At 61.2% G+C, this 55020-nt stretch carries 50 protein-coding genes (1 of these 50 running past the window's edge); 26 read left to right on the top strand and 24 right to left on the bottom strand.

Annotated features, from left to right (window positions below):
- Window positions 1–78 precede the first annotated feature (78 nt).
- Genes BSG19_RS19350 through BSG19_RS26145 form a run of 7 tightly spaced genes read left to right on the top strand, consistent with a single transcriptional unit; the run spans window position 79 to window position 3805 of the window.
- Window positions 79–489: an IS66-like element accessory protein TnpA gene (locus BSG19_RS19350; protein ID WP_092989649.1), complete on the top strand. Its 411-nt coding sequence runs from the start codon at window positions 79–81 to the stop codon at window positions 487–489.
- A complete protein-coding gene (gene tnpB / locus BSG19_RS19345; RefSeq protein WP_037103542.1) occupies window positions 486–833 on the top strand; it encodes an IS66 family insertion sequence element accessory protein TnpB in 348 nt (115 codons plus the stop codon). The genes BSG19_RS19350 and tnpB overlap by 4 nt, the downstream gene beginning before the upstream one ends.
- A gap of 45 nt (window positions 834–878) precedes the next feature.
- A complete protein-coding gene (locus BSG19_RS19340; RefSeq protein WP_092989648.1) occupies window positions 879–2537 on the top strand; it encodes an IS66 family transposase in 1659 nt (552 codons plus the stop codon).
- Window positions 2492–3148 carry a plasmid pRiA4b ORF-3 family protein gene (locus BSG19_RS19335; protein ID WP_244529324.1) on the top strand — a complete coding sequence of 219 codons (657 nt, stop codon included), beginning with the start codon at window positions 2492–2494 and terminating at the stop codon, window positions 3146–3148. The genes BSG19_RS19340 and BSG19_RS19335 overlap by 46 nt, the downstream gene beginning before the upstream one ends.
- A 4-nt stretch (window positions 3149–3152) precedes the next feature.
- A complete protein-coding gene (locus BSG19_RS19330; RefSeq protein ID WP_092989647.1) occupies window positions 3153–3467 on the top strand; it encodes a hypothetical protein in 315 nt (104 codons plus the stop codon).
- Window positions 3464–3637 carry a hypothetical protein gene (locus tag BSG19_RS26150; RefSeq protein ID WP_170866038.1) on the top strand — a complete coding sequence of 58 codons (174 nt, stop codon included), beginning with the start codon at window positions 3464–3466 and terminating at the stop codon, window positions 3635–3637. Before BSG19_RS19330 ends, BSG19_RS26150 begins: the two co-directional genes overlap by 4 nt.
- 3 nt (window positions 3638–3640) lie before the next feature.
- Entirely contained in the window at window positions 3641–3805 is a 165-nt protein-coding gene (locus tag BSG19_RS26145; RefSeq protein ID WP_170866037.1) for a hypothetical protein, read from the top strand.
- 81 nt (window positions 3806–3886) lie between these two features.
- On the opposite strand, the gene BSG19_RS19325 is transcribed toward BSG19_RS26145, so the two are convergent.
- From BSG19_RS19325 to BSG19_RS19315, 3 genes are all read right to left on the bottom strand, one after another.
- The gene (locus BSG19_RS19325; RefSeq protein ID WP_092989646.1) at window positions 3887–4378 is read right to left on the bottom strand and encodes a hypothetical protein; all 492 of its coding nucleotides are present in this window, start codon (window positions 4376–4378) and stop codon (window positions 3887–3889) included.
- 97 nt (window positions 4379–4475) lie between these two features.
- Window positions 4476–5402: a Tle-like phospholipase domain-containing protein gene (locus BSG19_RS19320; protein WP_139274796.1), complete on the bottom strand. Its 927-nt coding sequence runs from the start codon at window positions 5400–5402 to the stop codon at window positions 4476–4478.
- Between the two features lie 336 nt (window positions 5403–5738).
- Window positions 5739–6554 carry a hypothetical protein gene (locus BSG19_RS19315; protein WP_092989644.1) on the bottom strand — a complete coding sequence of 272 codons (816 nt, stop codon included), beginning with the start codon at window positions 6552–6554 and terminating at the stop codon, window positions 5739–5741.
- A 267-nt stretch (window positions 6555–6821) separates the two neighbouring features.
- Here BSG19_RS19315 and BSG19_RS19310 point away from each other — a divergent pair, with 267 nt between their 5' ends.
- Entirely contained in the window at window positions 6822–7202 is a 381-nt protein-coding gene (locus BSG19_RS19310) for a hypothetical protein (RefSeq protein ID WP_092989643.1), read from the top strand.
- A 265-nt stretch (window positions 7203–7467) separates the two neighbouring features.
- Here BSG19_RS19310 and BSG19_RS19305 read toward each other — a convergent pair whose 3' ends face one another.
- From BSG19_RS19305 to BSG19_RS19280, 5 genes are all read right to left on the bottom strand, one after another.
- On the bottom strand, window positions 7468–7956 hold the full coding sequence (locus tag BSG19_RS19305) for a helix-turn-helix domain-containing protein (protein ID WP_092989642.1): 489 nt from the start codon (window positions 7954–7956) through the stop codon (window positions 7468–7470).
- Entirely contained in the window at window positions 7953–8291 is a 339-nt protein-coding gene (locus BSG19_RS19300; protein WP_170866036.1) for a DUF4258 domain-containing protein, read from the bottom strand. The genes BSG19_RS19305 and BSG19_RS19300 overlap by 4 nt, the downstream gene beginning before the upstream one ends.
- Before the next feature lie 434 nt (window positions 8292–8725).
- On the bottom strand, window positions 8726–9277 hold the full coding sequence (locus BSG19_RS19295) for a hypothetical protein (RefSeq protein WP_139274795.1): 552 nt from the start codon (window positions 9275–9277) through the stop codon (window positions 8726–8728).
- Between the two features lie 78 nt (window positions 9278–9355).
- On the bottom strand, window positions 9356–9619 hold the full coding sequence (locus BSG19_RS19290; protein ID WP_092989639.1) for a hypothetical protein: 264 nt from the start codon (window positions 9617–9619) through the stop codon (window positions 9356–9358).
- Between the two features lie 426 nt (window positions 9620–10045).
- A complete protein-coding gene (locus tag BSG19_RS19280; RefSeq protein WP_170866035.1) occupies window positions 10046–11368 on the bottom strand; it encodes a radical SAM protein in 1323 nt (440 codons plus the stop codon).
- A gap of 297 nt (window positions 11369–11665) precedes the next feature.
- On the opposite strand from BSG19_RS19280, the gene BSG19_RS19275 reads away from it, so the two are divergent.
- Window positions 11666–12076 (top strand): excalibur calcium-binding domain-containing protein, encoded by a 411-nt coding sequence (locus tag BSG19_RS19275; RefSeq protein WP_210185400.1) that lies wholly within the window; start codon window positions 11666–11668, stop codon window positions 12074–12076.
- Between the two features lie 38 nt (window positions 12077–12114).
- Here the strand turns inward: BSG19_RS19275 and BSG19_RS19270 are convergent, their stop codons facing one another.
- Entirely contained in the window at window positions 12115–12351 is a 237-nt protein-coding gene (locus tag BSG19_RS19270) for a helix-turn-helix domain-containing protein (protein ID WP_092989636.1), read from the bottom strand.
- A gap of 105 nt (window positions 12352–12456) precedes the next feature.
- Here BSG19_RS19270 and BSG19_RS19265 point away from each other — a divergent pair, with 105 nt between their 5' ends.
- Window positions 12457–12831 (top strand): hypothetical protein, encoded by a 375-nt coding sequence (locus BSG19_RS19265; RefSeq protein WP_092989635.1) that lies wholly within the window; start codon window positions 12457–12459, stop codon window positions 12829–12831.
- Between the two features lie 89 nt (window positions 12832–12920).
- Here BSG19_RS19265 and BSG19_RS19260 read toward each other — a convergent pair whose 3' ends face one another.
- From BSG19_RS19260 to BSG19_RS19235, 6 genes are all read right to left on the bottom strand, one after another.
- A complete protein-coding gene (locus BSG19_RS19260; protein WP_092989634.1) occupies window positions 12921–14081 on the bottom strand; it encodes a Fic family protein in 1161 nt (386 codons plus the stop codon).
- A 140-nt stretch (window positions 14082–14221) separates the two neighbouring features.
- The gene (locus BSG19_RS19255; protein ID WP_092989633.1) at window positions 14222–14605 is read right to left on the bottom strand and encodes a hypothetical protein; all 384 of its coding nucleotides are present in this window, start codon (window positions 14603–14605) and stop codon (window positions 14222–14224) included.
- Window positions 14606–14616: 11 nt separating this feature from the next.
- A complete protein-coding gene (locus BSG19_RS19250; RefSeq protein WP_092989676.1) occupies window positions 14617–15843 on the bottom strand; it encodes a tyrosine-type recombinase/integrase in 1227 nt (408 codons plus the stop codon).
- Window positions 15844–16163: 320 nt separating this feature from the next.
- Window positions 16164–17417, bottom strand: a complete 1254-nt coding sequence (ispG, locus tag BSG19_RS19245) for a flavodoxin-dependent (E)-4-hydroxy-3-methylbut-2-enyl-diphosphate synthase (RefSeq protein ID WP_092989632.1) — start codon at window positions 17415–17417, stop codon at window positions 16164–16166.
- Window positions 17418–17594: 177 nt separating this feature from the next.
- Window positions 17595–18773 (bottom strand): MFS transporter, encoded by a 1179-nt coding sequence (locus BSG19_RS19240; protein WP_244529328.1) that lies wholly within the window; start codon window positions 18771–18773, stop codon window positions 17595–17597.
- Window positions 18774–18883: 110 nt separating this feature from the next.
- A complete protein-coding gene (locus BSG19_RS19235) occupies window positions 18884–19663 on the bottom strand; it encodes a DeoR/GlpR family DNA-binding transcription regulator (RefSeq protein WP_092989631.1) in 780 nt (259 codons plus the stop codon).
- 233 nt (window positions 19664–19896) lie between these two features.
- Between BSG19_RS19235 and BSG19_RS19230 the strand changes: the two genes are divergently transcribed.
- Complete coding sequence (locus tag BSG19_RS19230) at window positions 19897–20274, top strand: CidA/LrgA family protein (RefSeq protein WP_092989630.1); 378 nt, start codon at window positions 19897–19899, stop codon at window positions 20272–20274.
- A complete protein-coding gene (locus tag BSG19_RS19225; protein WP_092989629.1) occupies window positions 20271–21041 on the top strand; it encodes an LrgB family protein in 771 nt (256 codons plus the stop codon). Before BSG19_RS19230 ends, BSG19_RS19225 begins: the two co-directional genes overlap by 4 nt.
- A gap of 132 nt (window positions 21042–21173) precedes the next feature.
- On the opposite strand, the gene pyc is transcribed toward BSG19_RS19225, so the two are convergent.
- Complete coding sequence (gene pyc / locus BSG19_RS19220) at window positions 21174–24629, bottom strand: pyruvate carboxylase (protein ID WP_092989628.1); 3456 nt, start codon at window positions 24627–24629, stop codon at window positions 21174–21176.
- A gap of 414 nt (window positions 24630–25043) precedes the next feature.
- On the opposite strand from pyc, the gene BSG19_RS19210 reads away from it, so the two are divergent.
- Window positions 25044–26798: a glucan ABC transporter ATP-binding protein/ permease gene (locus BSG19_RS19210; protein WP_092989626.1), complete on the top strand. Its 1755-nt coding sequence runs from the start codon at window positions 25044–25046 to the stop codon at window positions 26796–26798.
- A gap of 95 nt (window positions 26799–26893) precedes the next feature.
- Here the strand turns inward: BSG19_RS19210 and BSG19_RS19205 are convergent, their stop codons facing one another.
- Entirely contained in the window at window positions 26894–27298 is a 405-nt protein-coding gene (locus tag BSG19_RS19205; RefSeq protein WP_092989625.1) for a RidA family protein, read from the bottom strand.
- Window positions 27295–27900, bottom strand: coding sequence for a 3-isopropylmalate dehydratase small subunit (gene leuD / locus BSG19_RS19200; RefSeq protein WP_092989624.1), 606 nt, complete (start codon window positions 27898–27900; stop codon window positions 27295–27297). The genes BSG19_RS19205 and leuD overlap by 4 nt, the downstream gene beginning before the upstream one ends.
- A gap of 242 nt (window positions 27901–28142) precedes the next feature.
- On the opposite strand from leuD, the gene BSG19_RS19195 reads away from it, so the two are divergent.
- The gene (locus BSG19_RS19195; protein ID WP_092989623.1) at window positions 28143–28643 is read left to right on the top strand and encodes a DUF3597 domain-containing protein; all 501 of its coding nucleotides are present in this window, start codon (window positions 28143–28145) and stop codon (window positions 28641–28643) included.
- Between the two features lie 73 nt (window positions 28644–28716).
- Here the strand turns inward: BSG19_RS19195 and BSG19_RS19190 are convergent, their stop codons facing one another.
- Both BSG19_RS19190 and BSG19_RS19185 read right to left on the bottom strand, forming a co-directional pair.
- The gene (locus tag BSG19_RS19190; RefSeq protein WP_092989674.1) at window positions 28717–29040 is read right to left on the bottom strand and encodes a hypothetical protein; all 324 of its coding nucleotides are present in this window, start codon (window positions 29038–29040) and stop codon (window positions 28717–28719) included.
- Window positions 29041–29205: 165 nt separating this feature from the next.
- A complete protein-coding gene (locus BSG19_RS19185) occupies window positions 29206–31767 on the bottom strand; it encodes a DNA translocase FtsK (protein ID WP_244529327.1) in 2562 nt (853 codons plus the stop codon).
- Window positions 31768–32207: 440 nt separating this feature from the next.
- Here BSG19_RS19185 and BSG19_RS19180 point away from each other — a divergent pair, with 440 nt between their 5' ends.
- The 4 genes from BSG19_RS19180 to pbpC all read left to right on the top strand — a co-directional run bounded on the left by BSG19_RS19180 (window position 32208) and on the right by pbpC (window position 42021).
- Window positions 32208–32603: a BRA0787 family protein gene (locus BSG19_RS19180; protein WP_092989621.1), complete on the top strand. Its 396-nt coding sequence runs from the start codon at window positions 32208–32210 to the stop codon at window positions 32601–32603.
- Window positions 32604–32866: 263 nt separating this feature from the next.
- On the top strand, window positions 32867–34264 hold the full coding sequence (locus BSG19_RS19175; protein ID WP_092989620.1) for an FAD/NAD(P)-binding protein: 1398 nt from the start codon (window positions 32867–32869) through the stop codon (window positions 34262–34264).
- A gap of 186 nt (window positions 34265–34450) precedes the next feature.
- A complete protein-coding gene (locus BSG19_RS19170) occupies window positions 34451–39892 on the top strand; it encodes an alpha-2-macroglobulin family protein (protein ID WP_092989619.1) in 5442 nt (1813 codons plus the stop codon).
- A complete protein-coding gene (gene pbpC / locus BSG19_RS19165; RefSeq protein WP_092989618.1) occupies window positions 39892–42021 on the top strand; it encodes a penicillin-binding protein 1C in 2130 nt (709 codons plus the stop codon). Before BSG19_RS19170 ends, pbpC begins: the two co-directional genes overlap by 1 nt.
- Before the next feature lie 53 nt (window positions 42022–42074).
- Here pbpC and BSG19_RS19160 read toward each other — a convergent pair whose 3' ends face one another.
- Window positions 42075–42284: a hypothetical protein gene (locus tag BSG19_RS19160; protein WP_139274794.1), complete on the bottom strand. Its 210-nt coding sequence runs from the start codon at window positions 42282–42284 to the stop codon at window positions 42075–42077.
- A 388-nt stretch (window positions 42285–42672) separates the two neighbouring features.
- Between BSG19_RS19160 and BSG19_RS19155 the strand changes: the two genes are divergently transcribed.
- Entirely contained in the window at window positions 42673–42885 is a 213-nt protein-coding gene (locus BSG19_RS19155; RefSeq protein WP_092989616.1) for a hypothetical protein, read from the top strand.
- A gap of 18 nt (window positions 42886–42903) precedes the next feature.
- Here the strand turns inward: BSG19_RS19155 and BSG19_RS19150 are convergent, their stop codons facing one another.
- A complete protein-coding gene (locus tag BSG19_RS19150; protein WP_092989615.1) occupies window positions 42904–45897 on the bottom strand; it encodes a PAS domain S-box protein in 2994 nt (997 codons plus the stop codon).
- 254 nt (window positions 45898–46151) lie between these two features.
- Here BSG19_RS19150 and BSG19_RS19145 point away from each other — a divergent pair, with 254 nt between their 5' ends.
- Together BSG19_RS19145 and BSG19_RS19140 are read left to right on the top strand one after the other, a co-directional pair.
- Window positions 46152–46685, top strand: coding sequence for a DUF4142 domain-containing protein (locus BSG19_RS19145; protein ID WP_092989614.1), 534 nt, complete (start codon window positions 46152–46154; stop codon window positions 46683–46685).
- A gap of 299 nt (window positions 46686–46984) precedes the next feature.
- Window positions 46985–48841, top strand: a complete 1857-nt coding sequence (locus BSG19_RS19140; protein WP_244529326.1) for an AI-2E family transporter — start codon at window positions 46985–46987, stop codon at window positions 48839–48841.
- Between the two features lie 57 nt (window positions 48842–48898).
- Here the strand turns inward: BSG19_RS19140 and BSG19_RS19135 are convergent, their stop codons facing one another.
- On the bottom strand, window positions 48899–49597 hold the full coding sequence (locus BSG19_RS19135; RefSeq protein ID WP_092989612.1) for a FadR/GntR family transcriptional regulator: 699 nt from the start codon (window positions 49595–49597) through the stop codon (window positions 48899–48901).
- A gap of 248 nt (window positions 49598–49845) precedes the next feature.
- On the opposite strand from BSG19_RS19135, the gene BSG19_RS19130 reads away from it, so the two are divergent.
- From BSG19_RS19130 to hydA, 5 genes are all read left to right on the top strand, one after another.
- Complete coding sequence (locus BSG19_RS19130; protein WP_092989611.1) at window positions 49846–50640, top strand: ABC transporter substrate-binding protein; 795 nt, start codon at window positions 49846–49848, stop codon at window positions 50638–50640.
- 62 nt (window positions 50641–50702) lie between these two features.
- Window positions 50703–51374 carry an amino acid ABC transporter permease gene (locus tag BSG19_RS19125; protein ID WP_092989610.1) on the top strand — a complete coding sequence of 224 codons (672 nt, stop codon included), beginning with the start codon at window positions 50703–50705 and terminating at the stop codon, window positions 51372–51374.
- Complete coding sequence (locus tag BSG19_RS19120) at window positions 51374–52135, top strand: amino acid ABC transporter ATP-binding protein (protein ID WP_092989609.1); 762 nt, start codon at window positions 51374–51376, stop codon at window positions 52133–52135. The genes BSG19_RS19125 and BSG19_RS19120 overlap by 1 nt, the downstream gene beginning before the upstream one ends.
- A gap of 28 nt (window positions 52136–52163) precedes the next feature.
- Window positions 52164–53429 carry a cysteine desulfurase-like protein gene (locus BSG19_RS19115; protein WP_092989608.1) on the top strand — a complete coding sequence of 422 codons (1266 nt, stop codon included), beginning with the start codon at window positions 52164–52166 and terminating at the stop codon, window positions 53427–53429.
- Between the two features lie 50 nt (window positions 53430–53479).
- Complete coding sequence (gene hydA / locus BSG19_RS19110) at window positions 53480–54886, top strand: dihydropyrimidinase (RefSeq protein WP_092989607.1); 1407 nt, start codon at window positions 53480–53482, stop codon at window positions 54884–54886.
- Window positions 54887–54977: 91 nt separating this feature from the next.
- Here hydA and BSG19_RS19105 read toward each other — a convergent pair whose 3' ends face one another.
- Window positions 54978–55020 carry the end of a polyprenyl synthetase family protein gene (locus BSG19_RS19105; protein ID WP_092989606.1) on the bottom strand. Its footprint extends 872 nt past the window's final position, so the window shows 43 of its 915 coding nt (coding positions 873–915); the start codon falls outside the window, past its right edge; the stop codon is at window positions 54978–54980.

Raw genomic sequence — 55020 nt, 5'->3', positions numbered from 1 at the left:
GTAAGCCCACGGTGAGGGCCGTCTTGCGAGGTTGATGCGAACATCGGAAGTCCTAGTGCAAACACTAGGAGTAGTCCTATGACCAAGCATCCGATTGAAGTGATCACGTCTGTCGAGCGCCGCCGGCGCTGGTCTCGCGAGGACAAAGAGCGGCTGGTTGCAGCCTGCCTTGCGCCTGGCGCGGTTCTTTCCGAGATTGCGCGATCGGCCGGCATCCACGTGAGCCAGCTCTTCCGGTGGCGCAAGGAACTCTGCCGGATCGAGGAGCCGTCGACGCCGGTATCGAGCACCTTGGTGCCCGTGATCGTTTCAGAGGCCGCGCCCGCAGCCCAGCCTGCTGCCTCGGAAGCGCCGGCCTCATCGCATCCCCGCCGGAAGCGCAGTGATGTGACGATTGATCTGGGCCGCGGTCGTCGTGTCCGCGTGGACAGCGACATCGACACGGAGGCGCTTGGCCGTATTCTCGATTGTGTGCTGGGTCGGCGATGATCCCGGTTCCTGCTGGTGTGAAGGTCTGGCTGGCGACGGGCCATACGGACATGCGCAAGGGCTTTCCCGGTCTGTCACTGATGGTGCAGGAGACGTTGAAGCGTGATCCGATGTGCGGACACCTGTTCGTCTTCCGCGGACGTGGCGGTGGCCTGATCAAGGTGATCTGGCATGATGGCCAGGGAGCCTGCCTGTTCACGAAGAAGCTGGAACGAGGACGCTTCATATGGCCGTCGGCGGCCGACGGGACGGTGGTGATTACCCCTGGGCAACTCGGCTATTTGCTGGAAGGTATCGACTGGCGGATGCCACAAAAAACCTGGCGACCGACCTCGGCCGGATAAGCAAAAATGCTGGAATGGCGGGAGAAAATATGATTCCATCTCGCCATGAACACCCCCGTCGAACAGCTTGCGGACGACCTTGCCAGTGCACTCGCACTGCTTGCCGAAGAGCGCGCGCGGCGTGTTGCTGCCGAGGCAGAAGCGGCGACGGCCAAAGCAGAGGCCGCCAGCGCGAAAGCGCTCGTATCGCATTCCGAGGCGCTGATCGCTCGGTTGAAGCTGGAGATCGAGAAGGTTCGCCGCGAGCTTTACGGCAGTCGCTCGGAGCGCAAGGCTCGGCTTCTCGAACAGATGGAACTGCAACTCGAAGAACTTGAAGCTGATGCCGGCGAAGATGAACTGGCAGCGGAGATCGCAGCCAGCGCCTCGGCTGTCAGGGCCTTCGAGCGCAAGCGTCCGTCACGCAAGCCCTTTCCTGAACATCTGCCGCGCGAACGTGTCGCTATCGCCGCCCCAGCCAGTTGCCCCTGCTGTGGATCGGCCAAAATGTCGAAGCTCGGCGAGGACATCACCGAGACCCTGGAGGTCATCCCGCGTCAGTGGAAGGTCATTCAGACAGTGCGGGAGAAGTTCTCCTGCCGCGAATGCGAGAAGATTACACAGCCGCCAGCACCCTTCCATGTGACACCTCGCGGCTTTGCCGGCCCGAACCTTCTGGCGATGATCCTGTTCGAGAAGTTCGCCCAGCATCAGCCGCTCAATCGCCAGAGTGAGCGCTACGCCCGAGAGGGGGTCGACCTCAGCCTGTCGACGCTTGCTGATCAAGTCGGCGCGTGTGCCACGGCCTTGAAGCCAATCCATTCGTTGATCGAGGCCCATGTCCTGGCGGCCGAGCGGCTGCATGGCGACGACACGACCGTGCCCATCCTGGCGAAGGGAAAGACCGATACGGGCCGCATCTGGACCTATGTCCGGGATGACCGGCCGTTTGGCGGGCTGTCACCGCCTGCGGCACTGTTCTACTCATCGCGAGACCGGCGACAGGAGCATCCCGTACGCCACCTGAAGACCTTCTCCGGCATTCTGCAGGCGGATGCCTATGGCGGCTACAATCCGCTGTTCAAGGTAGATCGCGAACCCCTGCCTCTGCGCCAGGCACTCTGCTGGGCGCATTCACGCCGCAAGTTCTTCGTGCTGGCCGACATCGCCGCGAACGCTAAGCGTGGCAGCAAAGCTGCGCCGATCTCGCCAATGGCATTGGAGTCCGTCAAACGGATCGATGCCCTGTTCGATATCGAACGGGAGATCAACGGTCTAAGCGCTGACCAGCGCATGGAGCGTCGCCGCAAGGACAGCCAGCCGCTTGTCGAAGAACTGCACGATTGGCTGCAAATCGAGCGGGCAAAACTATCGCGCAGTTCTCCCGTCGCCGAGGCAATCGACTACATGCTCAAGCGCTGGGATGGCTTCACGTCATTCCTCGACGATGGCCGGATTTGCATGACGAACAACGCCGCCGAACGAGCGCTCAGAGGCTTTGCACTCGGCAGGAAGTCATGGCTGTTTGCCGGATCGGATCGTGGTGCTGAACGTGCGGCGTTCATGGCGACATTGATCACTAGCGCCAAGCTCAACGACATCGACCCGCAGGCCTGGCTCGCCGACATTCTCGCCCGTATCGCCGACACGCCGATCACCAGGTTGGAGCAATTGCTGCCGTGGAACTGGACACCGGCACAGGCACCCATGGCATTGGCATCATGACCTCCAGCGAACGCATCGCCCGGCTTCACATCAAGCTCGATAATATCGAGCCGACAATATGGCGCAGGGTCGAGGTCCCGATCACTACCAGCCTGAAGGGGCTGCACGACGTCATCCAGGCCGTCATGCTGTTTAAGGATTACCACCTCTTCGAGTTCAATGCCGGCGGCAAGCGTTATGCCGTTCCTGATCCCGAATGGGACATGGGTCGCGAGACCTATGCAGCTCGCAACGTCAGGATCGGCGCTCTGGTGGATCGCGGCATAACCACCTTCAACTATACCTATGACTTCGGCGACGACTGGCGGCATTCGATCACTGTCGAGGCCGTCATGGACGCCGATCCAGCAGTCGAATATCCGCGCTTCGTCGACGGCGACCGGCGCGCGCCGCCGGAAGATGTTGGCGGCTTGCCCGGTTTCGAGGACTTCCTCAACGCAATGGCAAAACCTCGAAATGCGCAACACCGCGAAGTCGTGGAATGGTATGGGGCGCGCTTCGAGCCGAATGATATTGGCGTCGATATGATCAATGATCGAATAGCCAAACTCGCGCGCCGCCGAACCCTCGGAAAAGCTGGATTCGCAAAAAGCCAGAACAAACGCCACTGACCGGATGATGAAGACCCATCCGCGGCCTACGCCGGATGCTTACCTCACAGACGCCGGCGCTCTGAATGGCACGGCGCGTCACATCCGGCTTCCGCCGAACGGGAAGATAGGCTGGGGCCCCACGGGAACGAACGTTTTCGACATCCAGTACGCGAGTAGCGGCCTCGCGGAATTCAACATGAACGGTGTCAGCAAACTTCGCATTGCCGATGACGCCACCAACGCCGTCTACATGTGGGTTGGCGGCGCGATGCGCAGCGTAACCATCAAAGACCAGAGCGCTCTGGTCGCCGGAGATAAGGTCATGGTGGCAGTATGAACCCGAATGCGATCAATGAAGAGGCAAACCGCTTCCTTGCTATCCGGATTGGCGAACTCGTCATGGCGGAAGCTGCCGGAGCCGCCCATACCAAGGCCATGTTGGCCGAGATCGAGCGGCTTCAGAAGTTGACGGAAAAGCCGTCTGAACCTTCCGAAGGAGCGGAGTGACATATGCTCAATCCCTACAAGCCCGAAGCGGCGCAATCCCGTCCCCGTATTCAAGCACGATCGCCAGAAGAAGAGGCCGCGTTCGTGCTGCTCTTGAAAGCGGAGGCTGAAAAGTCTCTGAAAGCCGAGGCGGACAGCTTGGAAGTTTCTACCGAGAAGCGGGGCTAGGTGCTTCACAAAGCGCGGTCACGTTCTGTTAGATCGCAATAAGCTCCATTTCGGCCGTCTCGATGGTGCTGCCTGGTGCATCTAACTCGTCTTGAAAACCTCTCCCAGGAAGGCCGCAATCGTGGCCTCTACGTCCGCACGATTTTGGTTTTCTATGCCGGCCGCGTCGGTTTCACTGCTAAACGCATCCTGTTTCGATCGGTGTTCGCGAGTCTTCAATAGGCGGCCGTCGCTCTCCAGCGAGTATTTAAGGTGGGGAAGCATTACATGTGGACTTACCACTTGGCCTTGCTTTCGCACCTTGAACTCTATGAACAGGTCTCTTGCCACAACCCCCGGGCCGTAATCGATGTTTTCATCCGAAAGGATCTGAGCTTCATGCCCGGCAGCTTCTAAAGACACTTTGGCGTCTTCCATAACGGGGCGGATAACGCTTTCCTTAAATTCGTTGAACCGTGATCTCGCCAACTGGCGCCGTTCAGCCTCTGCAGCATTGCGCGCCTTGATGGCTTCCTCTTGGGAGGCGTAGTTTTGCAAGATCTCGTTGACGGACTTCCTGAAATCATCGGCCATATTTTTCCTCCTTGCGAAGACAATAGGTAGGGTTAGAGCGAGAAGCTGCCGAGCGTGCTGTTGGCTCAGCTACGTTCCAACGTTGCGACCGGTATAATTAGGTGCAATTTGTGGCTTTGGGAACATCGGCCTTCTTGGCAGGCGAAGAACTCGTCTTTTGCTCTAATGACCATCTCAACATAGCACTTACCAGAGGCGCCAGTTTATGTTGTGCGACGCTACGTCCTTCGAGCACATTGAAACGCACAGAGATTATTTGCGGGTTGCAGGCGCTTAACGGGAAGATTTGCCTAACAAGGAAGCGCACGTAAGCCAAAGACTCGCCATCTTCATAGACTTGTTCAATTCGTAAACCCTCACTATTCATCTCGCGGTCATGACGGTTGATATCGTAGTAGCCAGTGACCGGGCTGGGATCAAAGACCACGACCTTGTGAAAGCGTCCCTTAGGCGACGCTGCACCGTTCGTCATTCCGCCCTGATATGCAGCCTGTTGCGCGAGGCCGCCACCGAGTGAGTGGCCCACTGCTGTGATTTTAGTTACGCCATCTTGCCAGCAACTGTCTCGTTGCAGGGCCTCCACGAAGCCCTGTGTTTTTTCCTGAACCTGCTTGTAGGCGTCGTAAGTTGGCCACAGCCACGTAATCCATCTGAGATTTGTGTGCCACTCCCCTAAGTCGTCACCTTGCGTACCGCGAAAAGCGATTACAGCTTCCTTGCAGACCTTTCCTTTGTGAACCCAGATTTGCACGCCTGCTGTGGCCCACTGCTGGCTACAAGACCACCGGCTGCGACGGCACTGGGCTGCCTTGCCGGGCTCTGACGCATAAATAAGGCGCCAGTTTTCAAGCCGTCTATTTGCGAGCCGAGAAAGTGCCGCGTCATCGCAAGCTGATGTTGGATTCGAGACGTCCGAGCAGAACGCTGAGTTGAACGGTTCATAGTTATAATTGCCTAGACGGTCCGGAAACGCTTTATATAGCGTCTCTGAATAGGCTTGCTGAGAAAGCAGAGCGTAGTCCAAATACTCGTCGGCATAAGCTCGGGCTAGGGGAAGCTGCTCGCGAGTCTCAGTTTTCTCCAATGCTACCTGCGTACCTGTTCGAACTAAAACTCGATCAGCGGGTTGGTTTCGATGCACCCCACATGCCGCAAGCAAAAGACAGAAGGTTATGACTGCCCACAATCGTATGTCAGGCGGAAATCTTGAGCGCATTATTCACCCCCACCTTAGGCAGCCGAACCATGTAAGCTTGCAAAAAAGCAAAGTGAGCACGACTTGCAACCTAAGTCGAGAGGTGACTAGATCGATTCAAGCTTGGAATTGAATAAGCCCAAAATTTTAACTTCGGTCGAGGCGTCATTTCCACTTCGCTGCCCACTCGCGGATTTCGGCCTTTGCCTTCTCAGGCCAGGCCGTCACTGCGGGGTTGACCTTGATTTTCTGTCCAGAGGGTCTCCAGGCCAGATAGACCTTCTTGTTCGGAACGTTGGCTACAAGCAGCCCTTCCTGATCGCCGCACATATGATGCGAGCATGTCGTTCCGACAAAGTAGTCGCCTTTGAACTCCCCTGAGCCGACGCCCATTAGAATGTCGTTGACGAGTTCCCGATCGGAGCCCGCCATACGGGCGATCTCGCTTCCGATTTCCGCATAGTCAAGAAGCTCGCTCGGGTGCGAGACGGTGCGCTCGCGGAGTTGCGTCCAGCCCTTCTCCGTGTCTGCGACGAACGCGTCGCCTTGCACGGCCTTTAGACCTTCTGCTGGGGTCCAGGTCCACTTCTCGCTTGGCTGGTTTGGCGCGGCCGCCGTCGAGAACGTCAGCATGTCGGCCGACTTTTCGACCCGAACGACGAAGCAGGTCTCCAGCGGACCATCGATCCGAGGGTTCGCATTTGGCGGAAAGGAGATAATGAACGGCGCGCCTTCACAGGCGTTGCCGCCTGCAGATGTCGTGCCGATCGCAACAGGCGTTCCGCCCACTACCTCGAGCTGGTCAATTGAAACGTACTGGTCGTTCAGAATCTCGCGACCGTCGATATCGAGTTTTTGTTTGTCATCGGCTTGCAAGACAGCCACATGGTGCCCGAACATGTCGATCTCGAATATGCTGGCTTGCGCAGCCGAGATCGTCAGGGCGGCGATACAGACAGTTATGAACGCACGTTGATACATCTGCCTAGCGCCCACCAAGTCGCACACTTATCAGTCGCCCAAGTCGGCTTTTCAAGCGCACCGCGCCGGCCGAATACGATCAGCCGCAGCTAAAGAGCCCGTCACCAAGCTAGGCCGCCGGCAAAGCGACCTGAGACGGAGATGCGCTCCGGCTTCAAGCAGATGGAAAGCGATGCCTCTTCCCTCGCGAACGAGACGCGCAACTCGATCTCCGCCCTCTCCTCGAACATCGCTGAACGCAACAAGCCACAATGGTAGGCAATCGCTGTGGCCTTGTCGTTCTGCACGATCGTCGGGGGCTTGGTCTACTGGCCGATCAAGGATGACACCAGCAGCGTGAAATCCTCGATCCGTCTAATCACGGAAAGGGTGGTGACGCAGAAGGAGCTGGAGTGGCGGACGAACCGCGGCATCGAGGACCGGTCGAGGATGGAGGGCGCCATCAAGGATATCCGTGATGGGCTGGTGCCGCGAGCCGAGCACGAGCGCGTATGGCGGAACACCGATCAGCAGTTGGCATCGGCGCAGAAACAGATCGACGCGCTGAAGGCCGGGCAAGCATCCACCTACAGCGACCGCGACGTGATCCTTGACCTTCGGGAGCGTCTGGACCGTGTTGAGCGAGCGCGAATTCCAGACGGTAATTGATATCTATAGGGGAGGCGACACTTTCAAGGCAGCATTGCTTGCGAAGGTGAACAAAGCCGCAAATAAAAACCAACCCCAACCGTCTCGTTGTTTGAAGCATAGAGTCGCCGCTGCGATCGATAGGACAGCGCTGACAAGATTGACCGCGATAATATTGAAGAACATTTTCCGTCCGTAAGCGCGACTGCCCGTCGACTCTGTTGAATTTACTTCTGAGTTGGCGAATAAGGCCTCGGCACAAGGCGCCCGCAGGCGCCTTACGCAATTAACAAGCATGCCGCCATTCGCCGTTCACGTCTTCAAAAACGATTTGATCGCCCGAAACGTCGTCCATAGAGTCAATCGACTCTAACAATTCCCGTACAGACCCCGTTTCCCTGATGTGCTCTTCAAAAAGGAGCCGCAGCAACCGGTCTGCTGGGCCGGTGAGCTTATTCGAATCCTTCTCGTAACGCGCAACTTGTTGTACGTTGCATCCAAAAAAACGTGCCAGTTCAGATTGTGTCAAATCCATCTGATGTCTTAGAAAACGTATCTCTTTACCAGATAGCGCTTTCCTATACTTCGTCAGATGAAGACCAATTTGCTTGTGGAGATTTTCTAGGTTTTTAACGGATATGCCAGATCCATAAGGGGTTACAACCTTTTCGTAGCCGCTAGCCAGATATATGTCATCTAATCCGCAACCGCTGTACTTTATGATGTCTTGGCTCTTCTCTCCACTGTGTTTCCATATAGGGGTGTTGTTGTTCATCTCAGGTCTTCCCACTCGACTGTCTTCACAAACAGTCTTCCATTATTGAGGATAATCGTTAGGACGCCAGCTTGGCGGCGCCCTCGTATTTCCTTAGAGACCTTGCATTTCCACTCATCATGTTCAGTCCTTTCCGGGTTAGATGCGACGTAACCAGTTCGAAGGATGTCGAGTACTTGAACATCCGGAATGCCGCGCTCTTCCATCCGGTCAAGAGCGTGATCACCGAAGATCACATTCCCTGACTGTTTGGCTGCCGCGTGAATCCGCTCCTCAGCTAACCGAGAGGTCAGGCGGAATTGAGCTATTGAACTGTTCGGGTCGCTTGTCTTCATAACGACTATCATATCGATAGGTTCCCGACTGTCAATATGATAGGTTCGGGTTAAAAGTCCATTAAAGAATTATTAATTATTTGTTAATTTGAGTTTCGCCCGAATTCCCTCACTCCAGATTAGAAAATTGGATAGCTTGGGGAAAACAACCTGCAGCACCTACCCATAGAGCCCTGGCTAGGCGAATTGGTTCACGGGTAGCCTCAATCCAGCCCGTCGTGCATAATGACGCTTCGGAGACTGGCTGCACCGTTTCCCGGTTACAGTCTCCTCAGATCCTCCCAAGATCACAGAGCCCGCGGCGTCAAGCTGCGGGCAACTGCTTTTCAGGTCTGCTTAGATTTCCCCGCAGTACTGCTGGCCGTTGAACCGGTCGGCCACCATCCTGCCAGCATTTACTCTTGGGTGCACGCGGCGGGTTGGGAGCGGCTAACTTACATAGCGATGTCACGGTCTTGCCCAGTCGGGTCGTCCCAGTCAGCCTCATACTCACAGTCCGAAAGCTTCTCTAGCATCAAGCGGTGGGCGATCTGCTCGATCTCGTGCAGGATCAATCCGATCTTCGTGGTGTGCTTTTTTATGTCAGCGACAGTAACTGTGCTGGTCCTTCCGTCTTTCCTCATTCGTACCGTGGTCTGCCGCACGAAGTCAGCCGAGATGACGAAGTGCGTCGCCATCGGCGAATGCACGATGTCGTTCCTCTCCCCAATCATATCTTTGCAGCGTCGAGTGATATCTAGCAGTGCGCTCCGCTCTTCGAGACTGAGAGCCGATGCCCCAATCGTATCGTTAAAGGCCGCAAGGCGCTGAAGACCTGCACCTTGCAGATTGAAAATGATCTTGTGTGCTGCCTCAGCATTCTCCAAAACGCAGGTTAGGATCTGGAAAAGCAATAGATCTAGGGCTGCCCAACGAACAGTCACTTTCCCGATTTCAGCCAATAGATCCATGTCTTGCTCAGCATGCCAACTATCCGTCGATGTCACTGCATCACTTCCTGTCTCCGAAAATCCTCCCGGGATCAAAATAGCCCGCGGCTCGGTGCCGCGGGCTATTGTTTCGTATCAGCCTTCGGAGCTCGGATAATTCCCTGCTAATTTTTGATTGGCAAGCCGGTGGGAAACCCTGTCTTCGGTCACGGCAATCGAAATGATATCACCGGCACGAGAAACGGTGTTCATCACCTCACCGATCGTTGTTTCTGCTGGATAGTTCCAGGTCTCATACGTGGTGTGGGACCTATAGACGGTCGAGCCGTCCAAATGGCTGGTGCCGTCTTCAACCCGATGGAGGACTTTAGCGGTCACGATAAATGATCCTTCAGACATTTTATTCTCCCTGATCTGACCTAACCTACCTATTTCAAATCAGGGATTTCACCAGCCTGAAACAGGATGGTTGGCGGCCCGTACTCACCGAGGTCAGGGTCGGCGTCCCGGTTCCAAGCGACCACGCCTGCGTGGCTGTCTGCAATCAGTCCGGCCTCACTCCTCTCCACTTCTCTGTGTCAACCCATCGTAGGACCTCTGTGCGGAACAGGCTGAGGGCTAATTCAAAAGCGTGCCGGGGGCATGACAACGAAAAACTGCGCTGTAGCTAGGCACAGCATCACCGCATATTCCACCAAGCGGAGCCGCGCCGACCCGTCAACACGGGCTACGGCATGCCGATCGACGGAATAGAACCCGCGCGCAAACTGCTGCAGTGGGATGCGACGGCTTGCATCTAATGTACGGCTGTTTGGTGAAAGGGAGCTAAGCGCTCTCAAGCACCGCCACGCGCAGATCCTTGCGGACGTCGAGCATCGAGCCGACTTTTAACCAATTGAGTTCTCCGCCCATGCTGGCCGCATGGTCTCGAGACAGAACGCGGACCTCAATGCTGTCCGGCAGCCGGCCGGCCGGCGACGGGATGTTGAATTGAAACCCGCAGTGGGGGCCAACCGCCGCCGGGCGCGCTGCGGCAACATCTTGTCGCGGCAGGTTTGGCAAACTCTGCGCTCGCAGATGTCCGTCAATCCAAAGCTGGATCTTGTCTGCGTAGGTATCGCCAGGGCCGAGCGCCCAGCCCTCCACCAAGAGGAATTGGCCCGAAGACACGCCAATTCGATCGATGTAACCGTGCGCGCCCGTTTGCACGCCGGAGAGACTGCCTTCGGCAACGAAGGCGCTCATTGCCGCAGCGGGTGTGATCGTGGCAATCGGAGAAATCAGCGGGAACGATGAGGCCTTTTGTCCCATGAACCTCTCTGATTTCCATTTCGAGTTTGTCAGGATGAACAGGAGTTTGTCGACGCCTGCCTGGTCCGCCATTCTCTGCGCGTGCAGGATCTCTTCGTCACTGTCATTGAAATCGAAGAGGATATATTTCCATTCGATCCGTAGATCTCGATGGCCATACGTCTTTGCGTCGGCGGCAAACTTCATTGCCACATCGAAATTGCCGCCTTTGCGATACCGTTCGTATGATTCTGGCGTGGTGCCATCACACGACAAGACGATGTGGTCGAACCGACCGTCGCCGACGGATGTTCGGAAATCTACGTTGCCCGTTGTGGTGGCCATCTGGATCGTGGTGGGGAAGCTTTCGTAAGCTATGTCGACGAGTTCACGGAAGCGGGGATGAAGCAGTGGCTCGCCCCAGCCGATATAGTGGACCTGGTTCATGCGGTACTTCTCGAGCGCTGCCGACTTGATAAACCGACGGAAGACCTCGACGTCTAGACCGTCTTCCGTGCGGCCCTTTCCGATAATGCTCTTGCGGATGCAGCACGCGCAAGACAGTTCGCACGCCAACGTCGGTTCGACTAAGAGGTCAAAGCTATGCGAAAGGATGTCGTTCGGAGCGGCGCCAAGGGCAAGCAAATCGCAGCCCTGACACACGGTAGGCCAAGGCGGCCGGCCCTGCTGAAACGACGAGCGCACATGCGAGTAGATCGGGCCATCCAGGATATCACGCAGTTTCCACTTGCCGCCGGCCCGAACGAGGCCGAGGTCGATGCCGTAGCCAGCGCTATCGTCGCAAGCCAAATGACCATCAGCTTTCAGCGTAATTTGGCGCAATATTCGACAGTCCATGATCAGGCTCCGATTCGACTTCGTAAGCATGGCATAGATTCGAGGTTGCGCAACTGTAACGCAACGTCAACGCAGACGGGAGGTTGACTTGTTTTGATGTTCTGTCAGTTTTGGCTGACGGAGGACAAAATGATCGCAAACTGCTGCCGGCTTTCCATCGTACTTCTCGTGGCTGTAGCCGTGACGGCATGTGCTTCGCCCCCACCGGTGGTCACCCCTATAGCGAGTGGCGTAGATTCCCGATCCTCTGAGCAACTGTGGTCCGAATTGACCGTGGCTGCGTCTCCACGCGAAATCATGCTGATCGAAGCTGAGCTTGCCTCCCGCGGGCAAACTTCTTCAGGCAACGAGTATCTCGGAAGGCGCACGAGCGTCGGTGTCGGAGTTGCGAGTTACCAGCGCAGGAAGTCCTCGGTTGCTGACAAGGATTGCTCTGACTTCGCCTCGAGCGCCCAAGCTCAGAAGTTCTTCCTTTCGCAAGGCGGGCCGTCCGCGGATCCACACGGATTGGACAGAGACGGCGACGGCTACGTTTGCGAATTCGGAACGGCGCTCGTGCGCAATGCTGCGGCCAAGACGTTCAGGCCGGCTGTCGTGTCCAAGCCGCCCGCTGCTCGGGTGATGGCGTCCGAGCAATGCTTTACCGGTCCAAGAGGCGGCACCTATACGCTTACAGCGAGCGGTCGGAAGAACTACGACGGCTGCTGATTGAGGCGATTGGCGCGGCCCGCCGGTGCTGAAGTAGCTTACGCCCTTGGCTTGGCCAGCCTCACGCCGGCTCCCTCTCCATTCTCCGGTATGAATATCACGCCCGCAGAAGCCAACGCTCCCTCGATCGCTTGAAGGTTATTATTGACCGGCACAGAGCGGCCGGCTTCGAAGTTTCGCACGGTGGAGTTACCGACACCCGCCGCTGCGGCGAGTTCGTTCTGTGACATATCGATGAGCGCGCGACCGGCGCGGCATTGTTCTGGCGTGAGCATTCTGTCCTCCAACGATTTTCGTTACCATAACGATTATCGTTTGACAGGTCCATGTATAACGATTATCGTTTCTATTAACGTTAATCGTTACTACAGGAGCGCCTCATGTCGAACAACATCAACGCCGCTGGCGAAGCCGCCGAAAGCGTCATCTTGAATATCACCCGCCAGATCGGCGAAGCGGCCGGCTGCCGCGACGATCGTGACGACCAAATTGCTGCACTCCGCACCGAGCTCTCTCAGCATAAGGCAACAACGCTCGAGGAAGCGGCGGTCCAGATCTGCGACCTGACCAACCGCCTCGGCTTCGTCCTTGAGCAACTCCCCCAGGAGGCCGATGTGACGCAGCAGGACCGCAGCGCGATCATGCGTCTTGCCTTCTCCGTGCTCGACGTGCTGGCCCAGGCTACGCGCCAGAAACCGGAGGCGATCATTCACGACGGTTTCAGCGACCAGCATCTGAGTCCGTGGTTTTCTTAATGGTTTTTGGCCCGTTTGTTGGGTCGATCGTTGCATCTGAAGGATGATAAGCGCTCTCTTCATCCAACATACCGCGGCCGCGTTTGAAGTCACGTCAGCGGCTGCGGTCGCGAAACCTGCATAATAGTTGGGGAGTAATAGGCCTTCGGGTACAGGCCAGGGAGTTCGACGACGATTCCGATTTCTATCAGTTTATCGATCGTAGAACGAGCGGCGGCGTATGTCACACCAAGCTTATCAGCTGCTTCGGTGACAGTAATTACGGGGCGTTCGAATAGGTAGTCGATGATTGTGAGCGGGTTTGACGACCGAGATGCAGTGGTCGCGCGAAGCCGAAAATTTTCCTGCAAGCTTATTATTCTGTCGATTGCGGTAATCGTACTAGTACACGTTTCACAAATTCGTTCTGTGAAAAATTTTACCCATCCAGTCCAGTCACCCTTAGTTGAGACGTTGTACATTTTATCTATATACTCGTCTTTATGATGCTCCATAGCGGGACTTATGTAAAGTATTGGCATATCTAGAAGGCCATTATGCACAGCCATCAAGGATATGAGCATCCTTCCTACTCTGCCATTTCCATCAGCAAACGGATGGATTGCTTCGATCTGATAATGGACTAGCGCCAAATCGATCAGCTTATTGAACGCGGAATAATCCGTTTCACGGTTTAGATACCGTTCAAGGTCGTCCATGCACTTTTGAGTCTCTGCTGGCGGCGGCGGAATATACCGAGCCGCATCTATGGTTCGACCGCCAATCCAGTTCTGATCCCTTTTATACTCACCCGGCCTTTTCTGAGCTCCTCTTTGAGAGCTGAGACCACTTAATAAGATTTCATGGGCCTTCTTTATTACGCGATGCGAGATCGGTAATTCTCGGAGAAGGTCTAGCGATGTGTTGAGGGCGCTAAGATAATTGACAACTTCTTTGGTAGAGTCATCGCTTTCTAATTCGAGCCCTGCTTCGGCGAGCAGCAGATGACTGTCGGTTGTGAATGTTCCCTCCATAGCGGAAGAAGTAAGAGCTTCATTACGTTGAAGAGGGCGGACTAAAATATATGGGTTCGTCAGCCTTCGGCAGGCGCCTTTCAACTCTCCGAGTTTCTGCAGAGCCTCACCCACTGTTGTCGCGATATCGGCGAGCGCAAGCGGCGGAGGAAGGGGCGCCGGGACAAACGCCTGCTGGTTGCCGATTGTAGGAACTAGCGAACCGGCTTCGGTAGACAGGAACTCAGAATTCCGCATGATAGCTCCCTATAAGACTCGCGGCAGCCTTATACCAAATGGCGCATTAACTATAAACCTCGGCGCTAGCTTTATAGGCACCTTTCCAACATTTTGTGCCTGGTGGTGATCCGGCCCTAAATCTGGGAATTCCGTAGATTTCAGTTTTGCAGGTTGTTGCACGCGCCGGAACGCTGCGTCCCGACAATGCGCCAGCTGTCCGCCGTGCCACCGGCGCCGGTCGGCTGCGCCTGCACCAGCAGTTGGCATTGCGCCGGTCGGGTGATCGCTGGCGTGACCTGCGTAGCCGGCAGCGTCATGTAGACCGGCGCGGTGCGGAAGACGAAGACGCGGCCGCCGGAGACGGGATAGGCGTCGGCCGGCAGCATGCCGGTCTGCGCTGTGAACTCGGCGATCGTCGAGCCGCTGTAGCCGTTCAGCTTCGCATCGAGAACAGCATTCGCGTGAGCCTGGTCGTCTTCGCTCGTCTGGCACCCGGCAAGGACCAGCAAGGATAGAACGGCGGCGGTCGTGGCATAACGCATTGTCGTTTCCCTCAAGAGAAGATGTTTGGTTCTTCTGTGGCGCCAGCCGCCGCTACCGCTGCTATGCGCTGCGGTGGCTCGCAATAGTCTGCCCAGGCAACCATGAGCTTACGGCGCTTCTCCAGCGCATCACCTCGTCGATATGCGCGCTCCGTCTGATCGCCGACCACGTGAGCTAGGGCGGCCTCTGCCACTTCCCTTGGGAACTCTGTCGTTTCACCACACCAATCGCGGAACGACGAACGGAAGCCGTGGACCGTCACATCGACCTTCATCCGCCGTAACGTCATCTCCATTGCGAGGCCAGAGAGCGGCCGACCCTTTTTCTGGCCCGGGAATACGAAGGCGTCCGGATCGGTGCCGAGCACCGTTAGATCCCTCAGGATCTGCACGGCCTGAGGTGCCAGCGGAACCCGGTGCTCGCGCTGCGCCTTCATCCGCTCCTTGGGTACGGTCCATACCGCGGCCTTCAGGTCGAATTCCTTCCACGTGGCGAAATAGGTCTCTCCAGATCTTGCGGCGGTGAGGATCGTGAACTCAAGGGTGCGTGCCGACAGCGCTGGCCGATCGCGCAGTTGCTGGATAAAGGCGGGCACGTCGGCGTAGGGCATGGCGGCGTGATGGCCGCGCGTAAGTTTCTGGCGCTTCGGCAGGAGCTTGTCGAGGTGACCGCGCCACAAGGCTGGGTTCTCTCCCGAACGGTGCCCCTTAGCCTTCGCTGCGTCAAGGACACGCTCTATACGGCCGCGAAGGCGAGATGCCGTCTCCGGCTTCTCCGACCACAGCGGCTTCAGTAGATCGACGATATCGGCTGTCATCACCTCGTCTACCGCCTTTTCGCGGATCGGCTTCGCATACTTCGTGAGCGTCATCTTCCACTGCGCGAGGTGCTTTGCGTTCCGGAACTCTGGCGCCATGTCGTTCACAAAGTCGTCGGCGACATTTCCGAACGTCGGCTTATCCGTCACAACGACTGCTTTCGCGGCAATCGGGTCTACGCCATCTTGCAGTTGCGCGCGCGCAGCCTTGGCAAGCTCTCGAGCGCGAGCGAGCGTGACGGAATTCACGCCACCTAAACCCATCTCCCGTTGTCGGTCTTTTGCGCGGTACAGGAAGACCCAACGTTTCGCGCCACTCGCCTCGACTACAAGGTAGAGGTTCCCACCGTCGCTATAACGACCTGGTTTGCGTAACGCGGTGACGCCCCGCGCGGTCAGTTTGTTCAATGATTGAGCCATGATCACCCCAGCTTTTACCCCAGCGGGCAACGGCTATTCTAAGGGTTTGATCAAAACAGGAAAATATGGGTATGGCGATAAGTAATTGACTTATATAGACGTTCTCGGACGTCATTATCTCTATTGTGCAACAGTTTGGCGGACACCCTCTCCGCCATCATCTCATGCTAGGTGATGCACTCTAGTGCTCATCGAATGGTATGCAGAACTCAGCCTTATCCGATACGTACATTCCAGACACGAGCGTCCGCTGGAGTGATCGTCGTTCGAATCAGGCGCGAGCGTGATTTTCGCGCTTTTCCACCATTAGCGGCATCGTCCTATTCAGCAGCAGCCTGGCCTTGGCCGAAGCGTTTCTCGATGTACTCGCCGACCAGGGTTTCGAAATCGCCGGCAATGTTGGTGCCGCGGATCGTGAGGGCTTTTTTGCCGTCGATGTAGACGGGGGCGGCCGGGAGCTCGCCGGTTCCGGGCAGGGAGATGCCGATGTCGGCGTGCTTGCTTTCGCCGGGGCCGTTGACGATGCAGCCCATGACCGCGACCTTCAGGCCTTCGACGCCCGGATATTTTTCGCGCCAGATCGGCATGTTGCGGCGGATGTCGTCCTGGATCTTCTGTGCCAGCTCCTGAAACACGGTGGACGTGGTGCGTCCGCAGCCCGGACAGGCGGCGACGACAGGAATGAACTGACGGAAGCCCATGACCTGCAGCAGCTCCTGCGCCACCTGCACCTCGCGCGTGCGGTCGCCGCCGGGCTCGGGCGTGAGCGAAATACGGATCGTGTCGCCGATGCCCTGCTGCATGAGAATGCCGAGCGAAGCGGAGGAGGCGACGATGCCCTTGGAGCCCATGCCGGCTTCGGTGAGGCCGAGATGGAGCGCGTGGTTGGTGCGAACCGAGAGCATCGCATAGGTCGGGATCAGATCCTGGACGTTGGAAACCTTGGCCGACAGGATGATCCGGTTGCGCGGCAGGCCGATCTCCTCGGCAAGCTCGGCCGAGATCAGCGCGGACTGGACGATGGTTTCGCGCATCACCTGCTGCGCGGTCAGCGGAAAGCCTTTCTCCTGATTGTCGTTCATCAGGCGTGTCAGCAGTTCCTGGTCGAGCGATCCCCAGTTCACGCCAATGCGCACCGGTTTGTCGTACTGGATGGCCCGCTCGATGATCGCGCCGAACTGCCGGTCCTTCTTCTCCTTGAAGCCGACATTGCCGGGATTGATCCGGTACTTGGCCAGCGCTTCCGCACAGGCCGGGTGATCGGCCAGCAGCTTGTGGCCGATATAATGGAAGTCGCCGATCAGGGGCACGTCGAGGCCAAGGCGCTCCAGCCGCTCGCGGATGCGCGGCACGGCGGCCGCGCTTTCATCGCGATCGACCGTGATGCGGACAAGCTCGGAGCCGGCGCGGTGGAGAGCCGCGACCTGCGCCACGGTTGCATCGATATCGGCCGTGTCGGTATTGGTCATCGACTGCACGACGACGGGGGCGCCACCGCCGACGAGCACGCCTCCGACATCCACGGCGACCGTTTCACGGCGCGGCTGGGGTTCGAAGGCAAAGGACATGGACATGATGGGCCTCGTGCATTCCCGGTCGATCGGCGCCCCTGAGGTGCAGGAGGAACGCCGTGCTGTCAACTGACGCCGCGTCTTCTCCTTGGAAAAGGGCACCCGGCAACGCCTGTGCAGCAGCAGATCTTGGCGGCGAATTCATGACGGAGATCCGCCGCCCGGCATCAGTGCATCATTCTATGCGTCTTTTGCCGCATCTGCATGAACCGCATGGCCGGAGAGCAGGAGAACGACGATGAACAGCGCGGGCATGCAGGTGAAGATGATCGAGAAGCCGACATGCTCGGCAATGAAGCCGATGAGAGACGGGGCGAACAGGATACCGGAATAGCCCATGAAGGTGACGACGGAGAGCCCGATGCCCGGCGCGAGACCCGGCAGGTTGCCTGCGGCCGAAAAGGCGATCGGAACCATATTGGAAATGCCGATGCCGGCGAGCGCGAAACCGAGAATGGCGACGCTCGTGCCAGGTGCAAGACCCGCCGTGACCAGTCCGAAAAGGGCGAGCAGGGTGCAGACCCGCAGCGTCTTTACCGCGCCGAAGCGATCGCGGACGTGATCGCCGGCAAAGCGCATGATCGCCATGGTGGCGGAGAAGGCAGCGAAGCCGTAGCCCGACAAGGCCACCGATGCGCCCAGTTCGTTGCGCATATAGAGCGCGCTCCAGTCGATGACCGACCCTTCCGGGATCATCGAGAACAAGGCGACAATGCCGATCAGCCAGGGCAGGGGCGAGCGTGGCAAGGCCAGCTTCTCCTTTTCAGCCTCGGGATGCGGGTGATCCGCCATTACCATGGGCCATGCGATCGCGAGGATAGCGAGACCTGTGATCGTGACCAGCACGGCATGGGTAACCTCGCCGAAATGGGCGAGTGCCGGCCCGCCGAGCGCTGCGCCGACCAACGCGCCGAGGCTCCAATAGGCATGGCAGGACGACATGATCGCCCGCCGCATGCGCTTTTCCACGGCCACGGCATTCGCATTCATCGCCACGTCCATGGCGCCGATGAAGCCGCCGAGCAGGAAGAGGACGACGAAGGCGAGAGGCAGGCCCGGCACGAGGCTGAGGAGGAGCAGGATGGGCACCAGGCAGGCCGCCATGAGCCTTGAGATCAGCCGGGAGCCGAGCCGCGAAATCAGCCCGCCTGCAACCGGCATCATCAGCAGCGAGCCGATGCCGAAGGTGAGGATGAGCAGTCCGAGCGTGCCCTCGCTGATGCCGAGCCGATCCTTCAGCACGGGAATCTTCGGCGCCCAGCTGCCCATCATGAAGCCGTTCATGAGAAACAGCAGAGATACGGCGAGCCGGATCCGCGGCATGTAGCCCCGCGGTACCATATCCCCCGTTGAAGGCATCGACCCGTCTGCGGCTCCTGTTGTCGTGTTGTGGTCCATCCTCTGTCTCCTCCCGGCCTGCGGCCGGCTCCATGTCGTCTTGTGCTTCTGTGTAAAGGGTTGAGAGCGGATCAGCTTCCAGCCCGCTCGGCCCGCAGGATGTTTGCGCCGGACTGCCGCAGCCTTGTTGCGATGGCGTCTGGCGCGTCTGCCTCGAGCGTCAGCGTCATCCGGTCGCTAAGGCTGGCGATGGCAAAAGGGTGCACGGCTTCCAGCTTGTCGCTGGTGCAGGCAACCAGGACCGAGCCAGCGCGTGCGGCAGCGGCCTTCTTGAAGGCGACGTCGTCATAGACGAGTCCCGTAAGGCCGGCGCCGGGATCGAGGCCGCAGGCGCCGAGAATGCAGAGATCGGGGCGCAGCATCTCGAGATCGCGCTCTGCCTGCGCGCCGATCGCCGCGCCGACATGACGGTCGATTCGTCCGCCGATGGTGATGACCTCGATGCTGGCATGTTCCAAAGCGGCCGTAGCGATGGCCGGCATATTGGTGGCAAGCGTGAGGGAGAGGCCGGACGGGATCGCCTGAACGATGGCGAGATTGGTCGATCCGGCGTCGACGAACACCGTCATCCCGTCCTTGAGGCAGGAGATAGCGGCCTTGGCCAGTGCCTGTTTGCGTCCTCGCGATATGCCTGTTCGCACCGAGAAGGGCTGCTCTGCGGGCAGGGCCAGCGCGCCGCCATAGACACGCTCGCAAAGACCGGCCGCCGCCATGTCGCGCAGGTCACGCCGGATCGTGTCCTCCGAAACCTTGAAGGCGCGCGCGAGGTCGCCGGCCAGGACCCGGCCGGTCCGGCGCAATTCGGCCCGGATGGCATCCTGTCTTTCGCGCGACAACAACTCGCTGGTCATCTTCGTTCACAATCATGCATGAATCGGTAAGAACGTGCATAAACAAATTTGGCGCGTCTGCAAAGCAATTTCTAACCGGTCAAAGCCTTTGGAGGATCGTTCAGGGGCGTGCCTACAACGGCGCGGAATTGGCAAAAGACAATCGATCGAGTAAGGCGGCTTGACCCTTCGGCAAAAGACGGGTTCACAACGTCTTCCGGCACGTGACACGACATCGACAGGAGGCACGCAGCATGATCCAGGGCATCGCATGGCTGCTCGGCTTCCAGCTTCTCGGAGAGAGCCTTTCCTATGCGAGCGGTGGTCAGGTCCCCGGTCCGGTTGTCGCTCTCGCGTTGCTGGCGCTCTTTCTGCTCGCCACCCGCCGCTTACCCGCTGCTGCTGCCATGGAGCAGTCTACCGGCAAGGTCGCCGACGGATTGCTGGCCAATCTCGGTATTCTGTTCGTGCCGGCCGGTGTCGGCATCATCCAGCATCTCGATCTCGTGATATCGATGGGTCTGCCGATCCTCGCGGCTATCCTCGTGTCCACAGTGATCACCCTCGTCGTCACCGTCTGGGCGTTCACGCTGGCCAAACGTCTGGAGCAGCGGTGGAGGCCTAAGTCATGAGCGAGAATGTCATCACCGGGCTGATTGCGCCGGATGTGGCTGCCGGTCAGGCGCACGTCGTCCCCGCCTTGCCGTCGAGCCTCTGGGTCTATCTTTCCGCAACGCCGCTCTTCTGGCTGACGGCGACGCTCATCGTCTGGCTGGTTGCCAATGCCGCAGCCCGCAAGGCGAACGGACACCCTCTCGTCAATCCCGTGTTGATTTCGGTCGTCGTTATCGGGACCGGCCTGACGCTCGGTGGCGTTGCCTATCCCGCCTATTTCGAGGGTGCGCAGTTCATCCATTTCCTGCTCGGTCCGGCAACGGTGGCGCTGGCGGTGCCGCTCGTGCGGCAGATCAAGCTGGTTGCCGCCAACCTCCTGCCCATGCTGGCAGCGCTCGCCGCCGGCAGCGTCACGGCGGTGCTGAGCGTTCTCGCGCTGGGTGCTCTCTTCGGCTTCCCCGAAGCGCTGACCGTGTCGATGGCGCCGAAGTCCTCGACGGCGGGCGTTGCCATGGCGATATCGAAGGGGCTCGGGGGCGATCCCGGCCTTACCGCCGTCTTCGTCATCCTCACCGGCATCACCGGCGCGGTCATCGTCACCGGGCTGATGAACCGCCTGCGGATCACCGACTATGCAGCACGGGGTTTTGCGGCCGGTCTGGCGTCTCACGGTATCGGCACCGCCCGCGCCTTCCAGGTCGATCCCGTCGCCGGCCTCTTCGCGGGCATCGCCATGGCGCTGAACGCCCTGGTCACCGCGCTGATCGTGCCCTTGTTTCTGTGAAAATGTTTCTCTGAACGTCCAGAGGCCGTGCCCTGTCTGACGCCCTTCACCTGTGGCCGAAGAGTGGACTGCGGAAACGCAAGACACCGGCCGTTGCCGGCCGGTGTTTTCAACGGCATCGCATTGCCATCGTCAACCGAAGACGACGAGCAGGTCCTTGGTGTCGATCTGGTCGCCTGTCTTCACCAGCACCTCGGCGATCGTTCCGTCCTTTTCGGCATGAAGCGCCGTTTCCATCTTCATGGCTTCGATCGACAGCAGAACGTCGCCCGCCTTGACGGTTTGGCCAGCGGAAATGGCGACCGTCGAGACGACGCCCGGCATGGGTGCGCCGAGATGGGCGACGTTGCCGGCTTCGGCCTTGCGGCGAACGGCAGCGGTTGCCGCGCGGTTCCGGTCTGGCACCTTGATCATGCGGGCCTGGCCGTTCAGCTCGAAGAAGACCTTGACCATGGCCTGCTCGTCCGGCTCACTCTTGGCCTGATGCTGGATGACCAGCGCCTTGCCGCGCTCGATTTCCGGCAGAAGCTCCTCGCCCGTCGTCAGCCCGTAGAAATAGGCATGCGTCGGCAGCACGGAGACCGGCCCGTAGGTATCGACGGCCAGCGCGTAATCGGTGAAGACCTTGGGATACATGAGATAGGAGGCGAACTCCGCGTCGGAAACCGGACGGCCGATCTTCGCCTCGACCTCCTGCCGCTCGGCATCGAGATCGGCTTCGGGAAGCAGAGAGCCCGGACGGGCGGTATAGGCTTCCTCGCCCTTCAGCGCCTTCTTCTGCAGCGCTTCCGGCCACCCGCCCGGAGGCTGGCCGAGATCGCCTTTCAGCATGGAGACGACCGATTCCGGGAAGGACACATCCTTTGCCGGATTTTCGACATCTGCGACGGAGAGATCCTGGCTCACCATCATCAGCGCCATGTCGCCAACCACCTTGGAGGACGGCGTCACCTTGACGATGTCGCCGAACATCTGGTTGACGTCGGCATAGGTCTGGGCGACCCGATGCCATTTGGTCTCCAGACCCAGCGAGCGCGCCTGTTCCTTGAGGTTGGTGAACTGGCCACCCGGCATTTCATGCAGATAGACTTCGGATGCCGGTCCCTTGAGGTCGCTTTCGAAGGCCGCATACTGGTGGCGAACCGCTTCCCAATAGAAGGAAATCCGCCGGATCGCCTCGGGATCGAGACCCGGATCGCGCTCCGAGCCCTTCAGCGCCTCGACGATCGAGCCGAGGCAGGGCTGCGAGGTGTTGCCGGAAAGCGAATCCATCGCCGCATCGACCACATCGACGCCCGCATCCACGGCGGCCAGCACGGTCGCAGCCGCGATGCCCGACGTGTCGTGCGTGTGGAAGTGGATCGGAAGGTCGGTCGCTTCACGCAGCGCCTTGAAGAGCAGGGTGGCCGCCGCCGGCTTCAGGAGGCCCGCCATGTCTTTCAGCGCGATCATGTGCGCGCCCGCCCGTTCAAGCTCGCCTGCCAGCGCGGTGTAGTATTTCAGGTCGTATTTCGGACGGGCGGAATTGAGGATGTCGCCCGTGTAGCAGATCGCCGCTTCGCAGATGCGGTTTTCCTCGTTCACGGCGTCCAGGGATACGCGCATGTTTTCGACCCAGTTCAGGCAGTCGAAGACGCGGAAGACGTCGATTCCCTCGCGAGCGGCCTGACGCACGAAATATTTCACGACATTGTCGGGATAGTTCTTGTAGCCGACGCCGTTCGCGCCGCGCAGAAGCATCTGCAGCAGGAGGTTCGGCGCGTCCTCGCGGATACGGGCGAGACGGTCCCATGGATCCTCGGTCAGGAAGCGCATGGAGACGTCGAACGTCGCGCCGCCCCAGCATTCCAGCGAAAACAGCTGCGGCAAAGCCTTCGCATAGGTGCCGGCGACCCGCGCGATGTCATAGGTGCGCATGCGCGTCGCAAGCAGGGACTGGTGGCCATCGCGCATGGTGGTGTCGGTCATCAGCACGCGCTTTTCCGCACGCACCCATTCAGCGAATTTCTTCGGCCCGAGTTCGTCCAGCTTCTGCTTGGTGCCGGGCACGATGTCACCCTTGACATAGGGCACGACGGGCTTGGCGATATCGGCTGCGGGACGCGGGCGTCCTTTCGCCTCGGGATGTCCGTTGACCGTGACGTCGGCCAGATAGGTGAGAAGCTTCGACGCGCGGTCCTGCCGCTTGACCTGCTGGAACAGCTCCGGCGTCGTATCGATGAAGCGGGTCGTGTAGGAATTGTCGCGGAACTTCGGATGCGTGATGATGGCTTCGAGGAAGGTCAGGTTCGTCGCCACGCCGCGGATACGGAACTCGCGCAGCGCGCGCTCCATGCGGGTAATGGCCTCGGGAGCGCCGGGTGCCCAGACCGTTACCTTCACCAAAAGCGGATCATAGAAGCGCGTGATGACCGCGCCTGTATAGGCCGTACCGCCATCGAGCCGGATGCCGAAGCCGGCGGCCGAGCGATAGCCGGTGATGCGGCCATAGTCGGGAATGAAGTTCTGCTCGGGGTCTTCCGTGGTGATACGGCACTGGAGGGCGTTGCCGTTCAGGCGGATATCCGCCTGCTGCGGCACGCCCGATTCCGGGGTCCCGATGGCATGACCATCGAGAATGTGGATCTGCGCCTTGACGATATCGATGCCGGTGACGACTTCGGTGACCGTATGTTCGACCTGGATGCGCGGGTTCACCTCGATGAAGTAGAATTTGCCGGTGTCCATATCCATCAGGTACTCGACCGTGCCGGCACCGACGTAATGGGTCGCCTTGGCGATCTTGACCGAATAGGCTGCGAGCTCCTGGCGCTGCGCCTCATTCAGGTATGGGGCAGGGGCACGCTCCACGACCTTCTGGTTGCGGCGCTGAACCGAACAGTCGCGCTCGAAGAGGTGCACGACATTGCCGTGCGTATCGCCCAGAACCTGGCTCTCGACGTGGCGGGCACGTTCCACCAGCTTTTCCAGATAGACCTCGTCCTTGCCGAAAGCGGCCTTCGCTTCGCGCTTGGCCTCCGTCACCTCGCGGGCGAGATCCTTCGGATCGCGGATGGCGCGCATGCCGCGCCCGCCGCCGCCCCAGGAGGCCTTGAGCATGATGGGATACCCGATCTCGTCGGCCATACGCGCCACTTCCGCCATGTCGTCCGGCAGCGGCTCGGTGGCGGGCACCACGGGTACGCCGATCTCGATTGCAAGGTTGCGTGCGGCGACCTTGTTGCCGAGGCGGCGCATCGTGTCGCCGGTCGGCCCGATGAAGATGATGCCGGCTTCCTTACAGGCATCCACGAATTCCGGGCTTTCCGACAGCAAGCCATAGCCGGGATGGATCGCATCCGCGCCGGACAGCTTGGCCACACGCAGGATCTCGTCGATCGAGAGATAGCTTTCGATCGGTCCTAGGTCGCGCTCCAGATGGGCACCCCGCCCGATCTGGTAGCTCTCGTCAGCCTTGAAGCGGTGCAAGGCGAGCTTGTCCTCCTCGGCCCAGATCGCAACGGTTTTCAGGCCCAGCTCGTCGGCAGCTCGAAAGACGCGGATCGCGATTTCGGATCGATTGGCAACGAGAATTTTTTTGATGGACAAGCTGGCCTCCTACACCTTGACACGCGGTTCTGTTGCACCGCGACATAAGTTCTATCCCTACATTTTAGGAAGTTCAATTTCGGATTTCACAAGACTGTCAGAATCACGATGCGGGTCTCTGCCAGGTCTTCTCTGCCCAGCAAAGCCACGCATTTCAGCCGGTTCATCCACGCCTGCATAAGCCCGACGCGCGTTTTCCATTCCGTTTCGAAAAGACGGGAGCGCAGCTGGCATTCGCCCCGCCCTCCGTGCTGCATTGCAACATGAATGTCCCGTTCAGCGACCATTCATGTTGCGATTGCGATAGTGGCATCATCGAACGAGGAGAAGCACGTCTTCCAACCGGTTCGTCTTCAAGCCGGGCCGGTTGGCCGGTCTGGCGCGACAACGAGTTTTCCCACGAGGGATAAGATAGTGTCATTGTTCCAGGTCTATGCGAGAGCGCTCCAGTATCTCGCCGCTCACAAGTTTCGCGTTTCCGCGATCGTCATCGCCAACATCGTTCTGGCGGCCATCACGATTGCCGAGCCGATCCTGTTCGGCCGCATCATCGACGCGATCTCTTCCAAGACGGAAGTCACGTCGACCCTGATCATGTGGGCGACGCTCGGCATCTTCAACACCATCGCATTCGTGCTGGTCGCCCGTGAAGCCGACCGGCTGGCGCATCAGCGCCGCGCGACGCTGATCACGGAAGCCTTCGGCCGCATCATCTCCATGCCGCTCTCCTGGCACAGCCAGCGCGGCACGTCCAACGCGCTGCATACGCTGCTGCGGGCTTGCGAAACGCTGTTCGGCCTCTGGCTCGAATTTATGCGTGAACATCTTTCGACGGCCGTCGCGCTGACGCTGCTGGTTCCCACCGCCTTTGCGATGGACTGGCGCCTGTCGATCGTCCTCGTCGTACTCGGCACGCTCTACGTCATCATCGGCAAGCTGGTCATGGCGAAGACCAAGGACGGCCAGGCAGCTGTCGAAGGTCACTACCACACCGTGTTCGGCCATGTGTCGGATGCCATCAGCAACGTTTCGGTCGTTCACAGCTATAACCGTATCGAAGCCGAAACACGCGAACTGAAGGCCTTCACGCAGAAGCTCATGTCGGTGCAGCTGCCCGTCCTCGACTGGTGGGCACTGGCGAGCGGCCTCAACCGCATGGCGTCCACGATCTCCATGATGACGATCCTCGTCATCGGCACGATCCTGGTGCAGCGCGGCGAACTGGGTGTCGGCGAAGTGGTTGCCTTCATCGGCTTTGCAAACCTTCTGATCGGTCGTCTCGACCAGATGAAGAACTTCGTCAACCAGATCTTCGAAGCCCGCGCCAAGCTGGAAGACTTCTTCAACCTCGAAGACTCGGTTCGTGATCGTGAAGAACCTGCCGACGCCGGTGAACTGAACCATGTCCGTGGCGACGTCGAGTTCCGTGACCTGACCTATCACTTCCCCGGCACGTCGGATGGCCTGCACGACATCAACATCAAGGTGAAGGCCGGCCAGACCATCGCCATCGTCGGCCCGACCGGCTCCGGCAAGACCACGCTGATCAACATGCTGCAGCGTGTCAACGAGCCGGCCTCCGGCAAGGTCCTGATCGACGGCGTCGATGTTGCCAAGGTGACCCGCAAGTCGCTGCGTGCCTCGATCGCCACCGTCTTCCAGGACGCCGGTCTCCTCAACCGCTCCATTTCGGACAACATCCGTCTGGGCCGCGAGGATGCCACGCTGGAAGAGGTCGTGAAGGCCGCCGAAGCTGCCGCTGCCTCGGACTTCATCGAAAGCCGCGACACGGGTTACGACACACGGGTCGGCGAACGGGGCAACCGCCTCTCCGGCGGCGAGCGCCAGCGGATTGCCATCGCTCGTGCCATCCTGAAGAACGCACCGATCCTGGTGCTGGACGAAGCCACCTCCGCGCTCGACGTGGAAACGGAAAACCGGGTGAAGGACGCGATCGACAACCTGCGCAAGGACCGCACGACCTTCATCATCGCACACCGTCTCTCGACGGTTCGCGAAGCCGACCTGGTGGTCTTCATGGACCGTGGCCGGATCGTCGAAATGGGCGGCTTCAACGAGCTCAGCCAGTCCAACGGCCGCTTTGCAGCCCTGCTGCGGGCCTCGGGCATCCTGACGGACGACGACGTCCGCCGCGCAACGGCCGCCTGATCCGATAGGATCGAAGCACCGCATACGAAAACGCCCCGTCGAAAGCGGGGCGTTTTTGCGTTTGGCGAAGGTTCTTCGAAGACACATCCCCGGCATCAGCGCCGAAGAGCGGTGACCTCGATCTCGATCAGCATTTCCGGGCGGATCAGGCCGCAGACGACCATGGTGGCGGCTGGGCGGATCTCGCCGAAGGCTTCCCCGAGGATCGGGAAGATCCGGTCGGCAAAGGTCGCGTCGGTGATGTAGTAATGGCAGCGGACCACGTCGGACAAGGAGAAGCCGGCTTCGCGGACGACGTCCTCGATGGTCTTCAGGCAATTGCGGGTCTGCTCTTCCACCGTGCCGGGCATGGTCATCGTCGCATAATCATAACCGGTCGTGCCGGAGACGAAGCACCAGTCGCCTTGAACCAGCGCACGCGAATAGCCCGCCGTCTTTTCGAACGGCGAGCCGGAAGAGATCAGGCGGCGGGTTTGCGGTGCGTTCGCGTCGGGCGTCATGCCCAGGGACGCTCCACTGCATTCGCCTTCTCGAAGCCGTCGATGGCCGAAACCTTTTCCAGCGTCAGGCCGATATCGTCGAGGCCGTTCAGCATGCAGTGACGCTTGAAGGCGTCGAGTTCGAAGCTGATCTTGCCGCCATCGGGGCCGGTGATCTCGAGGTTCTCGAGGTCCACGGTCAGGACGGCGTTCGAGCCGCGGCTCGCATCGTCCATCAGCTTGTCCAGGTCCTCGGGGCTGACGACGACCGGCAGGATGCCGTTCTTGAAACAGTTGTTGTAGAAGATGTCGGCAAACGACGTGGAAATGACGCAACGGATGCCGAAGTCGAGCAACGCCCATGGCGCGTGCTCGCGCGAGGAGCCGCAGCCGAAATTGTCGCCGGCGACGAGAATCTGCGCATTCCTGTAGGCAGGCTTGTTCAGCACGAAGGTCTCGTTGAGCGTGCCGTCCTCATTGTAGCGCGCTTCGGCGAACAATCCGGTGCCGAGCCCGGTGCGCTTGATCGTCTTCAGGTAATCCTTCGGAATGATCATGTCCGTGTCGATGTTGACGACGGGCAGGGGAGCGGCGACGCCGGTGAGCTTGACGAACTTGTCCATGGCCTTGCGACTTTCGTTTTCCAGGGGGAACGGAATTGCCTCGCGCTTTAGAGCAAATCGCTGGCAATTTGAAGAAAAATCTCCGGCAGGCGCTGTGTCTCCCGATGGCCGACGTATCTTCGCCACGTGACTGGCCTCCATTCCAGGGCGAGCCCTTGGAGAATGAAACCTGCGGCATAGTTAAAGGGTGCAGGCAGGCGCGCATGCGATGCGCCGCCCCCCACCAAAGGAGGACGTTCCCCATGGGCATTTTCGACAAGATCAAGGACGCGATTTTCGGTCATCACGACAAGGCCGCCGCACCCGCATCACCGACCGGCACGACGATCAACCCCGCTGGGACCGGCCCGGTCATCGCTTCCACGGCTCCGTCGTCAGCGCCGATGGCTCCGACAGGCACGGCTGGCACAACTGCGCCGAGCACGACGTCCGGCACGCCGACGGCCGCCCCGTCGCAGGCACCCTCGGCCACGACCGCATCTGGACCTGTCGATGTCGCCGCAATGCTCGACAAGGCTGTCGCCGCCAATGGCCAGAAGCTCGACTGGCGCCACTCTATTGTCGATCTGATGAAGGCGCTCGGCATGGAAGCGAGCCTTTCGGAACGCAAGGAACTGGCCCAGGAGCTGCACTACACCGGTGACGCGAACGACAGCGGCAAGATGAATATGTTCCTGCACAAGGCGCTGCTTCAGAAGCTGTCGGAAAACGGCGGCAAGGTGCCGGCCGAACTGCTCGACTGATCTGAGCGGAGACAATAAAAAAGGGCTCCAGCAGCGATGCTGGAGCCCTTTTCCGTTGTTTCGTTTCGAAAGATCAGATTTCCGGGCAGCCGTTCCGGTTGGCAAAGGTGATGCGTTGCGGGCCGCGGCGGGTCATGCCTTCCACGACGACGCGGCGTTCGGTGACGCGCACGACTTCCGGATCGCGCAGACCTGAATCACGGGCAGCGGCTCGGGCTTCGCGTTCACCGCAGCGATCGCGTCCGCGTTCGCGGCGAGGCTCGCGAATGACGGGACGGATGCCGTCAGGTCCGACGCGCAGTTCCACGCCCTGCGCGTTGGCGACACCTGCGAAGCCCGCCGTGCCACCGGCAGCAATGGCCAGCGCAAGGCCGGCAGAGGCTAAAATCTTCTTCATGTTATCTTCTCCCACGCGCATCGTCGCGCTCCTAAAGAACATCCGTTAATTCATGGATCCCGATTTGGTTCCAAACCCCTGTCTGGAAGGGGCTTGCGCGGTCAAAAGTACCTTAAAAAAGGCCATACCCGAAGCCGATATTCGCTCCGGGCATGATCGATTTTCTCAGTCCTCGTTTTCGCTGGCAGCGGGCTCGATGGCGATCGGCTCCATAACGTCCCGTCCACCGGCAATGATCGATCGCTTGCCGACATGGTTTGCCGCGCCGACGAGGCCTTCGCGTTCCATACGCTCGACGAGAGACGCTGCGCGGTTGTAGCCGATCTGCAGGCGGCGCTGGATATAGGAGGTCGAGCACTTCTTGTCGCGCAGGACCACCTTGACGGCCTTGTCGTAGAGGTCCTGCCCGTCTTCCTCGGCCATTCCGGATTTGTCGAACACGGCCGTATCTTCCTCAGGCGCCTCCTCCACCTCGTCGGCATCCTCGGTGACCGTGCCCAGATATTCGGGACGGCCCTGCGCCTTCAGATGGTTGACGACTTTTTCGACCTCCTCGTCCGAGACGAACGGCCCGTGGACACGGGCGATGCGTCCGCCGCCGACCATGTGCAGCATATCGCCCTGTCCGAGCAGATGTTCGGCGCCCTGCTCTCCGAGGATGGTGCGGCTGTCGATCTTCGAGGTCACCTGGAAGGAGATGCGCGTCGGGAAGTTTGCCTTGATCGTGCCGGTGATGACGTCGACCGAGGGGCGCTGCGTCGCCATGATCAGGTGGATACCGGCGGCACGCGCCATCTGGGCCAGCCGCTGGATCGCGCCTTCGATCTCCTTGCCGGCAACCATCATGAGGTCGGCCATCTCGTCCACGATGATGACGATGTAGGGCATGGGCGCCAGATCGAGTTCCTGCTCTTCGAAGACAGGTTCGCCGGAACCGCGGTCGAAACCGGTCTGGACCGTCGTGAATACCGTCTCGCCCTTGGCACGAGCGATGGCGGCGCGGCTGTTGTAGCCGTCGATATTGCGCACGCCGAGCCGCGACATCTTGCGATAGCGGTCTTCCATTTCCCGCACCGCCCATTTCAGCGCCATCACGGCCTTTTTCGGGTCGGTGACGACAGGGGTCAGGAGATGCGGGATGCCGTCATAGATCGACAGTTCGAGCATCTTCGGATCGACCATGATCAGGCGGCATTCCTCTGGCTTCAGCCGGTAGAGGAGCGACAGGATCATCGTGTTGATGGCCACCGATTTGCCGGAACCCGTCGTGCCCGCAACGAGGAGATGCGGCATCTTGGCGAGTTCCGCCACGACCGGTTCGCCGCCGATCGTCTTGCCGAGGCAAAGCGGCAGTTTGAACTTCGTTTCCTCGTAGCTGTGCGATTCGATCATCTCGCGGAAATAGACCGTCTCGCGGACCGGGTTCGGCAGCTCGATGCCGATGACGTTGCGGCCGGGAACGACAGCAACGCGGGCCGACAGCGCCGACATGGAGCGGGCGATGTCGTCGGACAGGCCGATCACGCGCGAGGATTTGACGCCCGGCGCCGGTTCGAATTCATAGAGCGTGACGACCGGACCCGGTCGCACATCGATGATCTCGCCGCGGACGCCGAAGTCTTCCAGCACGCTTTCGAGAAGTCCGGCACTCTGTTCCAGCGCTTCCTGGCTCATGGACGTCGTCTGCTGGAATACCGGCTCCTGCAGAAGCTCGACGGGGGGCAGCTGGTAGCCTTCCATTTCCGGGAGAACCGAGAGGTCGATGGCACGGGCAGCGGCGCTCAATTGCAGCGATGGCGTCAGCCGGCCGGCAAGAACCTGAGCGGCGCGGATGCGGGGCTTGAAGGCGGACGGCGCCTCCTCGGCAACGGCCGGTGCTTCGGCAACCGGTTCCGGCGTGGTCTGTGGGGTCTCCTCGGCGATCACTTCGGCAGGTGCGGGATCCGCAATTCCGTCCGTGCCCGACAGGGCAGCGGCCTTGGCCGGGCCGACCTCGATCACCCGGTACAGCGCCGTGACGGATTCCGGGGTTGTCCGGAACGCGATGGTCGGCGCCACGTGAGGAACCGAAGCCGGAGCCGTGGTTTCGGCCGCGACTGGAGTAGCCGTGACTGGAGTAATGGTCTCGGCCGCAGCCTTGACGGATGCCGTTTCCCTTATGGCCGGCGCCGGAACGAGAGAGAGCGACGGATCGAAATCCGGGTTCGAGAGCAACGTCTCGAAGAAGATCGCATCGTTGATGGCGAAACTGAAGGCGCGGGGAGCGAGCGACGCTGGCGCCGGGGTCTCGGCCGGAGCGGCGACATCTTCGATCACACCGTCCTCTTTCGCCTCGGGTTCGACGGACGCCACGTCGGCGAGATCTGCCGATGCCACGGCGTGCGGGGCCTCGATCTGCGCCATCTGCTGCCAGGCATCGCTCTGCGGGAATTCGCGGCGCAGTTTCAGGGCCAGAGCCAGAGCGCCGCGCGCTGTCGCGAAGTCGGTTTCGGGCATATCGAAGGTCTGTGTCATTTCGGATCGTTCCATAGAGGCCGTGGCCTCCGTCATGTCTGAGGTCAGGGCAGCCAGCGGCTCGTTGATCTGCACCATTTCGAGCATGGGCGGCGATTTCGGGCTTCGCTTCGGGTAAGCGCTGTCCGGCGTGCGGGTGAAGCGGACGTTCGGGCCGATGACGAAGTTGCTCTGCCAGATAGGCGCGCGTCCTTCGATCTCACCAGCCGCCATCTCGTCGGCATTCTCTGTATCGGTGCCGGACAGGAAGGCGCCGCCGAGCGTCTCCGGCGTACCGTAGATCCGCTTGACCGGCTCGATACGCTGGGGCGCATCCTCCGCCTTCGCATTGTCGATACCGTGGGGAAGATTCGTTCTGGATAGACGCATGGGAACCTGCAAACTCGGGAACATGAGGGCCGATGGGCACCTCTATTCAATAGAAAATAAAGGTTAATCAGCCCTTTCGATGCGGCACGGACAAGGAGGGTCAAAGTCGGGTGTACCCGTGCAAAGTCCTTGTAATCTTTGGCTTATGGATTGAAGGAGATGCAAAATGCGCAAAAAAATTTCTTGTAAGGGTGGAACCCGGGGGCAAAGCGCGTCATTAATGGGTTAGGCGGAAATGTGCAGGCGCGACCCGCCCGCGTCGAAGCAAATGTGAGGAGACGCAGATGAAAACTCTACTGCCAGAACTTCACCAGGGGCATGCTCCGATTACCCTGCATCAGCTGTTCCGAGAGGCGATCGACGCTTATGAGGAATGGAACGGCGGCGTCGATACGCCGACCATATACTATCAAGGTGCGCTCCTGCCGATCGCTTTGATCTTCGATCATATGCGCGGCTGCACCGATATCCTGCCTTCATCCGTTCGGGAGGTCGTGACCTCGCAGCTCACCAAGCCATGGTCGAGCGAAAGCCCGCTGGACGACATGACCGTATCCACGGCTGCCCGAATCATGGGCATCATGATCCGCAAGCGCCAGGTGCGAAGCGGTCGAGCCGACATCAACGCGTTCATCCGCCGGATGGAGCGACGACAGGCGCATCGCCTCGTTCGCGCGTAATTTAAAAAAGGGGCTGCGATACCGGCCCCTTTTTCGTTGTCTTCATGCCGCTGCGCGGTCCTGGTCGATGATGACACACGTTAACGGATCGTGAAAATTCCTTGATGGCGGTTAAAACCCGTGTTGTAATCCGCGCCTGACGACATGACCGCATATATGTGAACGCATGCGCCCGAGGGGTCGCGTCCGATGGGACGACCGGGGCGAGAGCATCAGGTTCAACATCCGACACCTGCCGATAAAGACAGGAAGGGAGGAATGATATGACGGTTCACGGCCATTCCGCGCCCGGCCGACGGGCATCAGGCGACCTGCTCGATATTGCAGTGGTCGGCCGCGGTTTCTCCGGCATCATGATGGCGATCGCCCTTCTGAAGACGGTCACGCAGCCTTTCCGCCTGCGGCTGTTCGATCCCGCGCCAACGATCAGCGGCGGTCAGGCGCTGGCCGGTGCCCGCTCGACGGAGATCCTTAACAGCCGTGCCCGCGATCTCTCGGTCGCGACCGGGGAGCCCAAGGATTTCACGCGCTGGCTGCAGGCAAGCAGCGCGTTTCGCGACGCCGTTTCCGCTGCCATTCCCGGTTTCGGACAGATCTTCGTGCCGAAATCGATCTTCAGCGATTATGTCTATCAGCGCTTTTCCGAGGCTCTCGCACAGCGGCGCGACGTTACGGTGCAGATGTCGCATGATATCGCGGACGATATTCGCCGTCTGGATCACGGCGGCGTTCGCCTTGGTTTTGCCGATGGTGGCGCCATGGTGTTCGATGATGTGATTCTCGCCACGGGCTACGGCCTGAAGGCGGATTCCGGCGATGTCGCGCGGGCGCTGACCCGCGAAATCACCACGCCGCAGAGCGTCGAGAAGCACGTGATCGTCATGGGCAGCGGCCTGCGTGCCGTGGACCAGGTGCTGCAATTGCGCGATGCCGGGTTTGCGGGCCGGATCTCCATCCTCTCTCGCCGCGGCTTCCTGCCCCAGCCGCATACACGGCTTGCCGCCGATTCGGTATTTCCCACCCAGCCCATGCCATCGCAGCTGCGTCACATCCTGCGCTTCGTGCGCGAAGCCTGCGCGGAAGCGGAGGAGAACGGCTGGAGCTGGCAGGCGGCCATGAACGGGCTGCGCAAGCGGGCGAGTTCGCTCTGGTCGTCCCTTCCGCCCAGCGAGAAACGGCAGTTCAACCGGCATCTGCGCTCGATCTACGACGCTCACCGCAACCGGCTGCCGGCCGACGTCCATGCCCGGCTGGAGCGCGAGCTTGGCGCCGGACTGACCGAACTCCGGCGCGGCACTGCGTTGCGCAGATCGTCTCAAGGGCTCGTCGTCCGCTGGGCGGGTGAGCAGGAGGAACGTCTGTTTGCCGCCGACCGCATCATCGATTGCCGCTGCCTTTCGGCCGATCTCGATGTGCCGGTGATTGCCGCTGCGCTTCGCAATCAGCTTGCCGTCACGGACGAGCTGCATCTCGGCCTTTCGGTCAATCCTGCCGGCGAGCTTCTCGATACACGCGGGCGTCCTCTGGGTCTATTTGCCATCGGCCCGCTCGGGCTCGGCTCGCTGCCCGATATCGATCTGGTGCCAGAGATTGTCGCCCAGGCCTATGCCGCAGCCAACCTCATCGACATGCGCGCGCGTCCGCAGCGACAAGCCGGCTGAGAAAGCAAGCCATCGCCGAGGTGTCTTGGCGACTGCAGGAGGTTCATGGGCCGAAAGAGCGTGTTCCGCAGCCCTCCAACCCCTTTTGCGAAAGCGTCTTCGCATTGACAATGACGAGGTCCGGAAGGAGAGTGGCGCCGGAACCGGCCGCCCTGAGCAGGCCGGACCTTGAGGGGGAAATTCGGCATGCGCGCGACACTTCGGGTCTCCCTGGGTCTTTTGATGCTGCTTGGCTCGGTGATACCGGCCGCAGCCGCCGGCGGGCGTACCGTCGTCACGACGAGAGATCACGACTATTTCGGATTCGACCTGCGGACGGAGCAGAACCTGTCGCTCGCCGACTGCGAGAAGGTCTGCATTGCTGATCGCAACTGCCGCGCCTTCACCTATAATCCGAAGGTGAAGTGGTGCTTCCTGAAGTCCGACTTCCACACGCTGAATACGTTCCCGGGCGCTGTCGCCGGCCGGATCGTGGATGCCGCAAGTGCCGGACCCGATATCGGCGCCGCCCTTTCGCTGCCCTTCCTGTCTGAGGACATGGTGGCTCAGGCACGTGAGGCCAAACGTACGCTGACGGTGCCGGAGGATCGCGCTGGTGTCGGTCGAGCTGCGCTCGTTGCACAAGCCGCCCGAGAACGCCAGGAAGGCGCCAATGAGGCGTCCCTCCAGAGCCTCATGGCCGCGCTCGCGATCGATGCCGAGGATGGTCGCCTGTGGACGCAGGCTTCCCGTACCGCCAACCTCATCACCGGCAATGCGACCGTCGCCAACCAGTCGGCGCTTGCGGCCATCAACGGCTATGAACTGTCGCGCACCGCAACCGACCGCGCCGACGCGCTGGCAATGCTGGGGCAGGCGCTGGCCGCGACCGAAAGCTTCCGCCCGGCGCTCGAAGCCTACAAGGCAAGCCTGGCGCTCGTGGAAAACCCCGCGATACGGGCAGCCTTTGCCGATCTTCGCAGCAGGAACGGCTTTCGCGTGATCGGTAACACGGTGGAGGCGGAAGCCGTTTCGCCCCGTGCCTGCGTCCAGTTTTCCGAGCCGCTGCAGACGGGGGTCGATTACACGCCGTTCCTGACGCTGGATGGCGCAGCGCCGCAGGCCGTCGAGGCAAAGGACAGCCAGATCTGCGTCGAGGGCCTGTCGCACGGCCAGCGCTACAAGCTTGCGCTGCGTCCCGGCCTTCCCTCGTCCGTCGAGGAACCGCTCGAGGCGGCCGTCGATCTCGATCTCTACATTCCCGACCGCCCGGCCATGGTCCGTTTTACCGGCGACAGCTTCGTGCTGCCGATGACGGCACGCCGTGGCATTCCTCTTGTCTCGGTCAACACGACAAGCGCCAATCTCAAGCTCTACCGCGTCGGCGACCGCAACATCGCCCAGTTGTTGACGAACTCGCAGTTTCTGACGCAACTCGACGGCTACAGCGCCGATCGCATCCGCGACGAGAGCGGCGAACTCGTCTGGCAGGGCACGATCGACCTCCAGACGGACCTCAACAAGGAGGTCGTTACCAGCTTTCCGGTGGATGAGGCGCTGCCGCAGCGCAAGCCCGGCGTCTACGTCCTGACTGCCGCCTCGGCAACGGGTGCCTCCAACGAATGGGACAGCCGGGCCACGCAATGGTTCGTCGTCTCCGATATCGGCCTGTCGACCTTCGCCGGCACCGACGGGCTCAGCGTCTTCACGCGTTCGCTCTCCTCCGCACGGCCCTTGCCCGGCGTCGCCTTGGAACTCGTCGCGAAAAACAACGAGGTGCTGGGCACCGCGACAACCGATGCCGATGGCCGCGCCGTCTTTGCCGCCGGCCTGCTGCGCGGTGCCGACGCCGCCCTTCCGGCCGTCATCGCTGCCCGCGCCGGCAGCGATGACTACGTCTTCCTCGACATGACGCGTGCCGGCTTCGACCTTTCCGATCGCGGCGTCACGGGACGGGCGGCTCCGGGCGCCGTCGATGTGCTCACCTGGACGGAGCGCGGCATCTACCGTGCCGGCGAGACGGTTCATGTGTCTGCGCTCGCCCGCGATCCCGCAGCGACGGCCGTTCCCGACCTGCCGCTCACCTTCGTCTTCCTGCGTCCCGATGGCGTGGAGGACAGGCGGATCGTATCGTCCGACAGCAAGCTTGGCGGCTACACGCTCGACATGGCGCTGCAGCCGAATGCCATGCGCGGCACCTGGACGGTGCAGGTCTTCACGGATCCCAAGGCGAAGGCGATCAGCGAGAAACCGTTTCAGGTGGACGATTTCGTACCGGACCGCATCGAATTCGACCTGAAGAGCACAGCGCAGGCCATCACGCCCGGTACCCCGGTGCCTGTGACCGTGGATGGACGCTTTCTCTATGGCGCGCCGGCTGCCGGCCTCGAACTGGAAGGCGACGTGCTCTTGAAGCCGACGCATGAAAGCGCCGATTATCCGGGCTACGTCTTCGGCCTCGCGGATGAGGAGAACACCGAGGACAGCCGCCAGACGCTCGATATGCTGACGCCGCTGGATGCGGACGGCAAGGCGAGCTTCGATGTCGATCTCTCCGACGTCCCGGCCACGACCCAGCTCGTCAACGCCACCATCGCCGTAAGGCTTCAGGAAGCCGGCGGACGGGCGGTGGAGCGGACGCTTGAGCTCCCTGTTCGGGCCGACACCGACAGAATCGGTATCAAGCCGAACTTTAGCGGCGCACTCACCGAGAATTCCACCGGAACGTTCCACGTGATCGGGGTCGGGCCGGATGGCGCGCGCATGGCGATGACGGGGCTCACCTGGAAGCTCATGAGCGTCGAGCGGCAGTACCAGTGGTATCGCGAAGGCACGGCGTGGCGTTACGAGCCTATCCTCTCGACCAAGCTTCTATCGAATGGCACGGTCGATGCCGGCGTCGATGGCGGCACGGTCAGCGTTCCCGTCACCTGGGGCCGCTACCGGCTGGAGGTCGCGGGTCCCGGCGGCGATCCCGTCTCGAGCGTCGAGTTCGATGCCGGCTTCTATGTCGCGGCAACCTCCACCGAGACGCCCGATGGGCTGGAGATTGCCCTCGACAAGGACAGCTACAAGGTGGGGGAAACCGCGACCCTCAACGTCTCGCCGCGATTTGCCGGCGAATTGCTTGTCACCGTCGGTTCCGAAAACCTGATCGCGACCAAGACCGTTTCCATTCCCGCAACCGGCGACAAGATCGCCCTGCCGATCACGGAGGCCTTCGGTGCCGGTGCCTATGTCACGGCCACGCTCTATCGGCCGGGTGATGCGCAGGAGAGCCGCATGCCGATGCGCGCCATCGGCGTGAAATGGCTGGCGGTCGATCCGGCCGAGCGCAAGCTCGATGTGTCCATGACCGTGCCGGACAAGACACTGCCGCGGCAGACGCTGAACATCCCCGTCACCGTTGCAGGTGCGGGTGTCGGCGAGGAAGCCTATGTGACGCTTGCCGCGGTCGATGTCGGCATTCTCAACCTCACGCGCTATCAGGCGCCGGATCCGGATGGCTGGTACTTCGGTCAACGCCGCCTCGGCCTTGAAATCCGCGATCTCTACGGCCGCCTGATCGATGGTTCGCTGGGTGCAACGGGACGGCTGCGCACCGGTGGCGACGGCGGGGCCATGGCCTTGCAGGGCAGCCCGCCGACCGAAAAGCTGGTCGCTTTCTTCTCCGGCCCGGTCAAGCTCGACGCCGAGGGCAAAGCCATTATCGGTTTCGACATTCCGCAGTTCAACGGCACCGCGCGCATCATGGCCGTGGCCTGGACGACCTCCGGTGTGGGGCATGCGAGCGCCGACGTTGTCATCCGCGATCCCGTCGTCGTCACCGCCAGCCTGCCGAAGTTCCTGGCGCCCGGCGATAGCGCAGAACTGCGTCTCGATATCGCCAACACCGATGCACCGGCCGGCGATCTCACGATCACGGTCGAAGCGGATCGCTCCCTCTCCGTCGATACGGCTTCGCTCGCCCGGAGCTTTGCCATTCCCGCCGGTTCGAAGATCGACGTGACCCTGCCGCTGAAGGGCGTAGAGCCGGGCGACGGGGCGCTGACCGTCAAGATCGCGGGCGCCGATGGGTTGTCGCTCGACCAGATGCTGTCGATCCCGGTCCGGCCCGCCTCGCTTCCGGTCACGACACGCCTGCCGGTGGCGTTGAAGCCCGGCGCGAGCCTTGTCGTGGACGAGGGGCTGCTTGCGGAAAGCCAGCTGCGCGGCGCCGCCGTCAGCCTCAGCGTCAGCAGGGCTGCTGCATTCGATATTCCGGCACTCCTGATGGTGCTCGACCGCTATCCCTATGGCTGCGCGGAGCAGACGACGAGCCGCGCTCTGCCGCTCCTCTATCTGAGCGAACTGTCTGCCCAATCCGGTCTTCCCGAGGATACGGATGTCCGGACGCGGGTTCAGGACGCCATTCACCGCGTTCTCTCCTATCAGTCGTCATCGGGCAGCTTCGGCCTGTGGGGTCCGGGTTCCGGCGATCTCTGGCTCGACAGCTACGTGACCGAGTTCCTGACCCGTGCCCGCGAGAAGAATTTCGACGTGCCGGAACAGGCTATGGTTCAGGCGCTCGATAATCTTCAAAACGCGCTTTCCTACGATGTCAACGTGACCGAGCAGGGCAACGGCATTGCCTATGCGCTCTACGTTCTCGCGCGCAATCGCAAGGCCGCCATCAGCGACCTGCGCTACTACGTCGATACGAAGCTCGGCGAATTTCCGACCGCGCTTTCCAAAGGACACCTTGCTGCGGCGTTGTCGCTCTATGGCGATGCGAACCGGGCGGAAAGTGTGTTCTCGCAGGCGGCGACGATGTCCGAGGAGGCGAAGATCTCCGAACTTGCACGATCGGATTACGGATCAGCGCTTCGCGACGATGCGGCGGTGCTGACGCTTGCGGCCGAGAGCCGGCCGGTTCCCAGCATCATTCCGGCCCTTTCGAAGAAAGTCGCGCAGGCCTGGGACCGTACGTCGACCACCAGCACCCAAGAGCAATTGTGGATGCTGCTTGCAGCCCGTGCCGCGTCGGGTGGAGACGAGGGGCTTGCCCTGACGGTGGACGGCGTGGCGTCCTCAGGCGCCTTCGCCGCCCGAAAGACCGGCGACGAGATCCTTGCCCGTCCCGTCACCATTGCCAATACCGGCAAGGACCCGGTGACGGCGACGGTGACGACCGTTGCAGCCCCGGCCTTCCCGCTGCCGGCTGGCGGCAACGGCTATGCCATCGAGCGGAGCTATTACACGCTTGACGGTGAACCGGCGAATGTCAGCGAAGCTCGCCAGAACGAGCGCTATGTCGTGGTCATCAAGGCGACCGATCTCAACCCTGGCCCGGCCCGCATCCTTGTCACCGATCTCCTGCCGGCCGGTTTCGAGATCGACAATCCGACGCTGGTGGACAGCGCCAAGCTGTCGAACTTCGAATGGCTGGGCGAGATGCAGGCGGCCCATAGCGAGTTTCGCAGTGACCGCTTCGTCGCAGCTTTCGATCATGCTGCCGGTGATGCGAACGAGATGACCGTTGCCTATGTCGTACGCGCCGTCACACCCGGCACCTACGATCATCCCGCTGCAACCGTCGAGGATATGTACCGCCCGCAATTCTCCGCGCGCACGGCAACGGGCCGCATGGAGGTTCAGGCGGTCGAGTGATGCGTCCGTCGTTGCGTCCATCCGCCCTGTCTCGCGGTCTTGCCCGAACTCTCGCCGGCAGCGTTGTCGGCGGCGGCCTTCTGCTTGGCCTTGGCATCGGCGCTCTGTTTGCCGTCGATGCGGCGGACCATGCCTATCCGCCGCCGCTCGCAGGCCCGGCGCTCACGACCTCCGCCGAGATGGTCGATCGCGATGGCCGATTGCTGCGCGCTTTTGCGACCGCCGATGGCCGGTGGCGGTTGAGGACAACGGCGCAGGATGTCGATCCGCAATTCGTGCGGATGCTGATCGCCTACGAAGACCGGCGCTTCGCCGAGCATGGTGGTATCGATGTCCGCGCGCTCGTCCGTGCCGCCGCGCAATTCGTGACCCACGGCCGGATCGTTTCGGGAGCCTCGACGCTGTCCATGCAGGTCGCGCGCCTGATCGAGCCGCGCGAGAACCGCTCGATCGTGGCGAAGCTTCGGCAGATGGCCCGCGCCTGGCAGCTGGAACGCCGGTTGACCAAGGCCCAGATCCTCGACCTCTACCTCACCCACGCGCCTTATGGCGGCAATCTGGAAGGTGTGCGTGCGGCAAGTCTTGCCTATTTCGGCAAGGAGCCGCGGCGGCTGACGGTTGCGGAGGCGGCTCTCCTCGTCGCCCTGCCGCAACTGCCCGAACGTCGGCGCCCGGATCGTCACCCCCAAGCGGCGGAAGCCGCGCGCGCCCGCGTTCTGGAGCGCGCCGCCGTTTCAGCAGTGATCGGGGAGGGCGAGGCGGAGCGGGCAGCCATGACGCGCGTGCCGGAAAGCCGTCGTCCGCTGCCGACGCTCAGTCCGCACCTTGCGGAAGCAGCGCGCCGCAAAGCGCCTGCCGCACCCACGCTGCACACCACGCTCGTCGCACCCGTACAGGCCGCCCTGGAGGCGGTGGCAAAAAGCGCGGCCGAGCGCGGCGGGCCACGCATCTCGGTTGCCATGGTCATGGCGGACGCCGCAACCGGAGAGATTCTGGCCGAGGTGGGGTCGTCGGACTACTTCGATTCGAGCCGCAAAGGCTGGATCGACATGACCCGCGTGCCGCGCTCCCCGGGATCGACGCTGAAGCCCTTCATCTATGGACTTGCCTTCGAAGAAGGGCTGATATCGCAGGAAACGGTCATTGAGGACCGGCCTGCCGACTTCTTCGGCTATCGGCCACGCAATTTCGACATGACCTATCAGGGCGACGTCACCATTCGGCAAGCCCTGCAACTCTCGCTGAACGTTCCGGCGATCCGGCTTCTGGACGCGGTCGGCCCGTCCAGGCTGATGCTGCGCATGCGGCGCGCGGGCATCGACCCAATCCTTCCACCAGAGGAAACGCCGGGTCTTGCCATCGGGCTTGGCGGTCTCGGGGTGACGTTGCGCGATCTGGTGCAGCTTTACGCCGCGCTTGCCAATGAGGGCCGCCCGGTGCGCCTCGGTGACGGGGTCGATGCCGTGCCCGGTCCGATCGCCGGCGAGCCCATGCTCGATCAGGCCGCGACATGGCAGGTTGCGGACATCCTCTCGGGTGTCCTGCCGCCCACCGGGAGTGCGCGCCGCGGGATCGCCTACAAGACGGGAACGAGCTACGGATACCGCGATGCCTGGTCGGTCGGATATGACGGCCGGACCGTGCTCGGTGTCTGGGTCGGCCGCGCCGATAACGGCGCTGTGCCCGGCATCACCGGCTATGCAACGGCGGCTCCGATCCTGTTCGAGGCCTTTGCCAAATCAGGGATCGCGGGCGTGCCGCTGCCGCGTGCGCCGGCCGGTGCGGTGCGCATAGCAGCACAGGATCTGCCCATCAGCCAGCGCCGCTTTTCCATGACCACGTCCGGCCTTCTTCGCGCCAGTATCCGCGAGGCCGCGCCGCAGATCGTCTATCCGCCCGAGGGCGCGCGGGTCGATCTCGGCAAGGACATGGCCGGTGTGCCGCTGCCGCTGATGCTGAAGCTTCAGGGCGGTCGGGCACCGTTTCGCTGGCTCGCCAACGGTCGGCCGCTGGCGGACATCACGCGGCGGCGGATCAACCAGTGGGTGCCGGACGGCGCCGGCTATTCCACCCTGACCGTCATCGATGCCGCGGGTCGGGCAGCCAGCGTCCGGGTTTTTCTGCAGTAGACGCTGCTTTCTATGTCACAGCGTCAGAGGCCCGTGAGCGAGCGCCTGCGGCATCAGTTCTTTTCATCGAGCGCTTTGAGAACGCGCCGCAGCAGTTCCTCTTCCTCAAGCACGCCATGACGATACAGTGTGAGGACAAGGGCTGCGACAGGGTTGCTGGCATCACTGTCGGGCGCAATCTTGCGCTTCTTGCGGGCGGCATCATAGACGCGCTGACAGAGAGCGACGTGCTCGGGCAGCATGGGTTCGTTACGCCAAGGCATCAGTTCAGTCTCTTCTCTTCTACGGATGCCGGCCGGAGGCCGGTATTTTCCGCGTTGGTATGACCCTCATCAAAATAGGCCACTTTCAGAAAAAGTGTAAAACCTCATTTGGTCCGTTTTACGGAAAAACAATGGCTTTGGCGAAAAATGAAATGGGTAAAAGAGAAGAACTCTCCGGCACCAACAGATTATAAACCGAAAGCCGGCGTGAAGAGCCCGTGATGACGGTTATGCTTTTACAGGGCGTCTTCCCAGTCATACTACAACTTTGGCGGCATATTGAAATGGCCGGCGGAAACGTTACGTGACCTATGAATGATCCGCGTGGCGGTGAGACCCACGGCGGATCGAACAACAGGGGTCGCCATATGGCGGCCAGGAGCATGTCATGCTGGGCTCGTATGTTTTTCAGGAAGGAACCGTCATCACGCCGACGGAGATGGATATGCTCTTTCGCGTTTTCCAGCGCCTCTGCGACCATCGAAAGATCCCGCACACCGGCCCGCAGGCGGAAATCGAGGCTGCCTATCTCGTGGCGCTGTTCAGCGATGGCCTGAACACGGAGGAACTCCTGTGGAGCGTGGTTGCTGCGGAGGCGTGAGGCTCCGACCCCGGGAGATCAGGTCGCCGACGCCCGCCGTACGGCTGCCTTGATCGCCGCTTCCAGCCCATCCGCATCGTAAGGCTTGCGCAGCAGTACCGCATCCGGCGACGAATGCTCCGGTGCCCGGTCGTTGCCCGTTGCGAAAACGATGCCGAGCGCCGGATTGATCGCCAACGCTTCCGCCGCGAGATCGGCGCCCGATGCATCGGGAAGACCAAGATCCGTCACGAGCACATCGACCGACGCGCCGGCAAGTTTCAACCTCGCCTCCTGCGCATTGCCTGCCTCGATAACGGCATGACCGAAGTCCTCGACAAGCTCCACGGTGTTGGCCCGGATCAGCGGATCGTCTTCCACGACAAGAACCGTCAGCGGCGCTGGCTCGGGCGCCCTCGTTACGATGGTCGCCGGGTCGGGTACGACATGGTCAGACGCGGCAGGGCCGGGCGCGACAGTCCCGGAGACCCGTGTGTTCACGGAAGAGCGCTGCTTCTGATTGGCGATGACGTGCCGGATCTTTCGCGCCAGCGCCTCGCGCGTGTAGGGCTTGGAAAGAAGCTCCACGCCCGCATCGAGGCGCCCGCCATGAACGATGGAGTTTTCCGTGTAGCCCGAGGTGAAGAGCACGGCGATATCCGGCAGGCGCTCCTTGGCCTTGCGCGCCATCTCCACGCTTTTCAGCGGCCCAGGCATGACGACATCGGTAAAGAGGAGGTCGATGGCGATGCCGCTTTCCACCACGCTGAGCGCGTTCTGCGCGTTGGTCGCCTTGAGCACGCCGTAGCCGAGATCGCTCAGTATTTCCACGACCGTGTTGCGCACCTCGTCGTCATCCTCCACCACGAGGATCATTTCCGTGCCGCCAACGACGGGACCGGACTGGATCGTTACCTCGCGGTCTTCGCTGGCCGTGGCGCGCGGCAGGTAGAGCTTGACCGTCGTTCCGTGGCCGACCTCGCTGTAGATCTTCACATGGCCGCCCGACTGTTTGACGAATCCATAGACCATCGACAGGCCGAGGCCGCTGCCCTTGCCCTCCGCCTTGGTGGAGAAGAACGGCTCGAACACCTGCTCCAGCACCTCCGGGGCAATGCCCGATCCCGTATCGCTGACGGAGAGCACGACATACTGGCCAGCCTCGACCTCGGCATGATTGCGGGCATAGTCGTCGTCGAGATAGGCGTTGCCCACTTCGATCGTCAGCTTGCCATTGCCCTCCATAGCGTCGCGCGCATTGATCGCGAGGTTCAGAACCGCATTCTCTACCTGCACGGGATCGACGAACGTATTCCACAGTCCGCCGGCGACAATGGTTTCCAGCTCGATCGCCTCGCCGATGGAGCGCCGCAGCAGGTCATCCATGCCTGACATGAAGCGACCGACATTGATGACCTTCGGCTCCAGCGCCTGTCTGCGGCCGAATGCCAGAAGCTGGCTCGCAAGCTTGGCGCCGCGGCTGACACCGGCGAGCGCGTTGGCGACCCTCCGTTCCGCCCGCTCGTTGCCGGCCACGTCCTTTGCAAGAAGCTGCAGATTGCCCGAGACGACCTGCAACAGGTTGTTGAAATCATGGGCGACACCGCCGGTCAGCTTGCCGATCGTCTCCATCTTCTGAGCCTGTTGTAGTGCCCGTTCCGCCTGCCGACGCACGGCGATCTCTTCGCTGACGCGCGCCTCCAGTGTCTCGTTGAGCAGGCGCAACTGCTCTTCGGCGCGCTGGCGGTGGCGAACCTGGCGCTCGAGATGCACGGCATGCCGGCGCAGTTCATCCTCGGCCTGTCGCTGCTCGCTGATATCGGTGTGAACGCCGACCCACTCGGCAATGTCGCCCTGCTCGTCGAAGATGGGCACGCCGCGAATGGCAAACATCCGCCACACCCCGTCATGCCGGCGCACGCGATGTTCCCAGATGAAGGTGTTCCGCTCCGCGACGGCGGCATTCCAGGCTTCGACCGTCGCCTGCCGGTCGTCGGGATGGACGGCGTCCGCCCAGCCATAATCCTGATACGCCTCGTAAGGCTGCCCGGTCAGCTCGGCCCAGCCCGGCTGCTGCCCGATCATCCGGCCGTCCGCGCTGTTGGTCCAGAGCACGCCATGCACAGCGTGGACCGCGGCGCGAAAACGGTTGTTGCTGACCAGAAGCTCTTTTTCCGCGCGCTTTCGGTCCTCGATGTCGATCAGCATGATGTAGATGCCGTCCACCGTGCCAGCATCCGTCAGCCGCGGCATATAGCGCACTTCGGCAGTGCGATGATCGCCGCCTGGCCTGCGGATCACCGTATCGGTCACGACGGGCTCGCCGGCAAAGGCGCGTTCGAGATAGGAGACGCGCTTGCTGTAATATTCCTCGCCGATGATCTCGCGGATGTGCCGGCCCACGACCGCGCTGGCCGGGTGGCCGAACCATTCGAGATAGCCCTTGTTGGCGAACCGGTAGATATGGTCGACATCGAGGAACCCGACGAGAATCGGGAGTGCGTCACTGATTCGGCTGAGTTCCGCCTGACTTTCGGCCAGCGCCCGCACGGCGCGCACGCGATCGGTGTTTTCGAGTACGGTGCAGAGGACGCCATCGACCCCGGCCTCGTCGTTGTAGATCGGCGTATAGAATAGGTCGAAGACGATCTCCTCCGGCCGGCCGTTGCGGTGAAGCACCATGGGCTGGTCGCGAAAGCTCTGGACCTCGCCCTTGAAACCGTTTTCGAGAATGCGACTGTTCCAGTCCCAGATTTCCGGCCAGATCTCCGGCACCTTTCCCCCGAGCGCCCTGGGGTGATAGCCTCCGGCGATCTCGCGGTAGCCGTCATTGTAGATCATCACATAATCCGGGCCCCACATCAGCACCTGCGGGATCGGCGAATTGATCATCGAATTGACCTTGATTCGCAGATTGACAGGCCAGGTGTCGATCGGACCGAGCGATGTCGAGGCCCAGTCAAAATTCCGGATGCGCTGCCCGAGCTCGCCACCGCCGAAAGGCCAAGTCGCCTTGCTGGAACCACTGCTCATGATGTTCGTATCTCGCGGGCTTTGCGTGACGGGTTGGGAATAGCGTCACTCCTACTGCATTCTTTCGCGAATCGGAATCGTCCCGAGGGAAAAAATGGGGCGATCGCTCAGAGTGTTAGCGCTTATTGACCGATTTACGGTTGCGGGGCCAGTGGCGAACGTCGCCGATCTACCGATACCTTTTGCCTGATCGACGGAACCCCATAGGCGAACCGTAGTTCGTTGCTGCATCCAGCCAAAAGGAGATCTGCCCCATGAAACGTATTCTTGCCGCCGTGACCGCGTCCCTTCTGCTTGCGACCGGCGTTCACGCCCAGTCGGCTGCTGAAAAATCCGGCATCAATAGCGTGGCCGGCATCGCGCCGAAGACGCAGGATTTCGTGCAGGAAGCTGCTGCCAGCGATATGTTCGAGATCGAGTCCAGCAAGCTTGCGGTCGAGCGCGGCGACGAGGCCACAAAGGCTTTCGCCCAGCAGATGATCACCGAGCATGAGAAGACCAGCAGCGAACTGAAGAAAATGGTCGGCGACCTCAAGCTCAGCAACCCGCCTGCCAATGCCATGTCGTCGGCTCAGCAGGGCATGCTCGACGAACTGAAGGAGCTGCAGGGCGCCGAGTTCAACGAGGAATATCACGACCAGCAGGTGACGGCCCATGAGAACGCTGTCGATCTGTTCAAGCGTTACGGTGAGGAAGGCGAGACGCCGGAACTGAAGGCGTGGGCCGCCAAGACGCTGCCGGCTCTGCAGCATCATCTCGAAATGGCCCAGACTCTCGACAAGGATTGACCCTCGACAGGGACTGACTGAGGCCGGGCTCTCGCGTCCGGCCCGCTGTCATTCGATAGACGCGAGAGGCGGCTTTACCTCTGCCTCTCGCAACGCTTCGCGTCCTTCCGGATATTGAGCTGGCGAACGGAACCAATATTCGGCATCAGTGTTCTCTAATGCCCGGTCCTCAGCCGCGCGATCAGCGGGTTTGGGAGAGACATGTGAACACGAAAGCGACAGTTACCGCCCCTCTTCGCAAAGCGGACCTCTATCCGCCGGTCGATCCCAACTCCCGCAACAAGCTCTCGGGCCATGTCCTGCTCATCCTGATCGGCGCGACCGTCGTTCTCAAGGTCGGCCAGGAAATTTTCGTTCCGCTGGCGCTTTCCCTTCTTCTCACCTTTACGCTTGCACCGATCGTCTCTTTTCTGCGCCGCCGTTCGGTGCCGAAGATCGCCGCTGTGATGATCGCGGTCGCCTCGGCCTTCTGCGCCATCGCGCTCTTCAGCGTCGTCGTCGCATCGCAGGTGGCGAACCTCGCGCAGAATATTCCGGCCTATCAGCGCAACATCGTCGTCAAGGTCCAGACGCTGGCGCAGGCAGGGTCAGGCGACGGCATCATGAAACACCTGAGCGGCATCGTGGAGCGGGTGGGTGAGGAGATCCAGACGCGGGCGGTCGAGAGCCAGGAGGATACGGCCGTCACTATGCCGGCATCGCGCGAACCCATGCCGGTCGAGATCGTCACGCGTTCGAACCCCATCCAGACGCTCGGCAACTTCATCCTGCCGCTCATCAGCCCCTTTGCTACGGCGGGCCTCGTGATCGTGCTCGTCATCTTCATGCTGCTGGAGCGCGAGGATCTGCGCGACCGGTTCATCCGCCTGGTCGGGCTCAACGACCTGCATCGGACGACCGAAGCGCTTCAGGATGCCGGCAAGCGTGTGGGCAAGTACCTGCTGATGCAGCTGGTGGTGAATGCGCTCTACGCTTTCCCGATCACTATCGGTCTCTGGATCCTCGGCATTCCCAACGCCATCCTCTGGGGACTGCTCACGCTGGTCCTGCGTTTCGTACCCTATATCGGTCCGGTCATCGGTATGATCCTGCCGTTGTTTCTGGCGCTGGCGATCGCACCCGGCTGGTCGCTCGTGCTCTGGGTCGGCGCCCTGTTTCTGACGACAGAGCTGGTCAGCAACAATGTGGTCGAACCCTGGCTCTACGGATCGCACACCGGGCTGTCGCCCCTCGCGATCATCATCTCCGCCATCTTCTGGTCCTGGCTCTGGGGGCCTCTCGGGCTGATGCTGTCGACGCCGCTGACGGTCTGCCTCGTCGTGCTCGGGCGCTATGTCCCTCAGTTCAGCTTCCTCGATGTGCTTCTCGGCAACGAGCCCGTTCTGGAGCCGCATGAAAAGCTCTACCAGAGGCTGCTGGCAGGCGATCCGGATGAAGCGACGGCCAATGCCGAGGACTATCTGGAGGACGAATATCTGGGCGACTACTACGAGAAGGTCGGCATGCCCGCACTCCTTCTCGGGGAGGTGGATCGGCAGCGTGGCGTCATGAGCGATGCGCAGATCGAGCGCTTCTCGGGCAGCGTCCGTTCGCTGGTCGATAATCTCTCGGAAATCGCCGACGAGGAAGAAAGCGAGGAGGAGGCTCCGAAGGAGGAGATGGCAGGCGAACATTCGCATGCGGAAGGCGACGACCTCGATCTGCCGGACGGCACCGGGCGCACGCTGCTCTGCATCGGCGGGCGCGGGGAAATCGATGATGCCGCGGCCGCCATGCTTGCACAGCTTCTCGAAATCCAGGGCGCCGACGCCGACAGCATCGCGCATTCCACGCCCGATCTGCGCATGATCAGGGATAGCGACACGATCGACACCGTGGTGTTCACGTTCCTTAACGGAAATTCGAAAACCCATGCCCGCAATCTCGTGCGCCGCCTGAAGCGCATGCGGCCGGGTTTACGCGTCGGCCTGTTCGTGCCGCTCGCAAATGGTCAGGACCACCCGCGCATGACGCTGGAGGACACCAATGCCGACTTCGTCACGCTGACGCTGGCTGAAACGGTTCGCCTGGCACTGACTGAGACCGGCCCGGTGCCGCTGATGACGATTACCCGCAAGCTCGGCCGGCCGCGTGTTCGCCTGGCGAAGACGGCTTGATCCGAGATGGCCTGACCTGAGATGGCCTGACCTGATATGGGCGGAAGCGGCAATGCGTTACGGGGAAAGCCCGGCGCATCGTGCCGTGTTTCGGATATGCGTTTCCATTTCGCTGCGTGCCGCTGCGGCATCGTTATTCCGGAGCGCCGCAATGATCCGGCGATGTTCGGCGATCGAATGGCGCATGCGCTCCGGGTCCGTGATGGGTATCGGCTGGCGCTGCGTTTCCGTTACCTGATCGCGCACCGTCTGATAGAGCGCTTTGAGCATGGCATTCGAGCAGGCCGACACGATCGTCCCGTGAAAGGCGAGGTCCGCCTCGACGTTCGACAGGAGATCCTGCCGTGCCCAGCATTCCTCCATAGTCTGGGTCGCAGCCTCCATCCGGTCGAGTTGCATTTGCGTCAGGCGCCCCGCCGAAAGCCGCGCGATCTCGCCTTCCAGGAGGATCCGCGTCTGGAAGACGTCGAACACCGAGTAGCTGTCGGAATATCGCCATGGGGCCATATGACCGGAGGCGCCATTCGCGCCCTCAGTGGCCGCAGCCACGAAGGTGCCTCGCCCGGCCTCCGTCTTCAAAAGACCTAGTGTTTCCAGCGTCAGCAGCGCTTCGCGCAGGGAGGCACGGCTGACGCCCAGCGTCTGCGAGAACCCGCGCTGTGAAGGGATTTTCTCGCCAGCCTTCAGCGTACCGTTCCGGATCATCGCCTGAATCTCTCGGGCGACCGACTGCGGAACGAGCGTTTTGTTCAACATGCAAACCCCAATCCGAACCTCAAGCCCTCGTTGCGGCGCTAACCTTGGCACTAAGGGCGCACAGCCAGCTACACCCGCCGACATATCAACTCTGCCGCATCCCGGTGCAGAATCCGGGAGGGCGACGTCCACTCTATTTTGTTCGCAGCCATTGCCAACCGGAAAGCATCGTGCTTCTTTGGCCTGACTGGTCAGACCAGTCAGGCCACTGTAGATTGAGCCACGTTCAAATAACAAGGGGAACTCTCATGACACGAACGAACATTCTCAAGACGACGCTTCTCGCCGGCGTTCTCGCGGTCTTCGGTACGACTACCTTTGCCGCCGATCTCACCGTGGGCGCCAATATCGGCAACGTGCCGTGGGAATTCGAAGATGCGAGCGGCAAGGTTACCGGGTTCGAGGTCGATCTCGTCAACGAGATCGCCAAGCGTCTTGGGAAGACGGTCGAATTCGTCAATACGCCGTTCAACGGCCTCTTCCCGGCGGTCCAGTCCGGGCGCATCAACATGGCGATCTCCTCGATCACCATCACCGAAAAGCGTCTCGCCTCGGTCACCTTTGCCCAGCCCTATTATGACAGCGACCAGTCGCTGACCGTCACAGCTGCGTCCGGCATCACGGGCCTCAAGGACATGGGCGAAAAGGTCGTCGGCGTCGATACCGGCTCGACCGGCGACATGTGGGCGGATGCGCACAAGACCGAATACAAGCTGGGCGAAATCCGTCGCTTCGAAGGCCTGCAGCCCGCCATGCTCGACCTCGTCGCCGGCCGCGTCGATGGTTACATCTCCGACATCCCGGCGCTGCTCTACTACGTCAAGGACAAGCCGGAACTGAAGGTGGTCGAGCGCATCCCGACCGGCGAGAAATACTCGATCATGTTCAACAAGGGCGATCCGCTGGCAACAGAGGTCAACGACGTCATCACCAAGCTCAAGGGCGAAGGCTTTATCGCCAAGCTTCACGAGACCTGGTTCGGTGCCAAGGCCGAGGATACGACCTCGACCGTCGCCGTCATGGACATGCCCAAGGCCAAGTAAGCCGCAACCGCACCGGCAGGATTCTTGAAAGGTCCTGCCGGACGCCAGGGAGCCGTTCGGCCATGAATCTCATCAATACCTTCTTCAACATGCAGGTGCTGGCCGACAGCCTGCCGCAGCTCATGTGGGGCCTTCTGGTCACGCTGCAGATCGGCGTCACCAGCATTCTCTGCGGCCTTGCGGGCGGCCTGTTCCTCGCCATCGCGAGGCTTTATGCACCGGCGTTTTTCAAGCTCCTGATCCGCATCTACATCGATATCTTCCGCTCGATCCCGCTGCTCGTTCTGCTGATCGTCATCTATTACGCGCTTCCCTTCGTCGGCATCCGCCTGTCGCCCTTCTTTTCCGCGGTCGCGGCTCTCTCGCTCGTGTCGGCTGCCTATACGGCCGAGATCTTCCGCGCCGGCATCGAGGCCATTCCCCATGGCCAGTTCGAGGCCTCGGCGGCGCTTGGCCTGTCCAACAGGCACACGATGGTCGATGTGATCCTGCCGCAGGCCATCCGCATCGTCATTCCGCCGCTGACGAACAATTGCATCAACGTCATGAAGGACACGGCGCTCGCCTCCGTCGTCGCCATGCCGGACCTTCTGAAGCAGGCGACGCAGGCGCAGGCGCTCTCGGCAAACCCGACGCCACTCATCGGTGCCGCCATCATCTATGTCCTGCTGCTTTGGCCGATGGTCGCCGTCGTCGCGCGCCTCGAAAAGCATTTTGCGCGGGGGAAACGCTGATGAACACGCCCATCTCCACACCTGCTCCTGCCATCATCTCCATTCGCGGCCTCACCAAGGCCTATGGAACCTTCACGGTTCTTCACGGTATCGATCTCGATATTGCCGAGGGCGAAGTCGTCTGCGTCATCGGCCCATCCGGCTCCGGTAAATCGACGCTGATCCGCTGCATCAATCATCTGGAGCCCTTCTCGCCGGACAGCACGATCACGGTCGATGGCATCCGCGTTTCGCCGGGCAAGTCGCTTGCCAAAGTGCGTGCGGAGGTCGGCATGGTGTTCCAGTCGTTCAACCTCTTTCCGCACATGACCGTACTGAAGAACGTGATGCTTGCGCCCATGCGGGTGCGGGGCACGACGAAAGTCGAAGCGACGCGCAAGGCGCGCGATCTTCTCGCCCGCGTCGGCATCGCCGAACAGGCCGAGAAATTCCCGGGCCAGCTGTCTGGCGGTCAGCAGCAGCGCGTCGCCATTGCCCGTGCGCTCGCCATGGAGCCGCGCGTGCTGCTCTTCGACGAGCCGACATCCTCGCTGGATCCGGAAATGGTGGGCGAGGTGCTGGATGTGATGCGAAAGCTCGCGGGCACCGGCGTGACCATGATCATCGTCACGCACGAGATGGGCTTTGCCCGTCAGGTCGCCGACCGCGTCATCTTCATGGACAGCGGCCGGCTGGTGGAGGCGGGAACGCCGGCCCAGATCTTCGACAGCCCGCGGCAAGAGCGCACGCGCAGCTTCCTGCGCGCCGTCCTCAACCACTGAACAAGAAACGATACGGAGGAAAACACGAATGGCCACAACAACGCCGCTCGATCTCGATTATGTGCGCAGCCAGTTTCCAGGGCTTTCCAAGGGGTGGGCCTTTTTCGACAATGCCGGGGGATCGCAGATCCTCAAAGGCGCACTCGACCGCATCAATACGTTCCTGATCGACAAGAACGTGCAGATCGGCGGCTCCTATGACGTTTCTCAGGAAGCAGCCCGCGCGCTCTACGAAGCGCGGACGGCGGCCATGCATCTCGTCAATGCCAGCCGGCCGGAAGAAATCGTCTTCGGCAGCTCGACGACAGCGCTTCTGCAGAATCTCGCCCGCGCCATGCAGAGCCAGCTTTCGCCGGGAGACGAGATCATCATCACCGTCAGCGATCACGAATCCAATATCGGTCCGTGGGACAGGCTGCAGGCAGCGGGCGTCACGCTCAAGATCTGGCCGCTGAACACGGAAACGATGACGCTCGACCTCGCCGACCTCGCGCCGCTGATGAGCGAGCGCACGAAGCTCGTCTGCGTCACCCACGTCTCCAACATCCTCGGTTCGGTCAATCCGATCCGCGAGATCGCCGACTTCGTGCATGCACGCGGCGCCCGGATCTGCGTGGATGCCGTGGCCTATGCGCCGCACCGTGCTGTAGACGTGCAGGCCTTCGACGCCGACTATTACGTCTTCAGCCTCTACAAGACCTACGGTCCGCACTACGCGCTGATGTACGGCAAATACGACCTGCTGCTGGAGCTCGACACCCTCTACCACTACTTCTACGGCAAGGACAAAGTGCCGGGGAAGCTGGAGCCGGGCAACCCGAACTATGAACTTGCCTATGCCACCTGCGGCATCGTTGATTATCTCGTGACGCTCGGCGAGCAGGCCGGCGAGAGCGGCACGACCCGCCAGAAGATCGAGGCAGCGTTCTCGGCCATAACGGCGCAGGAGAATGCGCTCGCCGAGCGGCTTCTCGCCTATCTCCGCGCGCGCAACGATTGCCGCATCGTCGGACAGTCCACCAACCGTGACGACACCCGCGTGCCCACCATCGCGTTCCGCTTCGATGGCCGCGATGCGGCCGAGCTTTGCAAGGCGATGGACGCGGAGAAGATCGCCATGCGGTTCGGCGACTTCCACTCCCGCCGCCTTGCCGAATATCTCGGCCTCACCGACCATGGCGGCATGCTGCGCGTCTCGATGGTCCACTACAACACGCTGGAAGAGGTCGATCGCTTCACCGCCGCGCTCGACCGCATCCTTGCCGGTGACGCCGGACTTGCCAAGGCGAGCTGAGAGGCCGCGCTGAGCCTGCCGCAAACAACACAGGGAAGAAGGAGATGACGATGCGCTTCGATACGGTGATCCGCCACGGAACGGTGGTGACGGCCTCCGACACGTTCAAAAGCGATATCGGCATTTGTGACGGCCGTATCGCAGCCCTTGCAGCGGAGCTTGCCGATGCTGACGAGATCATTGATGCGACGGGCCTGCTCATTCTTCCCGGCGGTATCGACAGCCATGTGCATCTCGATCAGCCCTCCGGCGACGGGATCGTCATGGCCGACGACTTCGACAGCGGCACCCGCTCTGCCGCCATCGGCGGCAATACGACCATCATGGCTTTCTGCATGCAGGAGAAAGGGCAGTCGCTGCGCGAGGCGCTCAAGATCTACCATGCGAAGGCTGAGGACAAATGCCATGTGGATGTGTCGTTCCACATGGTTATCACCGACCCCACACCGGAGGTGCTGGGGCAGGAAGTGCCGGCACTGGTCGAGGACGGCTATACCTCGATGAAGGTCTTCATGACGTATGAGGGCTTGCGACTGCGCGACGACGAGATCCTTGCCACCCTAGACACGGCGCGGCGCACCGGCGCACTCGTCATGGTCCACTGCGAGAACGAGGATGCCATCCGCTACCTCATCGGCCGTCACGAGGAGGAGGGCAAGTTTGCGCCGAAATTCCACGCGACGACCCGACCTGTCGCGGCCGAGCGCGAGGCGACGCATCGTGCTCTGTCTCTTGCGGAAATCGTCGATGTGCCGATCGTCATCGTCCACGTTTCCAACCGCGAGGCGATGGAGGAGATCCGTCGCGCCCGCCAGCGCGGCCAGAAGATCGCAGGCGAAACCTGCCCGCAATACCTCATGCTGACGGCGGACGATCTCGATCAGGATGCGCTTGAGGGCGCAAAATACGTCTGCTCGCCACCGCCGCGTGACAAAGCGAGCCAGGACGCATGCTGGGAAGGCCTTGAACAGGGCGTCTTCGACCTCTTCTCCTCCGACCACTGCCCTTTTCGCTTCGACGATCCCGAGGGCAAGCTGAACGAGAAGGGCAAGCGTCATTTCCGCTGGATACCGAACGGCATTCCGGGCGTTGCCACGCGGCTGCCCATCCTCTTTTCGGAAGGCGTCATCAAGGGCCGCATCGACCTCAACACGTTCGTTGCGGTCACGTCGACCAACCACGCCAAGCTCTACGGCCTCTACCCTCGCAAGGGCACCGTCGCCATTGGCTCGGATGCCGACCTTGCCCTCTGGGATCCGGAAAAACGGACCACGCTGACAAACGACATCCTCCACCACGGGGCCGACTATACGCCCTATGAAGGTCTCGATATCCGGGGCTGGCCTGTCCGCGTTCTTCTGCGCGGCCGGACGATCGTCAATGACGGCCAACCTGCCGGGAGCGAAGCGCCCGCGGGCACCTATCTTCCGAGGGGCAAGTCGGCGCTGATCCGGTAGGGGAGGTGGCGTCGAGCGGACGGGTGGGCACGGTGGCCAGATGCCGCTCTGCCGTTCACGTCTCATTGGCGCGCGCGGCGATCCGATCGGCTTAATGATCGCGGTTTGCGACAAAGGCCGCGGCGTCGATCAGC

It is taken from the genome of Rhizobium sp. NFR03 (assembly GCF_900111275.1).
Taxonomy (GTDB): Bacteria; Pseudomonadota; Alphaproteobacteria; order Rhizobiales; family Rhizobiaceae; genus Ferranicluibacter.
Note: the sequence above shows the minus strand (reverse complement) of the source record. Positions and strands in the feature narration are given on the sequence as shown.

Coding starts and splice junctions, on each gene's coding strand:
- BSG19_RS26150 (WP_170866038.1), top strand. CDS start 3,464: ATGAACCCGAATGCGATCAATGAAGAGGCAAACCGCTTCCTTGCTATC.
- BSG19_RS19185 (WP_244529327.1), bottom strand. CDS start 31,767: ATGGCGGCTGGTGAGATCGAAGGACGCGCGCCTATCTGGCAGAGCAAC.
- BSG19_RS19115 (WP_092989608.1), top strand. CDS start 52,164: ATGGCCACAACAACGCCGCTCGATCTCGATTATGTGCGCAGCCAGTTT.
- hydA (WP_092989607.1), top strand. CDS start 53,480: ATGCGCTTCGATACGGTGATCCGCCACGGAACGGTGGTGACGGCCTCC.
- pbpC (WP_092989618.1), top strand. CDS start 39,892: ATGCGTCCGTCGTTGCGTCCATCCGCCCTGTCTCGCGGTCTTGCCCGA.
- BSG19_RS19205 (WP_092989625.1), bottom strand. CDS start 27,298: ATGACGCCCGACGCGAACGCACCGCAAACCCGCCGCCTGATCTCTTCC.
- BSG19_RS19325 (WP_092989646.1), bottom strand. CDS start 4,378: ATGGCCGATGATTTCAGGAAGTCCGTCAACGAGATCTTGCAAAACTAC.
- ispG (WP_092989632.1), bottom strand. CDS start 17,417: ATGTCCATGTCCTTTGCCTTCGAACCCCAGCCGCGCCGTGAAACGGTC.
- BSG19_RS19170 (WP_092989619.1), top strand. CDS start 34,451: ATGCGCGCGACACTTCGGGTCTCCCTGGGTCTTTTGATGCTGCTTGGC.
- BSG19_RS19120 (WP_092989609.1), top strand. CDS start 51,374: ATGAACACGCCCATCTCCACACCTGCTCCTGCCATCATCTCCATTCGC.
- BSG19_RS19125 (WP_092989610.1), top strand. CDS start 50,703: ATGAATCTCATCAATACCTTCTTCAACATGCAGGTGCTGGCCGACAGC.
- BSG19_RS19315 (WP_092989644.1), bottom strand. CDS start 6,554: ATGTATCAACGTGCGTTCATAACTGTCTGTATCGCCGCCCTGACGATC.
- BSG19_RS19190 (WP_092989674.1), bottom strand. CDS start 29,040: ATGAAGAAGATTTTAGCCTCTGCCGGCCTTGCGCTGGCCATTGCTGCC.
- BSG19_RS19275 (WP_210185400.1), top strand. CDS start 11,666: ATGCTGATCGAAGCTGAGCTTGCCTCCCGCGGGCAAACTTCTTCAGGC.
- BSG19_RS19235 (WP_092989631.1), bottom strand. CDS start 19,663: ATGACCAGCGAGTTGTTGTCGCGCGAAAGACAGGATGCCATCCGGGCC.
- BSG19_RS19305 (WP_092989642.1), bottom strand. CDS start 7,956: ATGAACAACAACACCCCTATATGGAAACACAGTGGAGAGAAGAGCCAA.
- BSG19_RS19180 (WP_092989621.1), top strand. CDS start 32,208: ATGAAAACTCTACTGCCAGAACTTCACCAGGGGCATGCTCCGATTACC.
- BSG19_RS19130 (WP_092989611.1), top strand. CDS start 49,846: ATGACACGAACGAACATTCTCAAGACGACGCTTCTCGCCGGCGTTCTC.
- BSG19_RS19280 (WP_170866035.1), bottom strand. CDS start 11,368: ATGGACTGTCGAATATTGCGCCAAATTACGCTGAAAGCTGATGGTCAT.
- BSG19_RS19260 (WP_092989634.1), bottom strand. CDS start 14,081: ATGCGGAATTCTGAGTTCCTGTCTACCGAAGCCGGTTCGCTAGTTCCT.
- BSG19_RS19195 (WP_092989623.1), top strand. CDS start 28,143: ATGGGCATTTTCGACAAGATCAAGGACGCGATTTTCGGTCATCACGAC.
- BSG19_RS19350 (WP_092989649.1), top strand. CDS start 79: ATGACCAAGCATCCGATTGAAGTGATCACGTCTGTCGAGCGCCGCCGG.
- tnpB (WP_037103542.1), top strand. CDS start 486: ATGATCCCGGTTCCTGCTGGTGTGAAGGTCTGGCTGGCGACGGGCCAT.
- BSG19_RS19145 (WP_092989614.1), top strand. CDS start 46,152: ATGAAACGTATTCTTGCCGCCGTGACCGCGTCCCTTCTGCTTGCGACC.
- BSG19_RS19250 (WP_092989676.1), bottom strand. CDS start 15,843: ATGGCTCAATCATTGAACAAACTGACCGCGCGGGGCGTCACCGCGTTA.
- BSG19_RS26145 (WP_170866037.1), top strand. CDS start 3,641: ATGCTCAATCCCTACAAGCCCGAAGCGGCGCAATCCCGTCCCCGTATT.
- BSG19_RS19155 (WP_092989616.1), top strand. CDS start 42,673: ATGCTGGGCTCGTATGTTTTTCAGGAAGGAACCGTCATCACGCCGACG.
- BSG19_RS19270 (WP_092989636.1), bottom strand. CDS start 12,351: ATGCTCACGCCAGAACAATGCCGCGCCGGTCGCGCGCTCATCGATATG.
- BSG19_RS19135 (WP_092989612.1), bottom strand. CDS start 49,597: ATGTTGAACAAAACGCTCGTTCCGCAGTCGGTCGCCCGAGAGATTCAG.
- leuD (WP_092989624.1), bottom strand. CDS start 27,900: ATGGACAAGTTCGTCAAGCTCACCGGCGTCGCCGCTCCCCTGCCCGTC.
- BSG19_RS19225 (WP_092989629.1), top strand. CDS start 20,271: ATGAGCGAGAATGTCATCACCGGGCTGATTGCGCCGGATGTGGCTGCC.
- BSG19_RS19290 (WP_092989639.1), bottom strand. CDS start 9,619: ATGTCTGAAGGATCATTTATCGTGACCGCTAAAGTCCTCCATCGGGTT.
- BSG19_RS19230 (WP_092989630.1), top strand. CDS start 19,897: ATGATCCAGGGCATCGCATGGCTGCTCGGCTTCCAGCTTCTCGGAGAG.
- BSG19_RS19160 (WP_139274794.1), bottom strand. CDS start 42,284: ATGCCTTGGCGTAACGAACCCATGCTGCCCGAGCACGTCGCTCTCTGT.
- BSG19_RS19150 (WP_092989615.1), bottom strand. CDS start 45,897: ATGAGCAGTGGTTCCAGCAAGGCGACTTGGCCTTTCGGCGGTGGCGAG.
- BSG19_RS19300 (WP_170866036.1), bottom strand. CDS start 8,291: ATGAAGACAAGCGACCCGAACAGTTCAATAGCTCAATTCCGCCTGACC.
- BSG19_RS19255 (WP_092989633.1), bottom strand. CDS start 14,605: ATGCGTTATGCCACGACCGCCGCCGTTCTATCCTTGCTGGTCCTTGCC.
- BSG19_RS19175 (WP_092989620.1), top strand. CDS start 32,867: ATGACGGTTCACGGCCATTCCGCGCCCGGCCGACGGGCATCAGGCGAC.
- BSG19_RS19265 (WP_092989635.1), top strand. CDS start 12,457: ATGTCGAACAACATCAACGCCGCTGGCGAAGCCGCCGAAAGCGTCATC.
- BSG19_RS19340 (WP_092989648.1), top strand. CDS start 879: ATGAACACCCCCGTCGAACAGCTTGCGGACGACCTTGCCAGTGCACTC.
- BSG19_RS19240 (WP_244529328.1), bottom strand. CDS start 18,773: ATGCCTTCAACGGGGGATATGGTACCGCGGGGCTACATGCCGCGGATC.
- BSG19_RS19330 (WP_092989647.1), top strand. CDS start 3,153: ATGATGAAGACCCATCCGCGGCCTACGCCGGATGCTTACCTCACAGAC.